A 42383-nucleotide genomic window follows, 5' to 3' on the forward strand; every position below is an offset into this window, starting at 1 on the left:
TCCGCAGCCGGTTGCCGCGCGGTCACCGGTGCTGCGGGCGGCTTCGGTACGGAAGCGGCCGCTGCCGGAGTTCTGAGCGGAGGTTCTGCAGGGGCTTCTTCCGGTGACGCTGCCGGTACCGGAACCTTTGCCTGGAGCGCGGGCGCGAGAGGAGCTGCCTCGGCGGCCGGGGACAGGTCTTCCGGGCGGGGCGGGATCTCCGGTCCGGGCGCCATTGGCGATTTGACTGATGTGGCAAGCGCCGTACCGGCCAAGGCGTGTGCGCCGGGGCGGCCTGCCGCAAGCGGGGCGTTGCGGATAATGTTCTGTTCAACGACGACGTCGCTCGGACCGCCGACGAGGAGCAAGTGTTCCACATTGTCCCTGCGCACCAGCACAAGCCGGCGTCTTGTGTCGACGGTGGCGCTGTCCATGACGGCAATTCTGGGCTGCCTGCTGCGGCTCTGCGGCGTTGTTGCGCCCATCAGGCGTTTCAGAATGAAAACGAACAGTCCGAAAAGCAGCAGGACCGCGGTTAACGCGAGGATGACCGCAATTACCTGAGAAAAGCCTCCGTCCACGTTGAAGGTGTCTTCTATCAACTTAAGCATTTGTACCTCGTGCCGCCCGTGACCGCGCTGTGACTGTGTCTGCCGGATACCCGAAATTTCCGCCTCAATTGGGGAATGTCTTTCTTATCCCCAGTAAATCCGGTTCCGGTGCCGTTACGGGCAGATCGCCCCCAAACCTCTTTGTTCTTTTGCTTTTCAAAGCTTCAGACGGCGGATGCAGAGCCTGAAAGCACAGAAGGATTGCTTGCTGATCCGCTTCGAATCTCTCTAGGTCTCAAGTTAACAGAGATGGGCAAAATTTGCCTGTCGAGGGCGGCGCTCATTTCGCGAAATGCAAAGGAATGTTGTGCTCTTCCACTGGTTTTTGAGGGGTTTGCGTGATTTGCGCGCGAATTGCGTTAACCTTTCATTAACTATTTACCCGGCAATCATTGCCTAGTTGGTTAACGGATGGTGAACGAGGATGGCTGTTACGGACCTGCCGCTGTTCCAGGCGCTCAAGAGCAAGATGCGATGGCATCAGGCGCGCCAGGGCGTGCTCGCCGAAAACATCGCCAACGCGGACACTCCCGGCTACAGCGCCAAGGACGTCAAGGACTACAAGTTCAGTGACTATGTCGGGAAGGCCTCGCTTGCGCTTGCGACAGACACCACGAGGAACGGGCACATTGCCGGAGCAATATCCGGGAGCAAGGATGCCAGGGTCGAAATGGTGGACACCTTCGAAGTGACCCCGAGCGGCAACAGCGTCAGCCTCGAAGAAGAGATGATGAAAATCACTGCCAACCAGATGGACTACCAGGCGGCGACGACACTCTATGCGAAGGGATTGGGCCTCATCCGGACGGCCTTGTCCAAGAGCGCTTAAGACCTGACGGCTTAAAGGACCGATAGAATGGACCTGATCAAATCCCTGTTCGTTTCCGCGAGCGGCCTCAGAGTGCAGAACGGGCGCATGAGGATCATCGCGGAAAACATCGCGAATGCGAATTCGACCGCCAAGACACCGGACGAGTTGCCCTATCGCCGCAAGGTCCCGACGTTCAAGTCCCAGTTCGACAAGGAACTCGGGGCTCAGATGGTCGAACTCGGCAAGGTTGCGGAAGACAACACCGACTTCCAGTCCGTTTTCATGCCGGGTCATCCGGCTGCGGATCCCAACGGTTATGTGCTTCAGCCGAACGTGAACACCCTGATCGAAACGACCGACATGCGTGAGGCGCAGCGGAGTTACGAGGCCAATCTGAACGTTATCGAATCGACGCGGCGGATGCTGCAGCGAACCATCGACATCCTGAAGGCGTGATGCGCCGAAGGTAATCCGGAAAGGGAGTGGGGCCCATGTCCACGCCATCAATTGCAAACAACGCCTACCAGATGGCCGCCCGGCTGCAGCAGCAGGCGCGCGCGCTGGAAGAATCCTCCCCGCAGCAGGTCGACTTCGGCCAGATGGTGCAGGAGGCCGTCGGGACAGTGATCGACAAGGGCCGTGAGTCGGACCAAAAGGCGGTCGGCATGGTCGAAGGCAAGACCGATGTCGTGGATGTGGTGACTGCCATTTCCGAAACCGAAGTTGCCCTGGAAACCATGGTCGCCGTTCGCGACCGGGTGATTTCCGCCTACGAAGAAATCATGCGGATGCCGATCTGATCCTGAGGCGGGATCAGTGGGAGTATCAGGCGGCAAGGGCCGGCAGGAGACGTCTGAATGACGGGTGGTGAAGTTCTCGATCTCGCACGCGAAGCCGTCTGGACCATGATCCTGGTGGCCGGACCCGTCATGATCGTCGGCCTCCTTGTCGGCGTCGTCATTGCCCTGTTCCAGGCACTGACCCAGATCCAGGAAATGACGCTTGTCTTCGTACCGAAGATCCTGGCGATCTTCCTCACGCTGCTGTTGACCCTGCCTTTCATGGGGCAGTTGCTGGAATCCTTCATGGGGCGGGTCGCCGAAATGATCCTGTCCACCAGCTAGAGCACGTCCTTGAAAGCGGTGGCGCATGACGATCCAGCTTGATTTCCTTCCCCAGGTTACAGCCATCTTCATGCTGATGTTCGCGCGTCTCGGGACAATGATCATGCTGTTGCCCGCGCTCGGCGAGAGCACGATTCCGACACGCTTCCGCCTGACCATTGCCCTGGCGTTGACACTTGTTCTATTTCCGGTGGCGTCTTCGCTCTATCCGGTCAATCTGCTCCAGAATCCCATGCAGCTGGTCGTTCTGCTTGGCGGCGAAATGCTGGTCGGGTTCGGCATCGGCCTTTGTGCCCGGTTGATCACGTCGGTTTTGCAGATCGCCGGTGTGATCATGGCCAACCAGTCAGGAATGGCCTTCGCGCTCGGTACGGACATCGCGAACGAAGGCCAGCAGGGTGCACTTTACGGCAACTTCCTGTCGATCCTCGGGGTTACCCTGGTCTTTGTCACCGATACCCACTACCTGGTGATTGCCGCGCTTCACGACAGTTTCACGATCTTTCCGCCAGGGGGAAGCCTGCCGATTGGGGATTTCTCCCAAACAGCGACGGAAACGGTCGCTCATGTGTTTACAATAGCCGTACGCATGGCTGCCCCTTTCCTGGTGGTCGGCCTGGTTTTCTACTTCGGCCTCGGCCTTCTCAACAAGCTGATGCCGCAGATGCAGATCTTCTTTATCGCCATGCCCGTGAACATCGCGATCGGGCTGTTTCTCTTGATGGTGCTGATGACGACCGTGATGATGTTCTACCTGGATCATTTTCAGCAGGCGCTCGGCAAGTTTATCGCAGGGTAGCGCTTCGCAATGGCTGACGACAGCGACGACTCGGAAAAGACAGAGGACCCCACGCAAAAGCGCTTGAAGGAAGCGCATGACAAGGGGGACGTTCCCAAATCGCAGGAAGTCAGCACCTGGTTCACCCTGGCCGGGGCGACCCTGATGATCGGCATTTTCGCACCGAGCACGGCGGCCTCTCTCGGCGGAATGATGAAGAACTATCTGGAGCATGCGCACCAGATCACGGCGGACGGCTATGCCTTGAAGGCACTTTGGCGGGATACCGGCGAATCCGTTGCCCTCATTGTCGGTGTTCCGCTTCTGGCGCTGGTGCTGATGGCGGTGGCCGGGAACCTGATCCAGCATCAGCCGCTTCTGACGGCGGAGACGATCAAGCCCAAACTGTCGAAAATCTCACCGGCGTCCGGATTCAAGAGGCTGTTCTCGGCCGACAGTCTGGTCAATTTCGCAAAGGGCATGCTTAAAATCGGGATCGTCGGCGCGATCATGGTCGCGGTGCTGTGGCCGCACCGTGATGAAGCGGACGTGATGGTTTTTTCCGATCCTTCGGTGATCCTGCGCGAGGCACAGGAGCTGATCCTGCAGCTCCTGGCGGCGGTTCTGGCGGTCATGACCGTGGTTGCCGGTGCGGATTTCCTTTATCAGCGCAACAAGTGGTTCAACAAGCAGAAGATGTCGCTGCGTGAGGTCAAGGAGGAATACAAGCAGACGGAAGGCGACCCTCAGGTCAAGGGCAAGATCCGCCAGCTGCGCATGGAACGCTCGCGCAAGCGGATGATGTCGGCGGTTCCGCAGGCTACCGTCGTGGTGACCAACCCGACCCACTACGCGGTGGCGCTGAAGTACGAAGACGGCATGGGCGCACCGCTCTGCCTTGCCAAGGGCACCGACGCGGTTGCGCTCAGGATGCGCGAGATCGCCAAGGAAAACGAAGTGCCGGTGATCGAAAACCCGCCGCTCGCCCGGGCACTCTATGCGACGGTCGATATCGACCAGGAAGTGCCGGAGGAGCACTACAAGGCCGTGGCGGAAGTCATTGGCTTCGTCTTCCGGATGCGCCGCAAGGCCGCCTGGCGGGCAAATTAGCCTGCACCGGCGCTCGATTGGTTATAAACACAGCGCAAACAGGTGAATTTCTGCAAGACTCGGTTTCATATCTGTTGAAATCGGGTAGTAAGCACAGAATGCTTAACAACGGCCTCATGTATGGCGAATCGGGCCGGGGAGACGAGATGTATGAGTGACATGAACGGAGCGCCGAGCGGGCCGATGATCAGCCGCCCGGAGCGTTCCGGGAACATCGGGCTCTTGATCGGTCTGGCGCTGCTCTTGGTTGGCGCGGCTGCCGCCTTCGCGGTCATGGACCGGAACGTGGCGCAACCGTTCATTCTGGCGCTGCTCGGCATTCTGGCCGTGGTTGGCGTGTTCTGCCTGTTCGCCGGTGCCATCGGTTTCCTGCGCCTTTCGGCCCGTCCGGGCGAAGCCAGCCCGCTGGCTTCCGCTTTTGTCGACACTCTGGAAGACGGCGCCCTGATCACCGATATGGAAGGCCGTCTCGTCTATGCCAACAAGTCCTATGCGGATCTGACCGGGTCTGAAACGGCCGCAGACATCCGCGTCGTGGAGCGTGTCTTTTCCTCCGACCCGGACGCGGCGGACGCCATTTTCCGCCTGTCCCAGGCCATGCGCGACGGGCGCAGGGCACAGGAGGAAATCCGTATGCCGTATCCGCTCGGCCGGGCGGAAGGCGCCGCCCGCTGGTACCGGGTCTCCGTGCGCCCGCTGCTGGTTTCCAAGGAACGCGGCGGCGGCAAGCCGATGGCGGTCTGGCAGCTGGCGGACATCACGCGAGACCGGGCCGAGCAGGAAAACTCCTTCCAGGAGCTGCAGCGGGTCATCAATTTTCTCGACCACGCGCCGGCGGGCTTCTTCTCCTGCGATGCGGAAGGGCGCATCGTCTATCTCAACGCGACGCTCGCCGACTGGCTGGGCTACGATCTTGCCCAGTTCGATGCGGGCGATCTGGATCTTTCAGGGATCGTGCGCGGCGACGGCACGGAGCTGATCCGCTCGGTGAAGGGCCAGGCGGGCGAGGTCAAGAGCGAAACCTTCGATCTCGATTTCGTCACCCGCGACGGGCGCGGCCTGCCCGTGCGCCTTCTGCACCGGGTGCCTTTCGGTGAAAACGGCCACGCTGGCGACAGCCGTACGCTGGTGCTCAACCGTTCGCGCGGCGAGGAGGCGTCCGAGGCCCTGCGGGCCGCGGAAGTCCGCTTCGCGCGTTTCTTCAACAACACGCCGATGGCCATTGCCTCGCTCGACAAGGAAGGCCGGGTTCTGAGGACGAATGCGCCGTTCCTGAAGCTGTTCGGCGCCGTCGATACGGACGACGGCTCGCCGAAGCTGGAAGCATACGTGGCAGACAGCGGCCGCGAGGAACTGGCCAAGGCCCTGAGGGCAGCCGCCAACGGGATCGGCGAGATCTCTCCGATCGACATCGCCCTGGTGGAAGGCAACGATCCGCGTTCGGCGACCTTCTATGTCTCCGCGGTGCAGGAAGGTGAAGGCGACGGCGAGGCGGCCATTGTCTATGCGCTGGAAACCACCAAACAGCGGGCTCTGGAAGCGCAATTCGCCCAGAGCCAGAAGATGCAGGCGATCGGCCAGCTTGCCGGCGGTGTCGCCCACGATTTCAACAACGTCCTGACCGCGATCATCGGTTTCTCCGACCTGCTTTTGACCAGCCACCGGCCGTCCGACCCGTCCTTCCCGGACATCATGAACATCAAGCAGAACGCCAACCGCGCCGCCGGTCTGGTGCGCCAGCTGCTGGCCTTTTCCCGTCGTCAGACGCTGCGCCCGCAACAGCTTGAGCTCAACGACGTTCTGGCGGATCTCTCCATCCTGCTCGATCGCCTGCTCGGCGAGAAGGTGGAGCTGAAGGTCATCCACGGCAGGGACCTGTGGCCGGTCATGGCCGATCTCAACCAGCTGGAACAGGTGATCGTCAACCTGGCTGTCAATGCGGGTGATGCCATGGCAGACGGTGGCCGCCTGACTATCCGCACGCGGAATGTGTCGGAAGCCGAGAGCACCCAGTTCGAAAACACCCGCGGTATGCAGGCAGGCGAATATACGCTCGTCGAGGTGGAAGATACCGGCCACGGCATGCCGCCGGAGATCATGGAAAAGATTTTCGACCCGTTCTTCTCCACGAAGGAAGTCGGCAAGGGGACCGGTCTCGGCCTTTCCACCGTCTACGGCATCGTCAAGCAGACCGGCGGTTTCATCTTCTGTACGTCCGAGGTCGATATCGGCACGACGTTCCGCCTGTTCCTGCCGCGTCACATCCCGCAGGTGGTGGAAGCGAAAAAACCGGAAGCCAAACCGGCAGAGCCGGAAAAGGTTGCCGATCTCACCGGGTCCGCCTCGATCCTTCTGGTGGAAGACGAGGAAGCGGTGCGCGCCTTCGGTGCCCGCGCGCTCGCGTCCCGCGGCTACACGGTCTACGAGGCGGGATCGGGTAACGAGGCACTTGAAGTCATGGAAGAAACCGGCGGCCAGATCGATCTGGTGGTGTCCGACGTGGTCATGCCGGAAATGGACGGCCCGTCGCTGCTTGTCGAGCTGCGAAAGACCCGTCCGGACCTGAAAATCATCTTCGTGTCCGGCTATGCGGAAGACGCCTTTGAAGAAAACCTGCCTCCGGGCGAGAAGTTCTTCTTCCTGCCCAAGCCCTTCACGCTGAAGCAGTTGGCAACCACCGTGAAGGACGTGCTGAACGGCTAGGGGAGAGTTTCCAGCATTTCCCGGTCATTCCGGACAAGTGCAGCGCAAGCTGCGCGCCGATCCGGAAGGACGCGTTGAAGAGCCGGGAGGTGCGGACTAGGGTAGGGAAGTGGTTTCAGTCATTTCTCAGAAAGGCATCCCATGCAGTTCCCGGATTTCATTCGCAATTTTCCAAAGCTGGATATCCCGTTTCCGGAAGATGTCGTGAGGGCCTATGCGATCCGGTCCGACGCAGGTCTCGTGATCTTTTTCGACTTCCTGAAGGATATGGAGCTTCCGCCTCATTCCCATCTGGCTCAGTGGGGAACCGTCGTGAGTGGCGAGATCGAGCTGACGATTGAAGGCGAGGTCAGGAAACTGGGGCCCGGGGACCCGTACGACATTCCGAGCGGTGCCGTTCATTCGGCCCTGATCAAGGCCGGAAGCAAGGTGATTGATGTTTTCGAGGAAGCGGACAGGTATCCTCTGAAGACCTGAGTTCGCGAGCAGCGCGGATCGCGCGCGATGTCCTACCAGCCCACGAGAGCGAAATAGAAGACGTAAAATACGGCCCAGAGCGCCAGGCTGATCCCGAGCTTCTGTCTATCCGGGAGCCGTCCGCCGACCAGCCGGGACAGTCCCCATGCAATCAGGCTCATCACCAGGAAGCGTGGCAGCCGCACTATCGGCGAGAGCAGGGCAAATTGTGCAAGACCCGTTCCGGAAAGTCCGGCTTCGGCAGCGAAAATCTTGTAGGGCACGCCGGAAAAGGCACCGTGCAGCATGCCATCGAACAGGCCGCTCTCCAGGAGCTGCTGCACGGTTGTGAAACTGGTCTTCGAGATGCCCGGTACGTGAACCAGGACGCCGCGCGTTGCTTCCGGATCGTGAGCTGCGCAGTACCAGACAAGGATGCCGCCGGTCGTTGCAGCAAGCGCTGCGACCAACGCCGCCCACAAGGCTTTCCCGAGAGAGGTCAGCGCAAGGCTGGTCAGCAGAACATCGGGCACGATGAAGAACAGCGTTGCCTCGGCGAAGCCCCAGAGGGCGGCAAGTGTCCTACTCCCAGGGCGCAAAGGTTTTTTCCGTCGAAAGCTTGTTAAAGCGCTCCTTCAGCTCGGTCATGAACTGAGTCCGGTCTCGGCTCCAAGTCACTGGTTCTCCGACGAAAATATCGCAGAAGAAGGGGACCAGCAGGAACGAGCCTCTTGGTAATGCCTTGCCGAGGCCGTGCGTGAAGACAGGGACGACCGGAGCATCCGGAAAACGCTCGGCGAGGTAGGAAACGCCTTTCTTGAGATCCGTCATCTGCTCCGGTTCTCCACGCGAGCCTTCGGGAAAGAGGATCAGGACCTTGCCTTCGGAAAGAACCTGATAGCAACCTTCAAGCGGGTCGGAGTTCTTGTCCTTGCGGTCCCGTTCAACCGGGATGATGCCGAGCACGTGTTCCGACAGCCAGGCCTTGAGGGGCGTTGAAAAGAAGTAGTCGGCGGCGGCGACCGGCTTGATGTCCCTCAGCTTCGACAGCGGCATAAGGGCCATCAGCACCATGGTGTCGAGATGGCTGTTGTGATTGGCGACAATGATCGCTGGCCCGTCCGACGGCAGCAGTTCCTTGCGCCGCACGTTCAGCCCGAGCAGGAACAGGACTCCGATCTTCACGAAGATGTAGAAGGCCTTCTGGAGCATCATTGGAATCCCTGTAGCGGAACCAATGGAAGTCGGCGAGTTTCCATTCTCTCCGTCGTCATCCCGGCCAAGCGGAGCGCGAGCCGGGATCGGAGAGCCACAAAGCTGTGCTGCTTGCAATCGAATTTCTCCGGCGCCGAGGCGCCCCGGCCTCGGATTTCCGCTGCGCTGCGTCCGGGGTGACGGAGGAGGGGGAAGAGATTCGCTGTCCCGGTGTCGATGCTCATGTTTGCTTCACCCGCCTAGTAGTAGAAATAGCGCGTGAAGTGGAAGAACAGCGGGGCCGTGAAAGTCAGGCTGTCGATGCGGTCCAAAATGCCGCCGTGGCCGGGAATAAGACTGCCGGTGTCCTTGACGCCGAGATCGCGCTTGAGGGCGGAAACCGTGACATCGCCGACAAAGCCTGCAACCGGGATGAGCAGACCGGCGGCAGCGGCATGGATCATGTCGAACGGCGTGACCAGCGGCGCCGTCAAGAGCGCCAGGACGAAGGTGGTGCCGACACCACCCAGAAATCCTTCCCAGGTCTTGTTCGGGCTGACGCCGGGAATGATTTTCCTGCGGCCCAGCATCTTGCCCCAGGTGTATTGGGCAACGTCGTTGAACTGGGTCAGGAAGATCAGGAAGAGCAGCAGGCCCGGCCCACCGGTGCTGTTCTCCGGCGTAGGCGGCATGATCAGCAGGAAGGCCGCGTGACTGATGGAAAAGACACAGAGCATCAGGCCCCAGTTGAGTGTTCCGACGGCCCTCAGGAAACCTTCCGTCTGCTGGGTGAGCAGGCTTGCAAACGGCAGGAACAGGAACATGTAGACGGGAATGAAGACCGCGAACATGCCGTAGTAGCTGTCATAGACCCAGAAATACTGGACCGGGATCGACAGATATGCCCAGAACAGCACCCGCCGGTCGGCGCGGCGGGTCGGGATCATGGAGAAGAACTCCTTCAGCGCCAGGAAGCTGATCAGGGCGAAGACGATGATCGAGACCGTGTTGCTGACCAGAAACGACACCGTGAAGATCGCCACCATCACCCACCAGCTCTGGGTGCGCTGGACGAGTTCGGTCATTTTCTTTTCCGAGCGCCGTGAAATGGCGTAGACGATGATGCTTGCCACCGCCAGGACGCCCCAGATGCCGATCAGGGCCCAATGAATAGTCTGAAGGGTCATGACGCCTGCTTTTCCCTGATGGCCGCACGGACGCGGTTCCAGATGGTGACGGCGGACAGGACCAGCCCCGCGCCGAAGAGGACCTTATAGAGGAGCGCGGACGTGAGGCCGAGCGCCATCAGGAAACCGCAGAGGCCGAAAAGGGCTGCCCGGTCGCTCTTGCCGAAGGGCCCGTCATAGCGGCGGCTCGCACCGATCTGCACGCCGATGACACCGGTCATTTCCCCGATGATAGCCAGAACCACAAGTCCGATGACGATCTGCCCGGGGACGAAGGGCAGCAGCGCGAAGGGCAGGTAGAGCGCGGCATCGGAAAGCACGTCGCCGAGTTCGTTCAAAACCGCGCCGAGATCAGACTTCTGATCGTGTTCCCTTGCAAGCATGCCGTCGATGGCATTAAGGCCCATGCGCACGAACAGCACGAGCGGCAGCAGGATCAGTGGCAGAAAGGCGCCGGGGAAAAGCCAGAGAAGCAGCCCTTCAAGAACGGAAAGTCCGAGGGCCGTCAGTGTCACCTGGTTGGCGGTGACACCCCTTGCGGCGAGGTTCCGGCAAATCGGACGGAGGAGATCCTGAAACCGGGATTTCAGCTGATAAATCGTTGGCATTCTTGAAACTTCCAAAAAGGTTCAAGAAAGATATAGGCAAAAATGCCGGTGTGCACCCGGGAAATTGCCCCCCGGAAACAAGTGCACTCCTTATGCGCCTAGCGCGAGAGCAGGTCATGCAGCGCGGAGATGACCTCCTCCGGCTGCTCGATCGGCGTCAGGTGTCCGCTGTGATCCAGAATGACCCTCTCGGCTCCGGGAATGAGTTCCGCCATTTCCTCGTGAAGCGCTGGCGGCGTCAGTACGTCGTGGCGGCCGCAGAGGACCAGCGTGGGGCAGGTGATCCGGGGAAGCGAAGAGCGGCTGTCGGGGCGTTCGATCCGGTTCTGGCGGATGAAGACCTCTGGGCCGAGTCGTTCGGTCATTGCCCGGACGCGGGCGATCATCTCCCGGTTCGCCTGGTTTTCCGGCGCCAGATAAGAAGCCGCCAGCTTGTTACCGAAGCCGTGGAACCGCCCTGGCTTCTGCGCCATGGCGAGGAGCCGCCGGCGTTCGGCAACGCGTTCGGGCGTGTCCGGCAGCATGGTGGTGTCCAGAAGTGCCAGATGGGTAACGCGCTCCGGCGCGCGGCGCATGATTTCCTGCGCCACGAGGCCGCCGAGCGAAAAACCGGCAAGGGCAAATCGGTCGTCGCTTGCCGCCAGAACCGTTTCTGCCAGCTCCGCCAGAGTGTTGCCCCTGGTTATGTCGGCAACAAGTGGCCGGGCGACACCGGCCAGGCCGGAGACCTGATCGCGCCAGAGATCTGCGTCGTTCAGAAGACCGGGAATCAGGACAAATTGCGGAAGGCTCAAGAAGCAGGCTCCTGGACGGCGGCGAGAATGGCACGGGCGCGAATGCGGACCGGTTCATCTACCATCATGCCGTCCACCGAAACAGCCCCGTCTCCGGAGTCCAGGACACGTCTGGCCCAATCAACCTCCCTGACGGTGGGGGCAAAGGCGCGCCGGACCTCTGCGACCTGTTTCGGGTGAATGCAGAGCTTGCCGGTCATGCCCAGATCTCTTGCATGGGCGGCGTCTTCGAACGTGACGCCAGGATCGTCCAGTTGCGCGGTCACCCCGTCAATCGGCGCGGCAATGCCCGCCAGCCTGGACGCCAGAACCAGTTCGCTGCGGACGGGCAGAAGAACCTCCCGCAGGTGCGCACAACCGAGGTCCGCGCAATAGTCGATGGAGCCGAAGGCAAGGCGGGCAAGGCCGTCCGTCGCGGCAATCGCGCGGGCATTGGCCAGACCTCTTGCGCTTTCAATGAGGGCAATGACCGGAGTCTGCCCGTCCAGAAGTCTCCGGAGCGATGTGATTTCTTCCGGATTTTCTGCTTTCGGCAGAATGACGGCAGAAACATTCAAGGGCCGTAGCGCCTCGATATCCGCCGGATGCCATGGAGTGCAGGAGCCGTTGATCCGAACGAAGACAGGTTTCTCGGTGAAGCTGGTGGTGAGGGCGGCGCGGGCGGTCTCCTTTTCGCTCGCCGGAACAGCGTCTTCGAGATCGAGAATGACGGCATCGGCTTCCGTTGCCACGGCCTTTTGAAACCGGTCCGGGCGGTTGGCAGGCACGAAGAGTGGAGCCTGAATGGAACCTACCATGTTGCGGTCGCCTCCATGGCAACGGGGCCGCCGACCTGAGCGGTCCAGAGTTCCATGCCGATTTCGGTAGCGCTCGCGTTGATGGTGAAATCGGCCGTGTCGAAGATGGTTGCGAGGCTTCGGAAGCGGAAAGACGTCGGGGGCTGACCCTTGAGATCGGCGGCATATTGGCAAAGCAGTGTCGCCTGCAGCGGTCCATGCACGATCAAACCCGGATAGCCCTCGACGTCGCGAACGTAGTCCTTGTCGTAGTGGATGCGGTGACCATTGAAAGTCATGGCCGAATAGCGGAAGAGGTAAGGCGCGGAGGGAGTGATCCGGCGGGAATGCTCGCCAGCCGGGGCTGCATCCGGTTCGGCCTTCGCTGATGTTCGCCCCAGGGTATCCCGATAGACGATGTCCTGGCGTTCGGTGAGGACCGGGGTGCCGCTTGCCGTGACCTCGTGAAGGACGGTCACGAAGCAGAGAGGGCCGGTGCGGCCTTGCTTCAGCAACACGTCCTTGACCGTCGAGACCCGCCGGACTTCGTCGCCGATGCGGATGTCGCCGTGAAAGGTGAACTCTCCACCCGCCCACATGCGGCGCGGCAGGGGCACGGGCGGCAGAAAGCCGCCACGGGCCGGATGACCGTCCGGGCCGAGGCCAGCGGTCGGTTCCGCCGGTTGGGCAAGGCAGAAATGGATGAGGAGCGGGGCGATGCCGCCCGGCACCGTACGTGAGGTGCGGTCAAATGTGGCGTTGAACTGGCGCACGAGTGCCGGGCTCAAGATCTCCGAAGCGCTGTCCTGTCGTCCGATCCAGCCACGAAGATGATCGATGTCGAGATCCATTCAGGTCTCCAGCGGTTTGAGGGCAGGCACAGGGCCGAGCTTGCGGCTCTCGCCCTTGAAGATCGCGGCCGGTGCCGGAAAGGAGACCGGGCCGCCCGGGGTATCGACGGTGACGCGCCGAAGATGCGGATGCTTGGAGAGCCCTTCCATGTCGTTCACCGAGGCCAATGCGATCTTTGCCTCCGACAGAAGCCTGATGGCGGTGCCTGCGTCAAATTTCGCAAAGGCCCCGGCGACAGCGGCATCCGTTTCCGTCCGGTTGTTCACCCGCGCCACGTTGGTTGCGAACCGGGAATCGGTGCCAAGCTCCGGCTTGCCGATGAATTCGTCGCATAGCGTCCGCCATTCCCGGTCGCTCTGGATGGCGATCAGGATGGGAGCGCCTTCTCCGGGATGGAACACACCGTAAGGAGCGATGGATGGGTGGGCGAGACCGATGCGTTTCGGGCTCTTGCCGCCCTCATGGTTCAGGAGCGGCACCGTCAGCCAGTCGGCGAGGACGTCGAACATGGAGACGGAAATCTGCGCCCCCTTGCCGGTAACGCCGCGCCGGATCAAGGCTTCCAGAATGGCGGTATAGGCTGTGACGCCGGTGGCAATGTCGACCAGCGAAATGCCGACGCGGGCCGGTTCGCCCGGACCGCCGGTGAGGGAACAAAGGCCGGTTTCGGCCTGGATGAGAAGATCATATGCCTTGCGATCTGCCATCGGTCCGTCCTCGCCATAGCCGCTGATGGAGCAGGTGATCAGACGCGGGTGCTTTTCGGCAAGCTCATCCGGATCGAATCCGAGCCGGGAAAGGGAACCGGGTTTGAGATTCTGAATCAGGACATCGGCCTTCGCGATCAGACCGGCAAGGATTTCCTTTCCCCCGTCGGATGCGAGATCCAGCGTCACGCTGTCCTTGCCCCGGTTCAGCCAGACGAAATAACTCGACTGGCCGTTTGCAACATCGTCGTAGCCACGGGCGAAATCACCCTCGGGCCGTTCGATCTTGGTGACATGGGCACCGGCATCGGCGAGTCTGGAAGTGGCATAGGGGGCGGCCACCGCCTGTTCGATGGCGACGATTTCCAGTCCTTCGAGCGGCAAGACCATCAGAACGACCTCGGCATGCCGAGCACATGCTCGGCGACATAGGAGAGAATGAGATTGGTGGAAATCGGCGCCACCTGATAGAGCCGGGTCTCGCGGAACTTGCGTTCGACGTCGTATTCCGAGGCGAAGCCGAAGCCGCCGTGGAACTGGAGGCAGGCATTGGCCGCTTCCCAACTCGCCTTGGCCGCCAAATATTTTGCCATGTTGGCTTCCGCTCCACAGGGCGCGCCGGCATCATAAAGGGCGCAGGCCTTGTAGCGCATCAGGTTGGCCGCCTCGACCTCGATGAAGGCCTCTGCAATCGGAAACTGGACGCCCTGGTTCTGTCCGATGGGACGGCCGAACACCTGGCGTTCGCTGACGTAGGACGTGACCTTGTCGGTGAACCAGTAGCCGTCGCCGATGCATTCGGCGGCGATCAGCGTCCGCTCGGCGTTGAGGCCGGTGAGGATATATTTGAAACCCTTGCCTTCTTCGCCGATGAGGTTCTCTTCGGGGATCTCCAGATTGTCGAAGAAAAGCTCGTTGGTTTCGTGGTTGACCATGTTCGGGATCGGACGGACGTCCATGCCTGTCTTCATGGCGTCTTTGATATCGACCAGGAAGATCGACAGGCCTTCGGACTTTTTCTGGACGTCCGCCAGCGGCGTGGTGCGGGCCAGAAGGATCATCAGGTCGGAATGCTGCACCCGGCTGATCCAGACCTTCTGGCCGTTGACCACATAGCGGTCGCCCTTCTTCACCGCTGTTGTCTTGATCTTAGTGGTGTCGGTACCGGTTGTCGGTTCGGTCACGCCCATCGATTGAAGCCGCAGCTCGCCCGCAGCGATCTTCGGCAGGTATTTCAGCCGCTGCGCCTCCGAACCGTGCCGCACAAGCGTGTTCATGTTGTACATCTGGCCGTGGCAGGCGCCGGAATTGCCGCCTGCCCGGTTGATTTCCTCCATGATCACCGAAGCCTCGGTGAGGCCGAGGCCGGAGCCGCCATAGGCTTCCGGAATGAGGGCCGCCATCCAGCCTTCGCGTGTCAGCGCATCGACGAAGTCTTCCGGGTAGGCGCGGGCGTCATCGACCTTGCGATGATAGTCGGCGGGGAACTGGGCACAGAGCGCGCGAATGCCGTCGCGGATGTCCTGGTAATCGTCGGCGTGGGAGGTCATTGCAGCTTTCCGTTGCGGGTCGGATCTGTCCGCAGTTAAGCCTCACGAGATACATTAAACAAATATATGTTTTGGATATTTTTCATATCATTTATGTATAGTTGCAGGTTGAGATCAAACGCAGGCCGGAATGGACGTCAGGCAGCTTCGGTATTTCCTGGAAATCGTCGAGCAGGGGTCTTTAACCCGTGCCGCCGACCGGCTGCATGTGGCACAGCCGGCCCTTTCCCTGCATCTGAAAAACATGGAAGCGCAGCTTGGAACGCGGCTGCTCAATCGTAGCCGCTCCGGCGTGGAGCCGACCGAGGCAGGGGTTCTGCTGGTTCGCCGGGCGCGCGCCATCCTTGATGACCTTGCCCGGACCGAGGATGATATCCGCAATCTGGAGGCAGACCCGGCCGGGATTGTCCGGATCGGCCTGCCGGGTACGATCAGCGGTCTCATCTCGCTGCCGCTGATCCTTGCAGCTCGTGAACGCTACCCCCGGATCACGCTCAACATCGCCGAGGCAATGAGCGGCTTCATCGGTGACTGGCTGTCGGAGGGCCGGGTGGATATCGCGGTGCTCTATACGGAGCCTCGAGACGGCAAGATCGTGTCGGAACTGCTGCTGGAAGAAGAACTGGTTGTTCTCTGGCAGGGCGGTAACGGTCAGCCGGAAGAGCTGGAGCTTGCCGGTCTCGACGGAGTTCCTCTGGTCCTGCCGAGTGCGGCCCATGGCCTGCGGATGCTGATCGACGCGAAGCTGCAGGCAATCGGAATTACGCCCACCATAGCGATGGAGATCGATTCCTTTGCCAATATCAAACGGCTGGTCGCCGCCGGTTTCGGGGCATCCATCCTGCCGCTCTACGCGGCGGAAAAGGAGGTGGAAGCGGGCGAGCTTGCCGTCAGCCGCATTTCAGAACCGGGTCTATGGCGCGGAGCTCATCTCATGTATTCCACCGGGCGGCCCGTTCCACGGGCGCAGGAAGCGGTGCAGGATTTGTTGCGAGAGGTTGTTGCCGGACTTCTCGAAGCCGGGGACTGGGCCGGGGCGCAACGTCCGGGGGATACGGCACAGCGGCCTCAACTCTGAAGCTGATCGACGGCCCTACCAGGAACGAACCACCAACCGGGAACCGGAAAACGAGGACCTGTTCCAGCGTTGACTTACAATGGTGCTGAAGTTGGGGGCGGATGGAGGAAAAACAAAGGTCATCCCCCATCAAGTCGGGGATGAAAGAAGAAGGGAATGATCCTTCTTCAGCCGGTATTTTCGCTACTTCATCACTCGCGATGGTCAGATCCAGCCTGCAGCATGTTCAGCCGTCTTGCAGTGCTGGACTTCTCATTGGATGCGAGGTCTGATTGGTTCAGGATCCAGTCGCGGACCTTTCGGGAATTTTCGTTGAGCTCTCTTTGCCGGGGCCAGATGACATAAAAGCTGTTTCCCGTTCGGAACGAGTGGTCCGTCACCTGGCTCAAGCGGGCGGATTTCAGGAATTCCCCCACCAGATGCCGCCAGCCGAGGGCGATGGCATCGCCGTCGAGCGCCATTTGCAGAACCGCAACATATTCGTTCGCGCGCGTTCCCCTGACAGGAGCCGTGCCGGTGACGCCGGCGGATCTGAGCCAGTCCTTCCAGGTGGCTGCGTAACGGTAAGGTTCGTCCAGATGGGCGAGCGTGTGGGGCAACAGGTCCCTGGGATGTTGCGGGATGCCATGGGCCTCCAGATAGGCTGGAGAGGCAACGGCGATGATTTCTTCCATAGCGAAGGCATCGCAATGATATCCCGGCCAGTCGCGCGGCCTGCCGCCGCGAATGCCGAGGGGAATATCCTCCGCCACGATGTCCAGATCCCGGTCCGCCGTGTGCAGGCGCAATTCGATCTCCGGAAGGTCCGTCCGCATTGCCTGCAGGCGCGGGGCGATCCAAAGAGTTGCGAAGGCGGTGGAGACAGAAAGCGTCACGACATTGTCCGCCGGTTTTGTCCGGATCGCGCTGATCCCCTGGGCGAGCTGGTAAAGGCTGCGGGTCACTTCCGCATGCAGCTGGCTTCCCGCGGACGTCAGCCGGACCTCGCGGTGTCCTCGCTCGAAAAGTGCCTGCCCGACATCTTCCTCAAGCGCCTTGATGGAATAGGAAATGGCGGACTGTGTCATACCGAGTTCGGCACCGGCACGGGTGAATGATCCAAGGCGGCCCGCCGCCTCGAAGGCGACGAGCCCTCTGAAGGAGGGGAGAAGGCGGCGCAGATTTGTCATGAAAAAATCTTATGCCAAACATGATATTTTTCAAGCGTCACAAGACTTCTCCGAGAAGTTAGCATCGAAAATGCAGATGTTCTTGGTGGGTGTTTGGGGAGGTGACCATGAGCCTTGAGACGCAGGTGCAGGACACAGGCGCTGATGTCGGAAGTGGCCGGGCCGTTCGCAGCGGCGGCCGGGCGGGACGGCGGCAAAAGCGCTCCGGGGCTCAGCTTGCTTCCGGTGTGCCTTATATCACCAGACACCTGCCTCCCCATGACATCCTGTCGGAAGAGAGCCTTGCGCGCATCGAGGAAACGGCAGACACGATCCTGGCGGAAATCGGCATCGAGTTCCGGGACGATCCCGCGGCGCTGGATTTGTGGCGGGGAGCCGGAGCCGGAGTCGAAGGTGTCCGTGTTCGTTTCCCGAAGGGGCTTGTTCAGGAGCTTGTGAAAACCGCGCCACGGGAATTCACCCAGCACGCGCGCAATCCGGCCAACAATGTCCGGATCGGCGGCTCGAGCGTGGTGTTCGCGCCCGCCTATGGCAGCCCCTTCGTGATGGATCTGGATGAGGGCCGCAGATACGGCACCATCGAGGACTTCCGCAATTTCATCAAGCTGGCCCAGTCTTCCCCCTGGCTGCATCACTCGGGTGGCACGATTTGCGAGCCGGTCGACGTACCGGTCAACAAGCGGCATCTTGACATGGTGCAGGCCCACATCACGTTCTCAGACCGCCCGTTCCTGGGGTCGGTGACGGCGGAGGAGCGGGCGGAAGATTCCATCGATATGGCGCGAATTCTGTTCGGCGCGGATTTCGTCGAAGAGAACTGCGTCATCATGGGCAATCTCAACGTCAATTCCCCGCTCGTCTGGGACGGGACCATGACGAAGGTCCTGCGCGCCTATGCCAGGGCCAACCAGGGAACCGTTCTGGTGCCTTTCATCCTGGGTGGCGCCATGGGGCCGGTGACGACCGCCGGTGCGATTGCCCAGGCACATGCCGAAACGCTTGCCGGATGCGCGCTGACCCAGCTGGTGCGTCCTGGTGCGCCGGTCATCTACGGCAATTTCCTCTCCTCCATGAGCCTTCGTTCCGGCTCGCCGACGTTCGGGACGCCGGAACCTGCGGCCGGGTCTCTGGTCGTCGGACAGCTCGCCCGTCGCGCCGGCTTGCCGCTCAGATGCGCCGGCAACTTCACCACCTCCAAGCTGCCGGACGCGCATGCCATGAACGAGGGCACCATGTCGATGCTCTCGGCAATACATTGCGGCGCCAATTTCATCCTGCATTCGGCCGGGTTCCTCGATGGGCTTTTGTCCATGTCCTACGAGAAATTCATGATGGACGCGGATTTCTGCGGTGCTCTCCATACCTACCTCGGAAGCGTCGTGGTCGATGACAACAGCCTTGCCCTCGATGCCTTCCGCGAAGTCGGGCCGGGCAACCATTTCTTCGGCTGCGAACACACCATGCGCAATTATGAAACCGCGTTCTTCGATGCCGGGATTGCCGACAACGATCCTTTCGAGAAATGGCAGGAAAACGGGTCCGTGGACGCAGCCACGCGGGCGAACAGGGCCTGGAAGGAGACGCTGGCAGCCTATGAGGCACCGCCACTCGAGGCAGCCATCGACGAAGCCTTGAGCGACTTCGTCGCTCGCCGGAAAGCCGCTTGCGAAGATCGCTGGTATTGAGGGTCATTCCCATGAAAATCACGAATATCCGCGTGACCCATGTCAACGTGCCCTTCGATGCACCGTTCTGGTGGACCGGCGGCCTTTATCCGGGGGCATCGAAATCCATCATCGAGGTCGAGACGGATGAGGGCATCTCCGGGCTCGGGGAAGCGCCCTGGTACCATTTCGGCGAAGTGATCAAGGCGGAAATCGCCCCGGCGCTGATCGGAGCCGACCCGCTGGACATCGCCGATTGCGAAGCGCGCTGCGTGCCGCCCTGGCAGATCACCGCCAACACGGGCGAGGGGGCAGCGTCCGTTGCCTTCGGGGCGGTGGAAGTCGCGCTCTGGGACATCCGGGGCAAACTCTTCGGCCTGCCGCTTTACAAATTACTCGGTGGCGCCGTGCGCAAGGAGATCAGGTTCTCCGAATATTTTTCCTTCCGGCCCGAGCACAATGGCGCCGGTGGCGAGATGAGCCCCGAAGCCATCTGCGCCTATTGCGAGCGGATGCGGGAAGAGCATGGTTCGACCATATTCGAGGGCAAGCTGATCCTGGGCGATCCGCAGCTTGAAATCCGCACGGTCAGGCGCTTAAGGGAAGCGCTGGGCGAGAATGTGCAGATCAAGCTCGATTCAAACATGCAGTATTCGCTGACGACCGCCCGCTGGCTGTTGCGTGAGCTCGAACCCTTCAACATCCGCAATTACGAGGATCCGGTCGCCACCTTCGAGGAAATGGCGGCGCTGCGCCAGCACAGCATCATTCCCTTTTCGACCCACGTTCCGGATCTGAGGCGTGCGGTGGCGCTGGGTGCCCCGGACAATTTTGTCTGCAATTTCGCGGCGCTCGGGGGGATTTCCAAAGCGTTGAAATTCATTGCGGCCTGCGAGGCGATGGGGAAGGGCTTCTGGTGCTATTCCAACGACCTTGGCATCATGACGGCCGCTTACCTGCATGTATCGGCGGCTTCGCCGCTGATAACGGAGGCCTCCCAGTCGCTGTTCCGCTGGCAGATTGGCGATGTGATCCGGAACGGTCCCTTCCGGCAGACCAACGACGTTGTTGCCGTTCCCGAAGGACCGGGGCTCGGCGTCGAACTGGACACGGAGGCCATGCGCCGTTGGGCGGCGAGGTTCGAGGAAGACGGCCCGATGAGCCATTTTTACGACCCGGTTCGCCCGACGCATCACCGGACTCTTCCTCTGCATTAGCGATGAGGAGGCTCAGGCAGCGATTGGCGGCTTGAAGCGGTAGTGGCCGGTCAGTTCGAACTCAAACAGCCGATCTTCGAGCCGCGTGCCTGCGCCGATATTGTGGACCATCATGGGCCGCGAGCCGTCCGGCGACAGGCGCCGTGTGACGATGGCCATGTGCGGGAGATTGCCGGGCAGCATTTGCGTGACGATGTCGCCGGGCAGGTAGTCCGCCGGATTGGCGCTTACCGGCAGATCGGCTCCCCGGCGCTTGAAATAGGTCTGCAGGTTCGGCACCCGGCGGTGATCGATGTTGCGATCCGGGCGGGACAGGCCCCAGATCTTCGGGTAGGCGGAAAAATGCGCCTTCATGTCCTTGTTGACGGCCTGTTGCAGATCGAAGCCTAGGGCGTCGCGATAAGCGCGCACGACCACATCCGTGCACACGCCGCGCTCGCGCGGCAGGTCGCCGTTCGGAAAGGCGAGGCTCACATAGGCCGGGTCGTAAAGGACGGTGACGCCGATCTGGCCTTCGGCTGCGGCGATCAGTTTTTCGGCCCAGGGTTCCGCGTCTTGTTGCAGAAAGTCTATCTTTACCGGATCGGGTAACCCGGAAGAATGGCCGAAGGCGGTTTGGGCCGATTGGAAGGCAGTGTCGATCCGGTGTGCGGGAAGGTTCGCCGCGGTCCATAGCCCGCCGCCTGCGCAAATCCCGCCAGCAATCAGAAAATCACGCCGCCTCATCAGATCCCTTTTCATTCTGCCGGAGCAGGGTTAACGGCAGAGTGAGTCAGCATTAGGGCGCCTTGCCGGGCTTTCGGTTATGGATCAGTGCGGCAGGAGGTTATTCGGGCCAGAGGGCTCAAGTTCAACCAGTCCGTGAAACCCGCACGGGCCCAGCCGTCGCCGATGACTTCCAGCCGTTGGGTTTCCTGGGCCGCGGAAGGCGTCAGGTCGCCCCGGACGATATAGATGGCATCGGGCAAGGTGCAAGCCAGGAAAAGGTCCACGCCGCCGCCGGGATCGTCCACGCACAATTCGCAGCGTCCCTTCTGGTTCAGGAACCACCACAGGCGTTTGGCGCCGGTCTGATCGGTCAGCTCCAGCCGTATCAGGCAACGCCTGCCGTCAAATGCATCGGGGTTTGTCGAGCTTTCGAGGCTCCAGACCAGGAGCCCGAGGTCGATTTCATGCTCCTTGAGAGTGCGGCGGGTCCATCTCTGACCCCAGATGCCGAGCGCTTCCACCAGAGGCACGAATTCACGGCCGGCGTCGGTCAGATCGTAACGGGCGTTCCGCGCGCCTTCCTCTTCACGCGTTACGACGCCTTCATCGATCAGCCATTTGAGCCGTGAAGACAGCAATGAAGGCGACATCAGCGGGACGCCGCGCTGCAACTCGGAAAAACGCCGGGGACCGCCGGCGAGATCCCGAATGATGAGCGCGTTCCAGCGTTCGCAGAAGAGCTCCGCGGCTTTGGCAACAGGGCAGAACTGACCGTAGGATTTCATGACGCGGCCTGGCGGTTCACTACAGATTTAGAACTATATTCCGCGGCCGGCAGCGAGTCATCTTTGACGGCGAGGCGAACGAATTCAGGAGGTGCCGCAATGCAATCCGCTGCTGCCGAAAAAGGCCAGGTGTCAAAGACAGCCGCCGAGATCTACGATGAATTTTTTGTCCCGTCGCTGTTCGGGCAGTGGGCAGGGCCGCTCTGTGAGGCCGCAGGCGTGGAGCCCGGGCAAGCTGTTCTGGATGTTGCCTGCGGAACCGGAGCGACAACGCGCGAAGCCGCCACGCGGGTTCAGCCAGGTGGCCGCGTGACCGGCCTTGATTGCAATTCCGGCATGCTGGCCGTCGCGTCGGCGCGCGCACCGGACATCCGGTGGGTCGAGGACCGCGCCGAAGAGCTTCCGTTTCCCGATGACAGTTTCGACGCCGTTCTGTGTCAGTTCGCCCTGATGTTCTTTGAGGATCGCGCACGGGCGCTCTCTGAAATGCGGCGGGTCTTGCGCCCGGGAGGGCGTCTCGCCCTGTCTGTCTGGGACGAGGCCGCCAATTCGCCAGGCTATGATGCGATGATCGCCCTGATCGAGACGATGTTCGGCAAGGAAGCCGCCGATGCGCTGAGGGCGCCCTTCGTGCTGGGGGAGAGGGCCCGTCTCAGTAAAGTGCTGGAAGCGGGAGGGCTCGCCGGAGCGGAGGTTGCCACGAAGCAGGGGACAGCCCGTTTTGCCTCGATCCGGGAATGGGTGCGCATGGATGTGCGCGGCTGGACATTGGCCGAATTCATCGACGACGACGGCTTCGAGGCGCTGGTCAAGGAAGCCGAGCGAACCTTGAGGGCCTATGAGGGCGCGGACGGAGCAGTCGCCTTTCCCGCGCCTGCCCATATCGTGACCTGGTCATAGATACGAAAGCGGCATTCAGATCCGGAAATCTGAATGCCGGGTAATTTGTGCCGGACCCGGTTACACGATGTTCGTGTCCGAGAAGATGCCGAGGTCCAGCCCGCTCGTTGCAAGCAGAGGATTGTTCGGGTCGAAGACCGTTTCGTAGCCCATGTCTTCCAAAGCTGCGATGGTGGTATTCGACAGGTAATTCGTGGAGTTGATGAAACCCGACATGATTTCGTTGCCGAAATCGAATCCATCCGTATCGGTGAGATAGCCCGGAATATCGCCTTCGTTCCAATGCCCTCCGGCGGTTCCCGAGCCTCCGTCCGTCTCCACGGTCGGGGCGCCGTTAATGCCGTATTCGGCAGCAAAAGCAATTCCCGCATTTGTGCCATTGAACTCAAGCTGGTCGCCGACCGTGTCAACCAAGCCCATGTAATTCCACATCGTTCCGAAACCCAGAACGTGCATCATTTCATGGAACACGATGTCGTTGAACAGGCCCATTCCGTCGAAGGTCTGGGCGTCGGCAACGTCAAATTCCATGATGCCCATGGCTGGCAGGTAGTCGGCGGTGCGATAGGCCGTCGGGCCGGCCTGACCAAGAATGCCGCCCGTGCCGTCAATATCCGATAGTTTGGCCTCGATTTTCACGTCGTCGATGATCTTGCCCCGGAAAAAGACGTCCTGGATGTCACCAGTAATGATGGTGGACAGGAGATCGGCGGCGTCAATAAAGCTCTGCTGCAAAGCGGACGTCCAGGTGCCCTTGAAGACGATTTCGATGTTGAAGCCGGAGCCGTCATTCGAACCAGACAGATAGTCGGACAATACACCCGTGCCGGAACCGGTGTCGCCGCCGCCGCCACCCCCGTTCTTGCCGCCATTCCCGCCGCCGCCGTTTCCGCCCTTGGCTGAGCCAAGGTCATTGGTGAAGCTGAGGCCGGTCATACCGATCAGGAAGTTCCCGGATCCAACCCCCAGCAGTTCCGAGGCGAACCATGCGGCGGTTTCGGAATTGCCTTCGGACAGTAGATCGTGGTTGTCCGACATGATCCCGGAGACCTTGTCACCGAGATCGTTATCGTCCTCGGGTGAGGCGGCTGTCTCTTCAGACCAGCCCGCCGGAGGGACGGCGGCATCGCCGGTCCCGGTTTCCCCGTCGTTCCACTGGACGGCGTCGGCACCGCCGGGGAAGTCGGTCAAATCATTGCCGATGCCATCGTCGAAAACGAATTCATCGGCGTTCAGAAGGGCAACGATATTCGAGCGCATCACTTTGACTCCGAAGATTTTCTTCGATCAGTTTAAACAATGACGCTGAAAAGAAATACAACTTGACGGCCCAAATGGCGATTATGTGTGGAATCTTATGGCTGAAGGTTAATTTGATCCGGGATTTGTACTGGAAATTATTAATGGATCACTTGCTAAAAGTTGTATTTATCCATTCTTGAACGTACTGGGGGTGTTTTAAATCTTTGATTGCATTTCTTGAGGGTGCTTCCTCAGCGGGATTTACGCGCCGCACCACCGGGCCAGAAAGGCCGGTAGCGCGGATCGTTTCCGGTGTTCTTCAGGTGCGGGAACCCGTCTGGGCCTCGAAGGAGGCCTTGACCACATTCGAGGTCTCGTCGGGGTTTCCAACTGTGAAGACTTCAATGGGTTTTTCAAACCCCTTGAGCGTGAATTCACCCAATCTGGCGGTTTCCATCCTGCCTTCGATGTCGGCGAAGACGCGCCGGTTCACCAGAATTTCTCCGTCAGCGGCGCGGTCGCACAGCCTTGAGGCGAGGTTCACCACATTGCCGATGGCGGTATAGTCGAAACGGTGCTCGTCGCCGATCAGCCCCAGGGTGGCGTAGCCCGCAGCCAATCCGATGCCGAAGCCTATTTCATAACCGAGCCGTTCCCACTCAAGGCGGGCCTCCTGAAAGGCGGTCATCATGTCCCTTGCCAGTTGGGCCGCCTGCAGGACGGGATCCTCGACGGCGAGCGGGTCGTTGAGGATGACCATCAGGCCGTCTCCCGAACGATATCCGATGGTGCCGCCGTGCCGGCTGACAAGTTGACCCAGTCGCCGGTGGTAGTCCTGCAGAACGTTCATGACCTCCTCGGGCTCGATACCTTCGGAGAGTTTGGTGAAGTTTCGGATGTCGCAGAAGAGGCAGGCGATGAAGCCGCGGTGGCTGTTCAGCAGGGCTTCCTTGTCCTCATTGGTTATGAGGTCCGCGATCTCCGGGGCCAGGAAGCGCTTCAGCCTTGCCAGACGGTCGATTTCACTGACTTGCCTTTCCACGCGCCTTTCCAGCGAGGCGTTCATGTCGGCCAGTTCGCTTGCCTGGGACCGAACCTTCCTGTTGAGCAGGCTCATCAGCGCGTTCTGGTTCAGGAAGGCGGCAATCACGAGCACGACGTAGCCCATGATTTCGATGCGCACGTCGTAATAGGTGTAGGTCGTGCCGATGACAAGCAGAAAGCCCAGTGCTCCGATGATCAGGGGATGTAGCCGGTGGTGTGTCCTGTAGTCGCGGGCAATGGCGAAGACGGCCAGCAGGGCGAAGCTCCACATGAAGACGGCCTGAACATGCGGATTGATATTGAGGGCGGGAGTGCCTACCGCCGCCGCCAGAACGCTGCTGATTGTGGTGATATAGCACGCCCCGATCGAGGCGCCAGAGCCCAGAAAGGCAAGCCAGCCGAACCGGGTCAGATCGTTTTCTGCCGGTGGAAACGGATCGCTGACGGAGCTTGCCTTGCTTGCCATCGTTGACGCCTTCTGAAGGCGACCCCGTAGCAGTCCGCAAGTCACCTTGTTGATAGGTCACCAACAGGCGGAGGGGCCGGTCTGTCAGAAGCATACCACAAAGGCCTTTAAACCCCGACGTCATTCCGGGTGTGGCGAATGCCAGGCAGACATTGTCGCCTAACCTTGAGCGCCGTGACGCCGCATTTCCACCGCGACCGGCGGAGCGCTTGAAATTGTTTGAAGGACCACGCAATAGCGTTCGGTCAGTTTCAGGAGCTGGTCGATCTGCTCCTGTGGCGCGTCGGTGTCGAGGACGAAGGTGAGGCGGATCTCCCTGAACCCCACAGGCGCGGTCTTGTCGACGCCGAGCGTGCCGCGGAAGTCAAGATCTCCTTCGGCCAAAACGGAAGCTGATTTCAGGGAAACGTCCAGTGCGGTCGCCACAGCTTTGAGTGTCACCCCTGCACAGGCAACGAGCGCTTCCAGCAGCATGTCCCCTGAACACAGTTCAAGACCGGAGCCTCCGGTGGCCGGGTGAAGACCCGCTACAGCAAGCGCGCGCCCGGTCTCCACCTTGCAAGCGACATTTTGATCATCGAGCGTTCCCTCGGCCCTCAGCGTGATCAGGGCCGCCTCGGGATCGGACCGGTAACGGTCCTTGATCGGTGCCTGAAGATTTCTGAGCTCGTTGGCGTCCATGTGCTGCTTCCTTCCCATTCCGTGAACCGCGCGCGGCCGGGGCGACATGCGCAAGGCCAATGGGCTGCTTCTGGGCCTAGTTCCAGGCGTCCAGCTCGTTGGTGAATGCGTCCGTGTTGCCGATGTGGTCCCGCACCCAGGCCGCGTCGTAGTAGCTGTCCAGATAGCGCTGGCCGCTGTCGCACATCAACGTGACGATGGAGCCGGTCTCTCCCCGGTCCATCATTTCGCGTGCGATCAGCAAGGTGCCCCAGACATTTGTACCGGTCGAGGCGCCCGCCTTGCGGCCGATCAGCTTTTCCAGCCACAGGATCGTGGCGACGCTTGCTGCATCGGGAACCTTGATCATGCGGTCGATCACGTCTGGCAGAAAGGAAGGCTCCACCTCCGGCCGGCCGATGCCTTCGATGCGGCTGGAGCACCGTGCGGTGATTGTCCGGTCGCCCGTCTGAAATGCGTCGAAGAAAACCGAGTTTTCCGGGTCCACCACGGTCAGTTCGGTGTCGTGGCCCCGGTAACGGATAAAGCGGCCGAGCGTAGCCGAAGTGCCGCCCGTTCCCGCGCTCATGACCAGCATTTTCGGAACCGGGTGGGGCTCGAACTCCATCTGCCGGAAGATACTCTCGGCAATGTTGTTGTTGCCGCGCCAGTCGGTTGCACGCTCGGCATAGGTGAACTGGTCCATGAAATAGCCGCCGATGGATCCGGCGAGCTCGACGGCCGCGTCATGCATCTCAGGCGCCGAGCCGACGAAATGCGCCTGGCCGCCGTAAAGCTCGATCTGGGCGATCTTGCTGTGTGCGGTGCTTTTCGGCACGACGGCAATGAAGGGCACGCCGATCATCTGGGCGAAATAGGCTTCAGACACCGCCGTGCTACCGGAAGAGGCTTCGATCACAGGCGTGCCTTCCCGGATCTTGCCGTTGCACAGGGCATAGAGAAACAGGGACCGTGCCAGACGGTGCTTCAGGCTGCCGGTCGGATGGGTGCTTTCGTCCTTCAGATAGATATCGACACCTTGCAACCGGGGCAGGGGCAGTTTGAAAAGATGCGTATCCGCGGACCTGTGCGCGTCCGCGTTGATCCTGGCGATCGCCTCGGCTACCCACTTGTCCATCGTTCTTCCTCGCTTCCCGCTGCCCCGTGCGCATGAGCTCGCGAGGCTCAGCCATCTGGCAATTTCAGGTTAGCTGGCGATATCCGGACGGATCAAGCGCGTTGTTTGATGGTTTCGGAACTTGCCGGGCAGCGTGCTTTCATACCAAACAGAGTTGATCAGGAGTATGCGGCGGCTCGAACTGATAGCGCTTTCAGGGTAGGGAAATCACTTCTTACGTAGAGGTAGAGAGGTGACATAGAGCTAAAAACCGCCAAGGATTATTGTTTTAATTGATGTATACATTTTGTTTGCGGGTTTTGGTTTTTTGCATCCTGAATTTAATTTCTGGAAAATGAAACTGCCCTCAATATTATTTGGTATCGTGGCACAAACCGCATGAAACCGGAGGCGCAGCGATGGAGGAGAGCCGCAAGACTGCCGGGACTGCTCACCGGACACCGGAAAGCTCAATCGCACCGGTGGAAGCCAGTGAGGCAGAGCAACAGTTTGCTGCGACACAGGCAATCCTGCGCGTGATTGCTTCCTCCCCGGCGGACGTTCAGCCGGTTGTGGACGCTGTTGCCGAGAGTTCGACCAAGCTGTGTGACGCTCTGGATGCGGCGATCTTTCTGGCCGAAGGTGGCGAGCTTGTTGTCGTTGCGCACTACGGTCCGATTCTGGTTGATTTCAAGAGCCTTCCGATCGAGCGGGGTTCGGTAACCGGCCGGGCCTTCTGCGACCTGAAATCCATTCATGTTGAGGACCTAAGTGCGGAAGGGGGGGAGTTTCCCCTGGGCCAGCAAATGGCGCAAAGAATGGGGCACAGATCCATCCTTTCCGCTCCGATGCTCAGGGACGGCAAGGCGATAGGCGTCATCACGGTGCGCCGGAACAAGGTGCTACCCTTCACCGAAAAACAGATAGCGCTCGTCGAGACCTTCGCCGATCAGGCCGTAATCGCCATAGAAAACGCCCGTTTGTTCGGCGAATTGGAAACGCGCACGCATGAACTCACCGAAGCCCTGGAGCAACAGGTTGCGACGAGTGAGGTATTGTCCATCATCGGCCGCTCGCCGACCGATGCCCAGCCGGTCTTTGAAGTGATTGCCGAAAGCGGTGAGCGGCTTTGCAACGCGATCGTGAGCGTCGTCTATCTCTACGATGGCGAGTTTCTCCATGTGGCTGCAACGAACAGCCTCAATTCCAAGATCAGCGAGATTTACAAGACCTATTACCCGCGCAAACCCGACCGGACACAGGCCGGAGGCAGGGCCGTGCTGGAAGGCAAACCCATTCAGATTGAAGATCTTCTGGAAGACGAACAATACGAAAATGATGTCGCCGTTGCCGCTAACTTTCGCTCCATCCTCGCCGTTCCGATGTTGCGAAACGGCAAACCGATCGGCGCTATAGGCGTGGGCAAGTCGGAACCCGGACTGTTCTCCGACCGGCAGGTCCAGCTGCTCAACACCTTTGCCGATCAGGCCGTGATCGCCATTGAAAACGTGCGGCTGTTCGAGCAGGTGCAGGCCAGAAGTGCCGACCTCAGCGAGGCATTGGACCAGCAGACCGCGACTTCGGAGGTCCTGCAGACCATCAGCCGGTCCGCTTTCGACCTGCAGGTCGTTCTGGACACGCTGGCCCAGTCTGCCGCCCGTCTGTGCGAGGCGGAACAGGCCTGCATCCTCCGCCGTTCCGGCGACCTGTTCACCTGGGTCTCCAGTTACGGGTTTTCAAATGAACTGGTTGCCTATGCCGCGGAACATCCCTTCAGGGCCGGAACCGAAGGCGTCGCCTCCCGGGTCGCGTTGACAGGCGAACCCATTCACGTTCCCGATGTGCTCGCCGATCCCGATTACACGGCAACAGACTATCAGCGCCTCGGCCAGTACCGCTCCATTCTGGGCGTGCCGCTGGTGCGGGAAGGCGAACCGATCGGCGTTTTTATTGTCACGCGCAAGGAGGTGAGCCCCTTCAGCGACCGGCACATCAAGGTCGTGACCGCCTTTGCCGATCAGGCCGTGATCGCCATCGAGAATGCACGCCTGTTCGGCGAGGTACAGGCGCGCACCGAGGAACTGGCGCGGTCCCTGGAAGAATTGCGCAATGCCCAGGACCGGCTTGTCCAGACGGAGAAGCTTGCCTCCCTCGGCCAGCTGACCGCGGGGATCGCCCATGAAATCAAGAACCCGCTCAATTTCATCAATAATTTTTCCTCGCTGTCCGTCGAACTCATCGAAGAACTGGGCGAAGAGATTTCCGGACTAGGGCTGCAGGGTTCGACGCGTGAGAATGTCGAAGAGCTCATGGAGATGCTGAAAGGCAATCTCGAGAAGGTCGTCCAGCACGGCAGGCGCGCCGATTCCATCGTCAAGAACATGCTGCTGCATTCCCGTCAGGGCGCGGAGGAAAGCCGTCCTGTGGACGTCAATGCGCTGGTCGAGGAGAGCGTCAATCTTGCCTATCACGGCGCGCGGGCCGAAAACCGCGACTTCAACATCACTCTGGAAAAGCAGTTCGATCCGGAGGCCGGAGACGTCGATCTCTTTCCTCAGGAAATCACCCGGGTTCTGCTCAATATCATTTCCAACGGCTTTTACGCGACGCGCAAGCGCGCGGGAGCCGAACCGGCAGGGAGTTACGAACCGACGCTCTCGGCAGCGACCAAAAACCTCGGCAAGAGCGTGGAGATCCGAATCCGCGACAACGGCACGGGTATTCCGGCCACCGTCGTAGAAGAGATGTTCAATCCGTTTTTCACGACCAAGCCGCCAGGGGAGGGCACCGGGCTCGGGCTCTCGCTCAGCCACGACATCATCGTCAAGCAGCACTTGGGGTCGATCGACGTCGACACGGTGCCGGGGCAACACACCGAGTTCCGCATCGTTCTGCCCCGCAATGCTGCAACAAGGAGCATTTCCGGATCCCGCACGGAGGTGAAGGTATGAACCCGCTCATCCTGGTGGTTGACGACGAAGCGGACGTGGAGCTGCTTTTCCGCCAGCAATTCCGCCGGGAACTGCGGGCGCACCGGTTCACGATGGAATTCGCCCGGTCAGCGGCCGAGGCGCTCGGGCGGATTGAAAAGGCCGGCGATGCAACGCTTATTCTGATCCTGTCGGACATCAACATGCCGGGCATGAGCGGGCTGGACCTGCTGCCTAAGGCCAGGGCAATCCGGCCGGATGTGCCCGTTATCATGATCACCGCTTACGGCGATGCGGACACCCAGGACAGGGCCATGGCCGGCGGCGCCGAAGCCCTACTGACGAAACCGATCGACTTCGCGGCGCTGCGCGGAGAAATCGAGACACGTGTCGAGCAGGCCCTATGAGCACCTGTGTCCTTGTTGTCGATGACGAACCGGATCTGGAAGCCCTGCTGGTCCAGAAATTCCGCAAGCAGATCCGCGACGGCACGCTGGACTTTTTGTTCGCACATGACGGCGTCGAGGCCCTGTCGGTTCTGGAGGAAAACCGGAACGTCAACATGGTTCTGAGCGACATCAACATGCCGCGCATGGACGGGCTCTCCCTGCTGACGCAGCTGCAGGAGCAGGACCGCGAGCTGACCACCATCATGGTGTCCGCCTACAGCGACATGGCCAATATCCGCATTGCCATGAACCGGGGGGCGTTCGATTTTGTCACCAAGCCGATCGACTTCGCCGATCTGGAGGCGACGATCGACAAGACGCTCCGGCACATCGAGGCCTTGCGAGAGGCGCAACGCCGCCAGGCGGCGGCTGACCAGGCCCGGGCCGCATTGTCACGGTACTTCTCGCCCAATCTCGCGGAAAGACTGGCCTCCGGCAGCGATGCGCTGGACCTTGGGGGCACCCGGCGCGATGTCGTTTCGCTGTTTACCGACCTGACCGGCTTCACGCCGCTGGTGGAGGCAACCGACCCGAAGGTGCTGGGCAACCTGCTGAACGAATACCTGATGGGAATGACCGATATCGTGTTCGATCACGACGGCACGGTCGCAAAGATCATCGGCGATGCGATCCATGTCCTGTTCGGTGCCCCTTCGGAGCAACCTGATCATGCTACCCGGGCTGTTGCTTGCGCGCTTGCGCTGGATGCGTTTGCGCAGTCTTTTTGCGAACGGTGCAGGGCCGAGGATATCTCGCTCGGCCACACGCGCATCGGCGCTCACGCCGGGTCGGCGGTCGTGGGCAATTTCGGCGGCGGCCGGTTCTTCGACTACAGCGCCTACGGCGACACCATCAACGTGGCGGCTCGCCTCGAGGAAGCCAACAAGGTGCTGGGGACGCGCATCTGCGTGAGCCGTACCCTGGCCGAAAAGGCGGAGGACTTTCGTGGCAGGCCGGTTGGGGATCTGTTGCTTCGGGGGCGCGGCGAACCGATACGGGCCTTCGAGCCGCTCAACACCGAGGATTATTCGCGGGAGGACACGAAAGCCTATGCCGCAGCCTTCTCCCAGATGGAAGCGGGGGACCCGGGTGCCGTCGGTGCCTTCGCCGCCCTCGTCAGCCGCAACGCTGACGACCGACTTGCCAGTTTCCACCTCCGCCGGCTCCTGAATGGAGAGACCGGGACGGTGATCAAGGTTTGATGAGCTTCGGGCAGCAACCGGGACAAAACTGCCAATACGGTGTATAATTTCGCTACAGACAGGTTGCGGCCTTGCGTGCTCATTCACGCAGTGCGGCGGCGCCTGAAGCCGCGACCCGTTCCAACTGCTGTTGGAGGGAAAGCTATGGCCCATTTTCACGTTTTTGACGACGTCCACCATATGGTGGAAAACATCAAGGTCCGGCATATCACGACCAACGATGTGTTCGATGCCTTGCGGCAAGGCTTCGAAGACTTCAAGGAAAAGCCGTCACACCTTGTCTTTGCTGCGATGATCTATCCGATCGTGGGATTCATTCTGTTCAAATGGGCGTTTGAACAGGAATATCTGCAGTTGATCTACCCCTTGGTGACCGGATTTGCCTTGGTTGGACCGTTCGCGGCAATCGGCCTCTATGAAATCAGCCGGCGGCGCGAGCAGAATCTCGACACATCCTGGATCCACGCGCTGACGGTATGGCGGTCTCCTGCCATGCCGGCCATCATGTTCGTCGGTGCCCTGCTGGTCGGGCTGTTCGTGGCCTGGATGTTCACCGCCCAGTTGCTTTACATCAAGCTCTACAGTCCGATGCCTCCGGAAGCCTTGCTGCCGTTCCTTTATGACGTCCTCACCACGTCAAAGGGATGGACACTGATCATTGTCGGCAACGCGGTGGGGTTCCTGTTCGCTCTGGCAGCCCTTGTGGTTTCCGTTGTCTCCCTGCCGCTGCTGCTTGATCAGGATGTGGGAGCCTATTTTGCGATCAAGACTTCGGTTGCCGCGTTCTTCGTGAACCCTGTCCAGGTTTTGCTTTGGGGCTTCATCGTGGCCGCCGGGCTGTTGCTGGGTTTCGTGCCTCTCATGATCGGGCTCGCGCTTGTCCTGCCCATACTGGCGCATTCGACCTGGCATTTTTACCGCAAGGTTGTAGACACCTCCAAATAACAGGCAGAGCGCGTCCGGATGAACCCAGCCGGTCGCGCTCCGCTAGACCGCGTCGATAGACGTTTGAGTTCCTCTGTATCGAGACCGCAAGTCGGTCTTGGAACTGTCGGGTGGTCAGCGCTGGCCCGGATGTGGCGGTCGAGAGGTCCGCCGGTCCTGTTTCCATGAAAGATCACCGCAAGCTATCGACGCCACGGGCACGTGACGGTGCGGTTTGGCGCCAATCCAGGGCCGATCAGCCGGAACCCGGGAAGAGACTTCGCGAAAGGAACGTGTAGTCGGACTCCAGGGACATAATGATCACGAAGACCAGAACGGCAACTGGCGGAAGCAGGATGGCATAAACGAGCGCAAGCCGCTCCCAGGCCATATGCATGAAGACAGCGATGATCAGGGCGGCCTTCAGGATCATGAAGGACAGGATCAGGGTCCACCTCAGATAGCCTTCCACTCCGAAGAAATCGACCAGATAGGATCCCGCACTCAGAATGAACAGCCAGGCCCAGACGACCAGATAAACACGGATGGGGTGCTCCTGATGGTCCGTTGCGGCTTGTCCGGACGCCGTCCCGCCTTCGAAAGCGTGATGTGCGATACCGTGTTGCTGTGCGCCAGCCTGTGTCATTGTTCCCTCCTACCAGAGATAGAAGAATGCAAAGATGAAGACCCACACGAGGTCGACGAAATGCCAGTAGAGACCCATGATCTCGACGCATTCGTAGCGGCCCTTGCGGCTCGTGAAGAAACCGCGCCGGCCTTTGTCGTAGTCGCCGCGCAGAACCTTCCGTGCGATGATCAGGAGGAAAATCACGCCAATGGTGACATGTGTGCCGTGAAAGCCCGTGATCATGAAAAAGGACGATCCGAACTGCGCCGCTCCCCAGGGATTTCCCCAGGGCCGGACGCCTTCGACGATCAGTTTTGTCCATTCGAATGCCTGCATGCCGACAAAGGTCGCGCCGAGCACGGCGGTTGCCAACATGAGTGCGGCTGTCTTCCTGCGGGCATGGCGGTACCCGAAGTTGACGGCCATTGCCATGGTGCCGCTGGAAGAAATCAGGACAAAGGTCATGATGGCGATCAGGATGAGCGGCATTTCCACGCCGCCTATATGAAGGGCAAAAACTTCGCTCGGATTAGGCCAGGGCACGACTGTCGATGATCTTGCTGTCATATAGGCAATCAGAAAGCAGGCGAAAACGAAGGTGTCGCTGAGTAAAAAGATCCACATCATGGCCTTCCCCCAGGAGACATTCTTGAACGCTCGCTGATCGGACGACCAATCGTCAACGATCCCGCGCATCCCCGAAAGACGCGGCGGCGCCGTTTCCATGACATTTTGCGAATTTTCACTCATGGCTTTCCTCCTTCAGCTCAGGAGTTGGCTGCATGTGATGATGATTTTGTCAGCCCATCCGGTCAGCACGACGACAATGGCGAGCCAGACGAACAACAGGAAATGCCAATATGCGGCGCAAAGTTCGAGCCTCAGCAAAAGCTTGCCGCCATTGTCAGTGTTCCATGCACTGGCAAGAGTGCGGGAGAGGGCGATCAGGCCTCCTACAATGTGGAGACCATGGAGGCCTGTCAGAAGATAGAAAAAGGTTACGGCCGGGTTGGTGGTCACGACAACTCCATTGCCGACCAGTTGCAGCCAGACCGTGAACTGTCCGACGAGAAAGAGCAGGCTGGCAGCTCCTGCGACGACGAGACCCCGGCGGGCCTGACGCAATGCGTCGTTTCGGGCGTCCAGCAAAGCGCAATGCAGGGCGACACTGCTGGCGATCAGAATGCCCGTATTGAGCCACAAAAGCCCGGGCAGGGGAAAAGATCTCCAGTCCGGCAATCCCATGCGCTCGAAATAGGCACTGGCAAACAGGGCAAAAAGAGCCCCGACGACTGTGAGAAAGACCCCAAGTCCGATCCTGGCTGTCTGCCTGCTTCGGGTTGCCGGATCCGGGCCAGCGGCCGGAGCTCCTTTCTCCAGCCAGGGTTTCGACAGCAGGTTTTGCCGTGCCAGCCACCAGCCGGCCGTGCAAAAGAGGATAATGAGGAAGCTCAGGATGATGCTCATGCCGTGGTTCCTTCGGGCGGCGCCGGCCACGGATCGTTCTGCGCTATGAAGTCCTCTTTCGCACCGGGGACGCTGTAGTCATAGGCCCACCGGTAAACCACCGGCAGCTCTGATCCCCAATTCCCATGCGGTGGCGGTGTTGACGGCGTATGCCATTCCAGCGAAGTGGCGCGCCAGGGATTGCCGCCCGCATTGCGCCCGTACCGCAGGCTCCAGAGGAGATTGAACAGGAACAGGATCTGGGCAGCGCCGACGATGAAGGCCGCTATGCTGATGAAGGCATTCAGCGTATCAACGGAAGCCGGGATGAAAGCCGCATCTCCGAGTTCTGGGTAGCGCCGCGGCACGCCGACCAGGCCGACGTAATGCATCGGGAAGAAGATTGCGTAGGCGCCGACAAAGGTGACCCAGAAATGGATCCGGCCAAGCACCTCGTTCAGCATTCTCCCCGTGACTTTCGGATACCAGTGATAGATCGCGCCGAAGATCACCAGGATCGGTGCCACGCCCATGACCATGTGGAAATGGGCAACGACGAACATAGTGTCCGACAGCGGCACGTCGACGACCACGTTACCGAGGAACAGTCCGCTCAGACCGCCATTGATGAAGGTAACGATGAAAGCGAGCGCAAACAGCATCGGCAAGGTGAAATGGATGTCACCGCGCCACAGCGTCAGCACCCAGTTATAGACCTTGATCGCGGTCGGGATCGCGATGATCAGCGTGGTGGTGGCGAAGAAGAAGCCGAACCAGGGGTTCATGCCGCTTACATACATGTGGTGTGCCCACACGATGAAGCTGAGCGCGCCGATTGCAACAATCGCCCAGACCATCATGCGGTAGCCGAAGATATTCTTGCGTGCATGTGTGCTGATCAGGTCCGAAACGATGCCGAATGCGGGCAGGGCGACGATGTAGACTTCAGGGTGGCCGAAGAACCAGAATAGATGCTGGAACAGGATCGGGCTGCCGCCGCCGTATTCGAGATGCTGACCCAGCTCCACGAGCGTGGGCATGAAGAAACTGGTGCCCAACAGCCTGTCAAAGAGCATCATCACACCGGCGACAAACAAGGCCGGAAATGCGAGCAGGGCCATGACCGTCGCGGTGAATATTCCCCAGACCGTCAGGGGCAGGCGCATCAAGGTCATGCCGCGCGTGCGGCATTGCAGAACGGTCACGACATAGTTCAGACCGCCCATGGTGAAGCCGATGATGAACAGCACCAGCGAGAAGAGCATCAGAAGAATGCCCCAGTCACGGCCTCCCGGCGTTCCGGACAGGATGGCCTGTGGCGGGTAAAGCGTCCACCCCGCGCCGGTCGGACCGCCGGGGGCGAAGAAACTCGAAACCAGCACCAGGACGGCGAGCAGATAGATCCAGAAACTGAGCATGTTGACATAGGGAAAGGCCATGTCCCTCGCGCCCACCATCAAGGGGATCAGGTAATTGCCGAATCCACCCAGAAACAGTGCGGTCAGCAGATAGATCACCATGATCATGCCGTGCATGGTGATGAACTGGTAATAGGCTTCTGGCGTTATAAAGGAGAAGGTGTCGGGGAAACCCAGTTGCAGCCGCATGAGCCAGGACAACACCAGGGCAACCAGACCGATTGCGATAGCGGTGCCGGAATACTGAATGGCGATGGTTTTCGCGTCCTGTGAGAAGACATACTTCGTCCACCAGCTCTTGGGGTGGTAAAGTTCAACGTCCTCGGCTTCCGCGGGCGCGACGGCATTTGCCACCTGAGATGTAAAGTCTACCATCTCCTCTTACTCCCCGCTGCTCCTTATCTGCGCTTGCAAGGCCGATCCAAGGCCGGTTCCTTCAACGCCTCCTGTTTCCTTGCCTGCCTTGTTTGTCTTCCCTCTCAGGGCTGCAGCTCGGCGATTGTTTTCACCGGCGTTCCGGCGGCCAATTCTGCAAATGTCTCCTGATCCTGAAGCCAGGCCTGATAGTCTTCGTCCTTGTCGACAATCACGGTGCCACGCATGAAACCGTGACCGGTTCCGCAGAGTTCCGCACACAGGACCTCAAAGCTTCCGGTGCGTGTGGGCGTGAGCCAGAAGTAGGTCACCGTGCCCGGGATGAGGTCCATTTTGGCCCGGAACTCCGGCACGTAAAAATCGTGCAGCACATCGACGGAGCGCAAGAGAACCTTGACCGGAATGCCGATGGGCAGATGAAGGTCATCCGCCTCGATCACGATATCATCCTGCCCGTCGGGATCGTCCGGATTGATCCCCAAGGGATTTTCGTAAGAAATCAGACTGTTATTGGCACTGCCCAGCTTTCCGTCTTCACCCGGCAGGCGAAAACTCCATTGCCATTGCTGGCCGATGACTTCAACCTCGCGCGCATCCGCAGGCGGGTTGACGAATTGAGCCCAAACATAGAGACCGGGTGCGAGCAGTGCGGCCACACCGATGCTCGTAACGACCGTCAACCAGGTTTCAAGCCGTTTGCTCTCCGGTTCGTAGGCTGCCTTCGAGCCTGCCTTGTGCCTGAAACGGATAAGGCAGTAGGCCATGAAAAGGACAACCGCAGCAAACACCGCCCCGGTAATCCAGAAAGTGATGACAAGGGTATTGTCGATGTAGGTCCAATTTGACGCTATTGGCGTCAACCACCAGGGGCTCAGCAAGTGAAACACGAGCGAGCCGATGACGATCAGAATGAGTACAACAGCGATAGCCATTCGTCGTCCTCCTCCTCAGGAGAGGAACGACAATTCTACCGCAAATCAGCCACAGGACCAAGGCGCACGGCAGGAGCATGGAATGTGGCGAGCCCCTGTGCCTGTGATCTGTCAGCCCGGGCAACCTTTCCGACCGGTTGCCCGGTCCTCACTCAAAGCGGGATTCCCGCGATCTGGGCAATGAGTTCGAGGCTGTTTTTCGCGCTGAATTTCTTCATCAGCCGTGCACGGTGGACGTCGACGGTGCGCGGCGAGATGCCGAGACTGCGGGCGATTTCCTTGGAGGTCTGCCCCTCGGCCAGCAGTTTCGCGACCTGACGCTCCCGCATGCTCATTTCGGCAAGCGGACGGTCCTCGGATATGTCGGCGAAGGTCCAGACGGCCTGGGCGAAGGGAGCGGCGGGGTCAAGGGACTGGCCGCGGACACGGCACCAGAACAATTCGCCGGACCGCCGGCGCATGATCCGCTCGTCCCGATATCTGCCGGTTCCCATCATTTTCTGAGCGCCGATCTGACCGATCCGGTGGAACTCCTCCGAGGACGGATAGAGGATCGAAAGCGATTGGCCGGTCAGGTCTTCTTCTTCGTAGCCGAACATCTCCGCAAAGCGGCTGTTGCAGCGCCTGATATCCCGGTTTTCCGTGTAAACCAGCCCGACCGGCGCGTTGTCGAAGGCAATGACAGCGGCGTCTTCCATGCTCTCCCCGTTACGTAAATAGACGGAATATCCCCCATGAGGCGGCGGTAGTATCTGAAAGGCCGACAGAGGAGGCAAGCATGGACGCACATATAGTCGGTTGGGGACACACAGCTTTTGGCGCACTGAAGGACAAGACCTTCGAGGACCTGATCCTCGAGGCCGCGGGAGAGGCGCTGGAGCATGCCGGATTGCCGGCCGGCGATGTCGATGCCATCTGGCTCGGGCATTTCAACAATGCCCTGGTGCCGGACGCCTTTGCGTCGTCGCTGGTGCTGGGGCTCGACCCGGCCCTGCGGTTCAAGCCGGCGACGCGGGTCGAGAACGCCTGCGCTTCCGGATCTGCCGCCGTCTATGCCGCGCGCGACGCCATTCGCTCCGGACGGATCCGGACCGCGCTGGTTCTGGGTGCCGAAAAGATGACCGAACAGGACACGAAAGGCGTGACCAGGGCACTGGCCGGGGCGTCCTACCAGACGGAGGAGGCCGGCGTTTCCTTCCCGCAGATTTTCGCCCGCTTCGCTCAGGCCTATTTCCAGGCATACGGCGATCAGTCCGAGGCGCTTGCCAGGATCGCCGCCAAGAACCACGCGGCCGCGCTCGACAATCCGCTGGCGCATCTGCGCAAGGATCTCGGCTTCGAGGCCTGCAACACGGTGTCCGACAGGAACCCGGTGATCGCACCCCCGCTGCGCATGACCGATTGTTCCCTCATCAGCGACGGGGCAGCTGCTCTGGTCATGACGGCCGACGACATGGCTTCGGATTTCCCACGCCAGGTGGGGTTCCGCGCAAGCGTCCAGGTAAACGACTTCCTGCCGATGTCCCGCCGGGACATCACCGAACTGACAGGCGCGCGGCAAGCCTTTGCACAGGCTTTCGAGGCGGCGGGGATCGGAGTTGACGATCTCGATCTTGCCGAAGTCCACGACTGCTTCACCATTGCCGAACTCCTGATCTACGAGGCCATGGGGCTGGCGGAGAAAGGGCAGGGTGCCCGGCTCGTCAGGGACGGTGGCACGGTGCGCGGTGGTCGGCCGCCGGTAAACCTGTCCGGAGGGCTGAAGGCCAAGGGCCATCCGGTCGGGGCAACCGGCGTTTCCATGCATGTCATGGCGGCCCGGCAGGTCACCGGCACGGCCGGGCAGATGCAAGTGCCCGGCGCCGAACTTGCCGCGGTCTTCAATATGGGCGGTTCGGGTGTTGCGAACTACTGTTCCATCCTCGAGGCAAGGTCATGAATCCTGCGGAATGGCTGCACCGGACCGCGCGCCGCTGCCCAGGGGCACCGGCACTGCTGGAAGGCACCGAGCGCAAGGCAACCTATGCGGAATTCGCGCGCAATGCCGCCGCGATTGGCGCGACCCTTACCGGGCGCGGGATCGGCAAGGGTGATCGGGTGGCGCTGTTTTCTTCAAACAGAACGGAATATCTGGAGGCGCTCTACGGCATCTGGTGGATCGGGGCCGCCGCCGTTCCGATCAATGCCAAGCTGCATGCCCGGGAAGCTGCCTGGATGATCGAGAATTCCGGCGCGGCCCTTGTCTTTGCCGACGACAAGTCAGCGGCAGCCCTGGCACCGGTCGTTGCGGGCACGGTCGCCGTCATTTCCTTGCAAGGGGGCGAATTCGGGGCCATGCGACAGGGCGTTCCCATGGCTGAACCGGTGCCGCTGGAGGCCGAAGATCTCGCCTGGCTGTTTTACACGTCCGGAACCACGGGCCGGCCGAAGGGCGTGATGATCACCTGCGGCAATCTCACCTCGATGAGCCTGAGTTACTTTGTGGATGTCGACGACGTCAAACCACAGGACGCGATCCTTTATGCGGCGCCGATGAGCCATGGCGCCGGGCTTTACAATTTCATGCACGTCATGAAGGGCGCGCGCCATGTGGTGCCGGAAAGCGGCGGCTTCGACGCGGCAGAAATCCTGAAGATCGCGCCGGTGATCGGGTCAGTTTCCATGTTCGCCGCGCCGACAATGGTGCGCCGGCTGGTGGACGCGGCAAAGGTAGCCGGATCGACGGGGCGGGGGCTGCGGACCATCGTCTATGCGGGCGGGCCGATGTATGAGGCTGACATCCTGGAGGCTGTCGAGGTGATGGGGTCGCGCTTCGTGCAGATCTACGGCCAGGGGGAATGCCCGATGGGCATCACGGCCTTGCCGCGCAATGAGGTGAGCGAGCGCGAGCACCCGCGCTGGCGGGAGCGGCTGAATTCGGTGGGAACCGCGCAATCGGTCGTCCGGGTGGCCATAGTCGACGAGGCAGGTAAGGAACTGCCGCGCGGCGAGGTAGGCGAGATCGTCGTGACCGGGGCGACGGTGATGAAGGGCTATTGGCAGAACCCGGAGGCGACCGCGAAGACAATCCGCAACGGCTGGCTGTGGACCGGCGACATGGGCCGTATGGACGAAGACGGCTATGTCACCCTTCAGGACCGCTCCAGGGACGTGATCATTTCCGGTGGCAGCAACATCTATCCGCGTGAAGTGGAGGAGGTGCTCCTCACCCATCCGGCGGTTCATGAAGTTGCCGTTGTCGGTCAGAAAGATCCCGAATGGGGCGAGGTCGTGGTGGCTTTCGTCGCCTGCCACGAAGGAAAAGAAGCTCAGGCAGCGGAGCTGGATGCGCTTTGCCTCGACCGTATCGCCCGCTTCAAGCGGCCCAAGGAGTACCGGTTTCTGCCGGTTCTACCTAAAAACAACTACGGCAAGATCTTGAAAACGGATCTGAGAGAGATGCTCAATTCGGAGGAAACAGCATGAGCGATCTCTCCGGCAGAACGGCATTTGTCACGGGTTCGGTTCAGGGGATCGGCCTTGCGGTCGCAAAGGCGCTGGCGGTGGCGGGCGCGCGCATCGCGGTGCATGGACTGGCAAGCCCCGGACAGGCCGAGGAAGCCGTGGCAACCCTCAAGGCGGCAGGCGCGCCGGACGCACGGTTCTTCGATGCCGACATGCGTGATGTCGCCGCCATCGAGATCATGATGGCAGCTGTCGCCGAATGGGGCGGGCCGGACATACTGGTCAACAATGCCGGTATCCAGAAAACCGTCAGTCTGGCGGAAGCCGACGCCGACACCTGGGACGCGATCATCGGGGTCAATCTCTCAGGCGTCTTCCACACCATGCGTCTTGCCTTGCCCGGCATGGCGGAGCGCGGTTTCGGCCGGGTCATCAACATTGCGTCCGTGCACGGGCTGGTCGCCTCCGTCAACAAGGCTCCTTACGTGGCCTCCAAATTCGGTGTTGTCGGCATGAGCAAGGTGGCGGCGCTGGAATATGCGGCGGCCGGCACAAAGGCCACAGGCGGCGTGACCGTCAACTGCATTGCCCCGGGCTGGACGGAGACCGCGATCATCGAGCCGCAGGTGGCGGCGCGTGCCGAGCACTTCGGTGGGGACCGCGACAAGGGCATTGCCGATCTTCTAAAGGAAAAGCAGCCCTCCATCCGCACATCCGACCCGTCTGAAATCGGTGAACTGGCCCTCTGGCTGTGCAATCCGGTCGCGCATAACGTGACCGGGACAACGATCCCGGTGGACGGCGACTGGACCGCGCAATAGAGAGCGAAGGTTCGCGCGGGCCGGATGACATTTTGATGTGCTGTCCGGCATTCTCTGCCAGCGGTTGTTTTGGTTGCGGAATATCGTTTTCCGCGCGGAACTTATTGTCCTTGAATGAATGCGGCGTTGCCGTACGTATCAGTCGTTTTTTTAACAGGATCTATTTCAAGTGGATTGGAAAAACGATGGTTTCAAGACTTAAAAAATCTTAGCTCTGTGCACTTTGTGGTTCTTTTGGCACTGGCGGGCTGTCAGACAAGCGGTCTATGCGGCGGACAAGTTGAAAACAGCGATCCGCCGCCAATCGACAGCGCACTGGGGGTGGATGCCGGACCGGACGGTCCTCCCGGAGAATGTGTCGATGCAGGTTCGGAAGGCACTTCCATGACGCCCGGCTGCCCCTGAGCGGTTGCAAGGCTTCAGCGTGACTTCGGCATAGCAGGTGGTGGCGGACGCTGCGCCAAGGCCGGGCTCTCCTGAAGAGTTCATGCTTCGGCGTCGTTTTCGCTTTTGTCATCGGATTG

42 protein-coding genes are annotated in these 42383 nt (G+C 60.6%); 19 read left to right on the forward strand and 23 right to left on the reverse strand.

All coding sequences use genetic code 11. The features are described from left to right. Positions 1-590: flagellar biosynthetic protein FliO (locus ACQY7U_RS20535; RefSeq protein ID WP_428648639.1), on the reverse strand; the 590-nt coding region annotated here is incomplete at its 3' end. 424 nt (positions 591-1014) lie between these two features. Here ACQY7U_RS20535 and flgB point away from each other — a divergent pair. The 8 genes from flgB to ACQY7U_RS20575 all read left to right on the forward strand — a co-directional run bounded on the left by flgB (position 1015) and on the right by ACQY7U_RS20575 (position 7593). Next, positions 1015-1419: a flagellar basal body rod protein FlgB gene (gene flgB, locus ACQY7U_RS20540; RefSeq protein ID WP_428648642.1), complete on the forward strand. Its 405-nt coding sequence runs from the start codon at positions 1015-1017 to the stop codon at positions 1417-1419. Positions 1420-1446: 27 nt separating this feature from the next. Next, positions 1447-1857 carry a flagellar basal body rod protein FlgC gene (gene flgC / locus ACQY7U_RS20545; RefSeq protein ID WP_428648644.1) on the forward strand — a complete coding sequence of 137 codons (411 nt, stop codon included), beginning with the start codon at positions 1447-1449 and terminating at the stop codon, positions 1855-1857. Between the two features lie 35 nt (positions 1858-1892). Further along, a complete protein-coding gene (locus tag ACQY7U_RS20550) occupies positions 1893-2201 on the forward strand; it encodes a flagellar hook-basal body complex protein FliE (protein WP_428648647.1) in 309 nt (102 codons plus the stop codon). Between the two features lie 57 nt (positions 2202-2258). Next, positions 2259-2525, forward strand: a complete 267-nt coding sequence (gene fliQ / locus ACQY7U_RS20555; protein WP_428648650.1) for a flagellar biosynthesis protein FliQ — start codon at positions 2259-2261, stop codon at positions 2523-2525. Positions 2526-2550: 25 nt separating this feature from the next. Continuing rightward, entirely contained in the window at positions 2551-3324 is a 774-nt protein-coding gene (gene fliR, locus ACQY7U_RS20560; protein ID WP_428648653.1) for a flagellar biosynthetic protein FliR, read from the forward strand. Positions 3325-3333: 9 nt separating this feature from the next. Next, positions 3334-4413, forward strand: coding sequence for a flagellar biosynthesis protein FlhB (gene flhB / locus ACQY7U_RS20565; RefSeq protein WP_428648656.1), 1080 nt, complete (start codon positions 3334-3336; stop codon positions 4411-4413). 150 nt (positions 4414-4563) lie between these two features. Then, positions 4564-7116 carry a cell cycle histidine kinase CckA gene (gene cckA / locus ACQY7U_RS20570; RefSeq protein WP_428648659.1) on the forward strand — a complete coding sequence of 851 codons (2553 nt, stop codon included), beginning with the start codon at positions 4564-4566 and terminating at the stop codon, positions 7114-7116. 141 nt (positions 7117-7257) lie between these two features. Next, on the forward strand, positions 7258-7593 hold the full coding sequence (locus ACQY7U_RS20575) for a cupin domain-containing protein (RefSeq protein WP_428648662.1): 336 nt from the start codon (positions 7258-7260) through the stop codon (positions 7591-7593). Positions 7594-7625: 32 nt separating this feature from the next. On the opposite strand, the gene ACQY7U_RS20580 is transcribed toward ACQY7U_RS20575, so the two are convergent. From ACQY7U_RS20580 to ACQY7U_RS20620, 9 genes are all read right to left on the reverse strand, one after another. After that, entirely contained in the window at positions 7626-8171 is a 546-nt protein-coding gene (locus ACQY7U_RS20580; protein WP_428648665.1) for a hypothetical protein, read from the reverse strand. Next, positions 8155-8784 (reverse strand): lysophospholipid acyltransferase family protein, encoded by a 630-nt coding sequence (locus tag ACQY7U_RS20585; protein ID WP_428648667.1) that lies wholly within the window; start codon positions 8782-8784, stop codon positions 8155-8157. The genes ACQY7U_RS20580 and ACQY7U_RS20585 overlap by 17 nt, the downstream gene beginning before the upstream one ends. A gap of 242 nt (positions 8785-9026) precedes the next feature. Continuing rightward, positions 9027-9953, reverse strand: coding sequence for a phosphatidate cytidylyltransferase (locus tag ACQY7U_RS20590; protein ID WP_428648670.1), 927 nt, complete (start codon positions 9951-9953; stop codon positions 9027-9029). Beyond that, positions 9950-10561, reverse strand: coding sequence for a CDP-alcohol phosphatidyltransferase family protein (locus tag ACQY7U_RS20595; RefSeq protein WP_428648673.1), 612 nt, complete (start codon positions 10559-10561; stop codon positions 9950-9952). Before ACQY7U_RS20595 ends, ACQY7U_RS20590 begins: the two co-directional genes overlap by 4 nt. 98 nt (positions 10562-10659) lie before the next feature. Beyond that, the gene (locus ACQY7U_RS20600; RefSeq protein ID WP_428648675.1) at positions 10660-11355 is read right to left on the reverse strand and encodes an alpha/beta fold hydrolase; all 696 of its coding nucleotides are present in this window, start codon (positions 11353-11355) and stop codon (positions 10660-10662) included. Then, on the reverse strand, positions 11352-12152 hold the full coding sequence (locus ACQY7U_RS20605) for an HpcH/HpaI aldolase/citrate lyase family protein (RefSeq protein WP_428648677.1): 801 nt from the start codon (positions 12150-12152) through the stop codon (positions 11352-11354). Before ACQY7U_RS20605 ends, ACQY7U_RS20600 begins: the two co-directional genes overlap by 4 nt. Continuing rightward, positions 12146-12982, reverse strand: a complete 837-nt coding sequence (locus tag ACQY7U_RS20610) for an FAS1-like dehydratase domain-containing protein (protein ID WP_428648679.1) — start codon at positions 12980-12982, stop codon at positions 12146-12148. The genes ACQY7U_RS20605 and ACQY7U_RS20610 overlap by 7 nt, the downstream gene beginning before the upstream one ends. Then, positions 12983-14080, reverse strand: coding sequence for a CaiB/BaiF CoA transferase family protein (locus tag ACQY7U_RS20615; protein ID WP_428648682.1), 1098 nt, complete (start codon positions 14078-14080; stop codon positions 12983-12985). After that, positions 14080-15240, reverse strand: a complete 1161-nt coding sequence (locus tag ACQY7U_RS20620; protein WP_428648684.1) for an acyl-CoA dehydrogenase family protein — start codon at positions 15238-15240, stop codon at positions 14080-14082. Before ACQY7U_RS20620 ends, ACQY7U_RS20615 begins: the two co-directional genes overlap by 1 nt. A 130-nt stretch (positions 15241-15370) precedes the next feature. On the opposite strand from ACQY7U_RS20620, the gene ACQY7U_RS20625 reads away from it, so the two are divergent. After that, positions 15371-16318: a LysR family transcriptional regulator gene (locus tag ACQY7U_RS20625; RefSeq protein WP_428648687.1), complete on the forward strand. Its 948-nt coding sequence runs from the start codon at positions 15371-15373 to the stop codon at positions 16316-16318. 191 nt (positions 16319-16509) lie between these two features. Here the strand turns inward: ACQY7U_RS20625 and ACQY7U_RS20630 are convergent, their stop codons facing one another. Beyond that, positions 16510-17487, reverse strand: a complete 978-nt coding sequence (locus ACQY7U_RS20630) for a LysR substrate-binding domain-containing protein (RefSeq protein ID WP_428648690.1) — start codon at positions 17485-17487, stop codon at positions 16510-16512. A gap of 107 nt (positions 17488-17594) precedes the next feature. Here ACQY7U_RS20630 and ACQY7U_RS20635 point away from each other — a divergent pair, with 107 nt between their 5' ends. Together ACQY7U_RS20635 and ACQY7U_RS20640 are read left to right on the forward strand one after the other, a co-directional pair. Beyond that, on the forward strand, positions 17595-19172 hold the full coding sequence (locus ACQY7U_RS20635; RefSeq protein WP_428648692.1) for a trimethylamine methyltransferase family protein: 1578 nt from the start codon (positions 17595-17597) through the stop codon (positions 19170-19172). 11 nt (positions 19173-19183) lie between these two features. Next, positions 19184-20368: a mandelate racemase/muconate lactonizing enzyme family protein gene (locus ACQY7U_RS20640; RefSeq protein WP_428648695.1), complete on the forward strand. Its 1185-nt coding sequence runs from the start codon at positions 19184-19186 to the stop codon at positions 20366-20368. Between the two features lie 12 nt (positions 20369-20380). On the opposite strand, the gene ACQY7U_RS20645 is transcribed toward ACQY7U_RS20640, so the two are convergent. Continuing rightward, positions 20381-21094, reverse strand: a complete 714-nt coding sequence (locus tag ACQY7U_RS20645) for a DUF1287 domain-containing protein (protein ID WP_428648697.1) — start codon at positions 21092-21094, stop codon at positions 20381-20383. 77 nt (positions 21095-21171) lie between these two features. After that, on the reverse strand, positions 21172-21861 hold the full coding sequence (locus tag ACQY7U_RS20650; RefSeq protein WP_428648699.1) for a winged helix-turn-helix transcriptional regulator: 690 nt from the start codon (positions 21859-21861) through the stop codon (positions 21172-21174). Between the two features lie 99 nt (positions 21862-21960). On the opposite strand from ACQY7U_RS20650, the gene ACQY7U_RS20655 reads away from it, so the two are divergent. Then, complete coding sequence (locus ACQY7U_RS20655) at positions 21961-22761, forward strand: class I SAM-dependent methyltransferase (protein ID WP_428648702.1); 801 nt, start codon at positions 21961-21963, stop codon at positions 22759-22761. Between the two features lie 60 nt (positions 22762-22821). Here the strand turns inward: ACQY7U_RS20655 and ACQY7U_RS20660 are convergent, their stop codons facing one another. The 4 genes from ACQY7U_RS20660 to ACQY7U_RS20675 all read right to left on the reverse strand — a co-directional run bounded on the left by ACQY7U_RS20660 (position 22822) and on the right by ACQY7U_RS20675 (position 27311). Then, entirely contained in the window at positions 22822-24021 is a 1200-nt protein-coding gene (locus ACQY7U_RS20660) for a leishmanolysin-related zinc metalloendopeptidase (protein ID WP_428648705.1), read from the reverse strand. Between the two features lie 301 nt (positions 24022-24322). Then, positions 24323-25513 carry an adenylate/guanylate cyclase domain-containing protein gene (locus tag ACQY7U_RS20665; protein ID WP_428648707.1) on the reverse strand — a complete coding sequence of 397 codons (1191 nt, stop codon included), beginning with the start codon at positions 25511-25513 and terminating at the stop codon, positions 24323-24325. 159 nt (positions 25514-25672) lie between these two features. Then, positions 25673-26194, reverse strand: a complete 522-nt coding sequence (locus ACQY7U_RS20670; RefSeq protein WP_428648710.1) for an OsmC family protein — start codon at positions 26192-26194, stop codon at positions 25673-25675. A gap of 76 nt (positions 26195-26270) precedes the next feature. Next, a complete protein-coding gene (locus tag ACQY7U_RS20675) occupies positions 26271-27311 on the reverse strand; it encodes a PLP-dependent cysteine synthase family protein (RefSeq protein WP_428648712.1) in 1041 nt (346 codons plus the stop codon). 398 nt (positions 27312-27709) lie between these two features. Here ACQY7U_RS20675 and ACQY7U_RS20680 point away from each other — a divergent pair, with 398 nt between their 5' ends. The 4 genes from ACQY7U_RS20680 to ACQY7U_RS20695 all read left to right on the forward strand — a co-directional run bounded on the left by ACQY7U_RS20680 (position 27710) and on the right by ACQY7U_RS20695 (position 32816). After that, entirely contained in the window at positions 27710-30241 is a 2532-nt protein-coding gene (locus ACQY7U_RS20680; RefSeq protein ID WP_428648715.1) for a GAF domain-containing protein, read from the forward strand. Further along, complete coding sequence (locus ACQY7U_RS20685) at positions 30238-30627, forward strand: response regulator (RefSeq protein WP_428648717.1); 390 nt, start codon at positions 30238-30240, stop codon at positions 30625-30627. The genes ACQY7U_RS20680 and ACQY7U_RS20685 overlap by 4 nt, the downstream gene beginning before the upstream one ends. Then, positions 30624-31871, forward strand: coding sequence for an adenylate/guanylate cyclase domain-containing protein (locus tag ACQY7U_RS20690; protein WP_428648720.1), 1248 nt, complete (start codon positions 30624-30626; stop codon positions 31869-31871). Before ACQY7U_RS20685 ends, ACQY7U_RS20690 begins: the two co-directional genes overlap by 4 nt. Before the next feature lie 144 nt (positions 31872-32015). Continuing rightward, entirely contained in the window at positions 32016-32816 is an 801-nt protein-coding gene (locus ACQY7U_RS20695) for a DUF2189 domain-containing protein (protein ID WP_428648723.1), read from the forward strand. Positions 32817-33051: 235 nt separating this feature from the next. Here ACQY7U_RS20695 and ACQY7U_RS20700 read toward each other — a convergent pair whose 3' ends face one another. From ACQY7U_RS20700 to ACQY7U_RS20725, 6 genes are all read right to left on the reverse strand, one after another. Further along, a complete protein-coding gene (locus ACQY7U_RS20700; RefSeq protein ID WP_428648725.1) occupies positions 33052-33441 on the reverse strand; it encodes a cytochrome C oxidase subunit IV family protein in 390 nt (129 codons plus the stop codon). A gap of 9 nt (positions 33442-33450) precedes the next feature. Beyond that, positions 33451-34173 (reverse strand): heme-copper oxidase subunit III family protein, encoded by a 723-nt coding sequence (locus ACQY7U_RS20705; protein WP_428648727.1) that lies wholly within the window; start codon positions 34171-34173, stop codon positions 33451-33453. Between the two features lie 12 nt (positions 34174-34185). Further along, a complete protein-coding gene (locus ACQY7U_RS20710; protein WP_428648730.1) occupies positions 34186-34890 on the reverse strand; it encodes a cytochrome c oxidase subunit 3 in 705 nt (234 codons plus the stop codon). Beyond that, the gene (gene ctaD, locus ACQY7U_RS20715; protein ID WP_428648732.1) at positions 34887-36662 is read right to left on the reverse strand and encodes a cytochrome c oxidase subunit I; all 1776 of its coding nucleotides are present in this window, start codon (positions 36660-36662) and stop codon (positions 34887-34889) included. The genes ACQY7U_RS20710 and ctaD overlap by 4 nt, the downstream gene beginning before the upstream one ends. A 104-nt stretch (positions 36663-36766) precedes the next feature. Then, positions 36767-37594, reverse strand: coding sequence for a cytochrome c oxidase subunit II (locus ACQY7U_RS20720; protein ID WP_428648733.1), 828 nt, complete (start codon positions 37592-37594; stop codon positions 36767-36769). 152 nt (positions 37595-37746) lie between these two features. Beyond that, positions 37747-38292, reverse strand: coding sequence for a LuxR C-terminal-related transcriptional regulator (locus ACQY7U_RS20725; RefSeq protein ID WP_428648735.1), 546 nt, complete (start codon positions 38290-38292; stop codon positions 37747-37749). Between the two features lie 80 nt (positions 38293-38372). Here ACQY7U_RS20725 and ACQY7U_RS20730 point away from each other — a divergent pair, with 80 nt between their 5' ends. From ACQY7U_RS20730 to ACQY7U_RS20740, 3 genes are read left to right on the forward strand one after another with little or no spacing between them, the layout of a single operon-like run. Beyond that, a complete protein-coding gene (locus ACQY7U_RS20730; protein WP_428648737.1) occupies positions 38373-39533 on the forward strand; it encodes an acetyl-CoA acetyltransferase in 1161 nt (386 codons plus the stop codon). After that, entirely contained in the window at positions 39530-41059 is a 1530-nt protein-coding gene (locus ACQY7U_RS20735; protein WP_428648740.1) for an AMP-binding protein, read from the forward strand. Before ACQY7U_RS20730 ends, ACQY7U_RS20735 begins: the two co-directional genes overlap by 4 nt. Next, positions 41056-41859 (forward strand): SDR family NAD(P)-dependent oxidoreductase, encoded by an 804-nt coding sequence (locus ACQY7U_RS20740; RefSeq protein WP_428648743.1) that lies wholly within the window; start codon positions 41056-41058, stop codon positions 41857-41859. The genes ACQY7U_RS20735 and ACQY7U_RS20740 overlap by 4 nt, the downstream gene beginning before the upstream one ends. Positions 41860-42383: the final 524 nt, after the last annotated feature.

The sequence above is a fragment of the Roseibium sp. genome (assembly GCF_050301095.1).
Lineage (GTDB): Bacteria > Pseudomonadota > Alphaproteobacteria > Rhizobiales > Stappiaceae > Roseibium.

Excerpts from the sequence above, each read along its gene's own strand:
- flgB (WP_428648642.1), top strand. The coding sequence starts at position 1,015 with ATGGCTGTTACGGACCTGCCGCTGTTCCAGGCGCTCAAGAGCAAGATG.
- flgC (WP_428648644.1), top strand. The coding sequence starts at position 1,447 with ATGGACCTGATCAAATCCCTGTTCGTTTCCGCGAGCGGCCTCAGAGTG.
- ACQY7U_RS20550 (WP_428648647.1), top strand. The coding sequence starts at position 1,893 with ATGTCCACGCCATCAATTGCAAACAACGCCTACCAGATGGCCGCCCGG.
- fliQ (WP_428648650.1), top strand. The coding sequence starts at position 2,259 with ATGACGGGTGGTGAAGTTCTCGATCTCGCACGCGAAGCCGTCTGGACC.
- fliR (WP_428648653.1), top strand. The coding sequence starts at position 2,551 with ATGACGATCCAGCTTGATTTCCTTCCCCAGGTTACAGCCATCTTCATG.
- flhB (WP_428648656.1), top strand. The coding sequence starts at position 3,334 with ATGGCTGACGACAGCGACGACTCGGAAAAGACAGAGGACCCCACGCAA.
- cckA (WP_428648659.1), top strand. The coding sequence starts at position 4,564 with ATGAGTGACATGAACGGAGCGCCGAGCGGGCCGATGATCAGCCGCCCG.
- ACQY7U_RS20575 (WP_428648662.1), top strand. The coding sequence starts at position 7,258 with ATGCAGTTCCCGGATTTCATTCGCAATTTTCCAAAGCTGGATATCCCG.
- ACQY7U_RS20585 (WP_428648667.1), bottom strand. The coding sequence starts at position 8,784 with ATGCTCCAGAAGGCCTTCTACATCTTCGTGAAGATCGGAGTCCTGTTC.
- ACQY7U_RS20590 (WP_428648670.1), bottom strand. The coding sequence starts at position 9,953 with ATGACCCTTCAGACTATTCATTGGGCCCTGATCGGCATCTGGGGCGTC.
- ACQY7U_RS20595 (WP_428648673.1), bottom strand. The coding sequence starts at position 10,561 with ATGCCAACGATTTATCAGCTGAAATCCCGGTTTCAGGATCTCCTCCGT.
- ACQY7U_RS20605 (WP_428648677.1), bottom strand. The coding sequence starts at position 12,152 with ATGGTAGGTTCCATTCAGGCTCCACTCTTCGTGCCTGCCAACCGCCCG.
- ACQY7U_RS20610 (WP_428648679.1), bottom strand. The coding sequence starts at position 12,982 with ATGGATCTCGACATCGATCATCTTCGTGGCTGGATCGGACGACAGGAC.
- ACQY7U_RS20615 (WP_428648682.1), bottom strand. The coding sequence starts at position 14,080 with ATGGTCTTGCCGCTCGAAGGACTGGAAATCGTCGCCATCGAACAGGCG.
- ACQY7U_RS20620 (WP_428648684.1), bottom strand. The coding sequence starts at position 15,240 with ATGACCTCCCACGCCGACGATTACCAGGACATCCGCGACGGCATTCGC.
- ACQY7U_RS20625 (WP_428648687.1), top strand. The coding sequence starts at position 15,371 with ATGGACGTCAGGCAGCTTCGGTATTTCCTGGAAATCGTCGAGCAGGGG.
- ACQY7U_RS20630 (WP_428648690.1), bottom strand. The coding sequence starts at position 17,487 with ATGACAAATCTGCGCCGCCTTCTCCCCTCCTTCAGAGGGCTCGTCGCC.
- ACQY7U_RS20635 (WP_428648692.1), top strand. The coding sequence starts at position 17,595 with ATGAGCCTTGAGACGCAGGTGCAGGACACAGGCGCTGATGTCGGAAGT.
- ACQY7U_RS20640 (WP_428648695.1), top strand. The coding sequence starts at position 19,184 with ATGAAAATCACGAATATCCGCGTGACCCATGTCAACGTGCCCTTCGAT.
- ACQY7U_RS20645 (WP_428648697.1), bottom strand. The coding sequence starts at position 21,094 with ATGAGGCGGCGTGATTTTCTGATTGCTGGCGGGATTTGCGCAGGCGGC.
- ACQY7U_RS20650 (WP_428648699.1), bottom strand. The coding sequence starts at position 21,861 with ATGAAATCCTACGGTCAGTTCTGCCCTGTTGCCAAAGCCGCGGAGCTC.
- ACQY7U_RS20655 (WP_428648702.1), top strand. The coding sequence starts at position 21,961 with ATGCAATCCGCTGCTGCCGAAAAAGGCCAGGTGTCAAAGACAGCCGCC.
- ACQY7U_RS20660 (WP_428648705.1), bottom strand. The coding sequence starts at position 24,021 with ATGCGCTCGAATATCGTTGCCCTTCTGAACGCCGATGAATTCGTTTTC.
- ACQY7U_RS20665 (WP_428648707.1), bottom strand. The coding sequence starts at position 25,513 with ATGGCAAGCAAGGCAAGCTCCGTCAGCGATCCGTTTCCACCGGCAGAA.
- ACQY7U_RS20670 (WP_428648710.1), bottom strand. The coding sequence starts at position 26,194 with ATGGACGCCAACGAGCTCAGAAATCTTCAGGCACCGATCAAGGACCGT.
- ACQY7U_RS20675 (WP_428648712.1), bottom strand. The coding sequence starts at position 27,311 with ATGGACAAGTGGGTAGCCGAGGCGATCGCCAGGATCAACGCGGACGCG.
- ACQY7U_RS20680 (WP_428648715.1), top strand. The coding sequence starts at position 27,710 with ATGGAGGAGAGCCGCAAGACTGCCGGGACTGCTCACCGGACACCGGAA.
- ACQY7U_RS20685 (WP_428648717.1), top strand. The coding sequence starts at position 30,238 with ATGAACCCGCTCATCCTGGTGGTTGACGACGAAGCGGACGTGGAGCTG.
- ACQY7U_RS20690 (WP_428648720.1), top strand. The coding sequence starts at position 30,624 with ATGAGCACCTGTGTCCTTGTTGTCGATGACGAACCGGATCTGGAAGCC.
- ACQY7U_RS20695 (WP_428648723.1), top strand. The coding sequence starts at position 32,016 with ATGGCCCATTTTCACGTTTTTGACGACGTCCACCATATGGTGGAAAAC.
- ACQY7U_RS20700 (WP_428648725.1), bottom strand. The coding sequence starts at position 33,441 with ATGACACAGGCTGGCGCACAGCAACACGGTATCGCACATCACGCTTTC.
- ACQY7U_RS20705 (WP_428648727.1), bottom strand. The coding sequence starts at position 34,173 with ATGAGTGAAAATTCGCAAAATGTCATGGAAACGGCGCCGCCGCGTCTT.
- ACQY7U_RS20710 (WP_428648730.1), bottom strand. The coding sequence starts at position 34,890 with ATGAGCATCATCCTGAGCTTCCTCATTATCCTCTTTTGCACGGCCGGC.
- ctaD (WP_428648732.1), bottom strand. The coding sequence starts at position 36,662 with ATGGTAGACTTTACATCTCAGGTGGCAAATGCCGTCGCGCCCGCGGAA.
- ACQY7U_RS20720 (WP_428648733.1), bottom strand. The coding sequence starts at position 37,594 with ATGGCTATCGCTGTTGTACTCATTCTGATCGTCATCGGCTCGCTCGTG.
- ACQY7U_RS20725 (WP_428648735.1), bottom strand. The coding sequence starts at position 38,292 with ATGGAAGACGCCGCTGTCATTGCCTTCGACAACGCGCCGGTCGGGCTG.
- ACQY7U_RS20730 (WP_428648737.1), top strand. The coding sequence starts at position 38,373 with ATGGACGCACATATAGTCGGTTGGGGACACACAGCTTTTGGCGCACTG.
- ACQY7U_RS20735 (WP_428648740.1), top strand. The coding sequence starts at position 39,530 with ATGAATCCTGCGGAATGGCTGCACCGGACCGCGCGCCGCTGCCCAGGG.
- ACQY7U_RS20740 (WP_428648743.1), top strand. The coding sequence starts at position 41,056 with ATGAGCGATCTCTCCGGCAGAACGGCATTTGTCACGGGTTCGGTTCAG.